Here is a 56,533-nt window from a genome sequence, read left to right on the forward strand (position 1 = left end):
AGCGCCGGGGGGTTTACGCGAGCAGGCGGGTCAGAAGTCCCAGTCCTCGTCCTCGGTGACGACTGCCTTGCCGATGACGTACGAGCTGCCGGAGCCCGAGAAGAAGTCGTGGTTCTCGTCGGCGTTCGGGGACAGTGCCGACAGGATCGCCGGGTTCACGTCCGTCTCGTCCTTCGGGAACAGCGCCTCGTAACCCAGGTTCATCAGCGCCTTGTTGGCGTTGTACCGCAGGAACTTCTTGACGTCCTCGGTCAGGCCCGCCTCGTCGTACAGGTCTGCGGTGTACTGGGTTTCGTTGTCGTACAGCTCGAACAGCAGCTCGAACACCCAGTCCTTGAGGTCGTCGCGCTCGGCCTGGGTGATCTGCTCGAGCCCCTTCTGGTACTTGTAGCCGATGTAGTAGCCGTGCACCGCCTCGTCGCGGATGATCAGGCGGATCATGTCGGCGGTGTTGGTGAGCTTGGCGCGCGACGACCAGTACATCGGCAGGTAGAAGCCCGAGTAGAACAGGAACGACTCGAGCAACGTCGAAGCAGCCTTGCGCTTGAGCGGGCTGTCACCCTGGTAGTAGTCGAGAACGATCTGAGCCTTGCGCTGCAGGTTCTCGTTCTCCTCCGACCAGCGGAACGCATCGTCGATCTCGCGGGTCGAGCACAGCGTGGAGAAGATGTTCGAGTACGACTTCGCGTGCACGGACTCCATGAACGCGATGTTGGTGAGCACCGCTTCCTCGTGCGGGGTGACCGCATCCGGGATCAGCGACACCGCACCGACCGTGCCCTGGATGGTGTCGAGCAGCGTCAGACCCGTGAACACGCGCATCGTGAGCTGCTGCTCGTACGCGGTGAGCGTGCCCCAGGACGGGATGTCGTTGGACACCGGCACCTTCTCCGGCAGCCAGAAGTTGCCGGTGAGGCGATCCCAGACCTCGGAGTCCTTCTCGTCGGGGACGCGGTTCCAGTTGATCGCGGACACGCGGTCGATCAGTTTCACGTGGGCGCCGTCGGCCGGCGAGTGTGCGCGGGGTGCGGAAGTGGTCATCGGTCTTTCCCTACTGGATGTCGAAGAGTGTCGGCAGATTTCGTCACAGCATGCAGGAGACGCAGTTCTCCACTTCGGTGCCCTCGAGCGCCATCTGCCGCAGACGGATGTAGTAGAGCGTCTTGATTCCCTTGCGCCACGCGTAGATCTGCGCCTTGTTCACGTCGCGGGTGGTGACGGTGTCCTTGAAGAACAGCGTCAGCGACAGGCCCTGGTCGACGTGCTGCGTCGCCGCGGCGTAGGTGTCGATGATCTTCTCGTACCCGATCTCGTACGCGTCCTGGAAGTACTCCAGGTTGTCGTTCGTCAGGTACGGCGCCGGGTAGTAGACGCGACCGATCTTGCCTTCCTTGCGGATCTCGATCTTCGACGCCACCGGATGGATGGAGCTGGTGGAGTTGTTGATGTAGGAGATCGACCCGGTCGGCGGCACGGCCTGCAGGTTCTGGTTGTAGATGCCGTGCTTCTGCACCGACGCCTTCAGCTCACGCCAGTCGTCCTGCGTGGGGATGTCGATGTTCGCATCGGCGAAGAGCTGACGCACCTTCTCGGTCGCCGGTTCCCACACCTGGTCGGTGTACTTGTCGAAGAACTCGCCCGAGGCGTACTTCGACTCCGGGAATCCCGCGAAGTACGTACCGCGTTCGATCGCGAGCTTGTTCGACGCGCGCAACGCGTGGAACAGCACCGTGTAGAAGTAGATGTTCGTGAAGTCGACGCCCTCCTCGGATCCGTAGAAGATCCGCTCCCGCGCCAGGTAGCCGTGGAGGTTCATCTGGCCCAGGCCGATGGCGTGCCCCTCGTCGTTCGCCTTCTTGATCGAGGGAACGGAGTCGATGGACGTCTGATCGGCGACCGCGGTCAACGCGCGGATCGCGACCTCGATGCTCTGCGCGAAGTCCGGCGAATCCATCGTCTTCGCGATGTTCAGCGACCCCAGGTTGCACGAGATGTCCTTGCCCACATGGCTGTAGGACAGATCGTCGTTGTACGTCGACGGGGTCGAGACCTGCAGGATCTCCGAGCACAGGTTCGAGTGGGTGACCTTGCCGGCGATCGGGTTCGCGCGGTTCACGGTGTCCTCGAACATGATGTACGGGTAGCCGGACTCGAACTGCAGCTCGGCGACCGTCTGGAAGAACTCGCGCGCCTTGATCTTCGACTTGCGGATGCGCTTGTCGTCGACCATCTCGTAGTACTTCTCGGTGACGTCGATGTCCGCGAACGGCTTTCCGTAGACGCGCTCGACGTCGTACGGCGAGAACAGGTACATGTCCTCGTTCCGCTTCGCGAGCTCGAACGTGATGTCCGGGATCACGACGCCCAGCGACAGCGTCTTGATGCGGATCTTCTCGTCGGCGTTCTCACGCTTGGTGTCGAGGAAGCGGTAGATGTCCGGGTGGTGCGCGTGCAGGTAGACGGCACCGGCACCCTGACGGGCACCGAGCTGGTTGGCGTACGAGAAGGAGTCCTCGAGCAGCTTCATGATCGGGATGACGCCCGACGACTGGTTCTCGATCTTCTTGATCGGGGCGCCGTGCTCACGAATGTTGCTGAGCAGCAACGCGACACCGCCACCGCGCTTGGACAGCTGCAGAGCGGAGTTGATCGCGCGGCCGATGGACTCCATGTTGTCCTCGATGCGCAGCAGGAAGCACGAGACCGGCTCGCCGCGCTGCTTCTTGCCGGAGTTGAGGAACGTGGGGGTCGCCGGCTGGAAGCGGCCGGAGATGATCTCGTCGACCAGGTGCGTCGCGAGGATCTCGTCACCGTCGGCGAGGGTCAGCGCGACCATGCACACACGGTCCTCGAAGCGTTCGAGGTACCGCTTTCCGTCGAACGTCTTGAGCGTGTACGACGTGTAGTACTTGAACGCACCCAGGAACGTCGGGAACCGGAACTTCTTCGAATACGCGTGCTGGAACAGCTTCTTCACGAACGGGCGCGAGTACTTCTCGAGAACCTCGGGCTCGTAGTAGTTCTCCTCGACGAGGTAGTCGAGCTTCTCGTCGAGGTCGTGGAAGAACACGGTGTTCTGGTTGACGTGCTGCAGGAAGTACTGCCGGGCCGCGGCCACGTCCTTGTCGAACTGGATCTCGCCGTTGGGACCGTAGAGATTCAGCATCGCGTTGAGCGCGTGGTAGTCGAGGCCTTCGAGCGAAGCGTCCGACTTGGTGCTCGTCGCGGTCGGCGCGGGATCGGTGATGGTCACGGTGTTTGCTCCCACTGTGAGTATCGGGTAACGGCGAGTTACGTCTGCGGCCGCGCACACCCGGACTTGCCGGTGCGCGGTCGTTCGAGGCGTGGAGACCACGCGGGGCGGCTAGGCGGTCTGCAGTGACCGATCCCAGAACTGCGCGAGCCCCGCCCGGACGCGTTCGACGTCCTCGGCGGTTCCCATCAGTTCGAATCGATACAGGTACGGAACCTTGCACTTACGCGAAACGATATCGCCTGCAAAGCAATACGACTCGCCGAAATTGGTGTTCCCCGCGGCGATGACGCCCCGGATCAGTGCGCGGTTGTGTTCGTTGTTGAGGAATCGGATGACCTGTTTGGGAACGAAGCTCGTGTCCCGTCCGGTCACGGTGGTGCCGCCCCCGTAGGTCGGCACGATCAGGACGTACGGCTCGTGCACCTCGAAGGAGCCGTCACGGTCGTGCAACGGGATCCGGTGCGCCGGCAACCCGAGCCGCTCGACGAATCGATGGGTGTTCTCCGACGCACTCGAGAAGTACACGAGGCGCGTTCCTGTGGGTGCTGAACTCATCGGTACTCACCATCTGCTCGCTCGCTCGAAGGGACCGGCCCCACACACCCGGTCCTTCACACACAAGGGGGTTGTGCCGGTGCCGCCGGAGCGGCACCGGGGAACATCAGGCCGCGACCGCGAGCTGCTTGATGCGATCGGGACGGAAACCCGACCAGTGGTCGTCACCGGCGACGACAACGGGCGCCTGGAGGTAACCCAGGGCCATCACGTAGTCACGAGCCTCCGGGTTCTCGGAGATGTCGACGACGTCGTACTCGATACCGGCCTTGTCGAGGGCGCGGTAGGTGGCATTGCACTGAACGCAAGCAGGCTTGGTGTAGACGGTGATGTTCATAGGAGCCCCTTTTGTTCCAACGGGCCGAATCGGCCTGGCGACTGACTGCTGCGTGGTGCTCGAACGGCCGTCGAATCGAGTCGATCCTTCTTCCCCAGAGGGACCGGTGATGTTGTGGCCTTCCAGCGGTCTAGACACTACACCTTGTGGCAGACAGATTCACCAAACCCAGGATGTTGTGAACTACATTCTTGGTATTCCCAGGTCGCGCATGTCCGACCTGGGCGTTTTCCACCCCCTCTCGGCGTGTCGCGCGCCGTCCGTCGGGGTGTGCGTTCGACCACACCGCGAGGCGCGTTCGAGGACAGTGTGGCGCAGCCCACCGACACGTTCCGCGGGCGCCGCGGAAGCGCCCTTTCTACGGCAGCGCCGGGAGCAGATCGTCGAGCCGCACGGGCAGTGACCGCACCCTCGTGCCCGTCGCGTGCCAGACGGCGTTGACGACCGCGGCGGCGCTGCCGACGATGCCGATCTCCCCCGTGCCGCGCGAGCCCATCGGGGTGGCTCGCCGGTCGTCCTCGTCGAGCCACGCGGCGTCGACGTCGCCGATGTCCGCGTGGGTCGGGATCAGGTATTCGGCGAGATCGTGGTTGACGACGTGGCCGAGTCGGGCGTCGCGGACGCTCTCCTCGAACAGCGCCATCGAGATCCCGAAACTCATGCCGCCGATGAACTGTGAGCGGGCGGTGCGCGGATTGACCACCCGCCCCACCGAGAACATCCCGAACATGCGGGGGACCCGGATCTCGCCGGTGTCCGCGTCGACCCGCACCTCCGCGAAGTGCGCGCCGTACGAGTGGATGCTGTAGTGCTCGAGTTCCGGAGCCTTGCCCGCGGTCGCGCTCGCCTCGGCGCCCGGTTCGGGGTCGTCGCCGTATCGCTTGTGGAACTCGTCCGCGGCCGCGACGATCGCGCTCCCCCACGACGACGTGCCGGACGACCCGCCCGCGACCGTCGCGTTCGGCAGTGCGGTGTCACCGATCTCGACGTCCACCTCCTCGGGACGGCAACCGAGCGCATCGGCGGCGACGAGGGTCAGTGTCGTCCAGGCGCCGGTCCCGATGTCGGCGGCGCCGGTGCGCACCGAGTACTTGCCCTCACCGAGGTACCGGACGGTGACCTCCGAACCGGGGGCGACCATGTGCGGATAGGTCGCGGAGGCGACGCCGGTCCCGACCAGCCAGCGCCCGTCCCGGCGGATCCCGGGTTCCCGGTCGTCCGGGTTCCAGCCGAACCGGCGGGCGCCTTCGCGCAGGCACTCGACCAGACGTCGTGACGACCAGGGCTTCCCGGACTCGGGATCGACCTCGGGTTCGTTGCGGATGCGCAGCTCGATCGGGTCCAGGCCGCAGCGGTGGGCGAGTTCGTCGAGCGCGACCTCGAGCGCGAACATTCCCGGCGCCTCGCCGGGGGCGCGCATCCAGAACGGTGCCGGCACGTCGAGGGGGACGGCGCGGTGGGTGGTGCGCAGGTTGTCCGTGGCGTACATGGTGCGTGCGGGAACCGCGGCCTGTTCGACGAATTCGTCGACGTGGGAGGACTGCACGACACTGTCGTGAGCGATCGCGACGAGGCGGCCGTCGTGGTCGGCGCCCAGACGCACCCGCGACACGGTCGGCGCGCGGTAGCCGACGTAGCCGAACATGTCACGGCGCGGCACGGCGAACTTCACGGCGCGGCCGGGCAGTTTCCGTGCGGCCATCGCGGTGAGCACGTCGTGGGCGTGGGGGCCGCCCTTCGATCCGAATCCGCCGCCGACGTAGGGCGCGACCACCCGGATCCGGTCCTGCTCGATACCCAGGGCGGACGCGAGCGCCGCGGCGACGCCGTGCGGGTGCTGGGTCGAGTCGTAGACGGTGAGCCGGTCGTCGGCCCACACCGCGACCGCGGTGTGGGGCTCGAGCGGATTGTTGTGTTCCTCGGGGGTGGAATAGGTTTCGTCGACGACCACGTCGGCGCGCGCGAGGGCGGTGTCGACGTCGCCGCGCGCGGTGTCCGGCGGGAATCCGCCGTTGACCTTCTCCGGCGTGTAGCGGTCGGGGTGGTCCGCCCGGAACACGACGTCGTGGAGCTGTTCGTCGTACTCGACGGCGATCAGGTCGCACGCCTCCTGCGCGACCTCGGGTGTCTCGGCGACGACGGCGGCGATGATCTGACCGCGGAAGGCGACCTCGAAGCTCTGCAGCACCCGGTGCTCGCCGCGGTCGGGTTCGACGAGCCGGGCTGCGTTCTGCGGGGTGAGCACGGTGAGGACCCCGGGTACGGCCAGCGCCGCGTCGGTGTCGACGACCCGGATCCTTCCGCGGGCAACGGCCGCGGTCAGCGGAACCAGGTAGGCCGGATGCTCGACGGGATGTTCGTATGCGTACGGCGCTGTGCCCGCGACCTTCTGCGGGCCGTCGACGCGCGGCGTCGAGGTTCCGATCGCCGTGTGCGATGCGGTCACGATCGTTCCTCCCGGGTCGCTCGTGCGGTGAGGTCGCGCAGCACCGCCACGGTGGTCCGCCGCAGCAACGGCATCTTGAAGGCGTTGCCGGCGAGGGGCCGCGCGTCGACGAGTTCTGCGTCGGCGGCCGCGGCGAACGTCGCGTCGTCGGGTGCATGCCCGAGCACGACCTCCTCGGCGCGGTGGGCGCGCCACGGCCGGGTTGCGACGCCGCCGTAGGCGAGACGGCAGCCGGTGACGGTGCCGGCCGAGACAGTGAGGTCCGCCGCGACGGACACCAGCGCGAACGCGTACGACGCCCGGTCGCGCACCTTCCGGTAGCAGGCGACCGCATTCTGCGGCGCGGGAAGCTCCACCGCGACGACGAGATCGTCGTGGTCGAGAACGGTGTCGCTCTGCGGGTCGTCGCCGGGCAGCCGGTAGAACTCTTCGATCGGGATGCGCCGCTCTCCTGTCGCGCCCAGCACCACGACGACCGCGTCGAGCGCGACCATGGCCACAGCCATGTCGGACGGGTGGGTCGCCACGCACCGGTCGGAGCCGCCGAGGACGGCGTGCTGGCGGTTGAATCCGCCGAGGGCCGCGCAGCCGCTACCCGGGTCTCGTTTGTTGCACGGGGTGGTCGGGTCCCGGAAGTACACACAGCGGGTGCGCTGGAGCAGATTGCCGCCGACGGTGGCGGCGTTGCGGATCTGCGCGGAGGCCCCGGATAGAAGTGCTTGCGACAGTCCGGGATAGTGGTCGCGGATCGTGGGGTGCACCGCGAGGCCGGTGTTGGAGACGGTCGCGCCGATCCGCACTCCCCCGTCGGTGGTCGGTTCGATCCCGCCGAGCGGCAGGCGGGAGATGTCGACGAGCAGATCGGGGGTGGCGACGCCGAGCTTCAGGTGGTCGACGAGGTTCGTCCCGCCGGCGAGGTACGCGCCGCCGGGCGCGGAGTGCATGGCGGCGACCGCCGCCTCGGGATTCTCCGGCCGAAGGTACTGCAGGGGTCTCACGGCCGGGCCTCCCGGTTCGCGGCGACGCTGCGCACCGCGGCGACGATGTTGGGGTAGGCGGCGCAGCGGCACAGGTTCCCGCTCAGCCGCTCCCGGATCTCGGCGTCGTCCAGCTCGGGTGAACCGCCCGGAGAGGTGACGGCACTGGGGTCGCCACGGTCGAACTCGGCGAGCATGCCTGTCGCCGAACAGATCTGACCGGGGGTGCAGTAGCCGCACTGGAACGCGTCGTGGTCGACGAATGCGTCGTGCAGCGGGTGTCTCTGCCGTTCGGCGAGTCCGGCGGCGGTGACGATGTCGGCTCCGTCGTGCGAGACGGCGAGGGCCAGGCAGGTCACGACACGGCGGGAGTCGAGCAGGACCGTGCACGAACCGCACTGGCCGTGATCGCAGCCCTTCTTCGGGGACATGCAGCCGACGCGGTCGCGCAGGGCGTCGAGAAGGGTGGTGCGCACGTCCACGACGATGCGCCGTTCGTGTCCGTCGACGCGCAGGGTGACGGTGTGCCAGTGGTCGCCGGTCTCCGGGTGGTCCGCGCCGTTCGACATGTTCCCTCCGATCCGAATGTCTCCGGGTGGAGTTCCCCCTATTCGGGGCCGGAAACCCGACTCGGCGCGGTGTCTGACGACGCAGGCCCCCGGCATCGCGGGTGCGATGCGGGGGGCCTGTGAAGTGCGGAGGAGGCGTCAGGCGTCGACGAGGGCCTTCTCGGCGGCGAGAAGGTTGACGAGAACCTCGGTGAGCTGGCCGGCGGTCTCGGCGTGCTCCTTCGGATGCGCCTCACCGAACTTGCCGATGGTGCCGCCGACGGACAGTGAGCCGCCCTCGACGACCTTGCCGCCGGCGATGCCGACGGACTTGACGGTGTCCTCGAGCGCCCACTTGGCGGCGTTGCCGCTCGGGGAGGCGCTCACGACCGCGACCGGCTTGCCGGCGATGGCACCGGAGCCGTAGGGGCGCGACAGCCAGTCGATGGCGTTCTTCAGCACGGCCGGGATGGTGCCGTTGTATTCGGGGGTGAACAGCACGACGGCGTCGGCGGCGGCACCGGCTTCACGCAGCGCGACGGCCGCGGCCGGGGCGTTCTCGCCGTCGATGTCCTCGTTGTAGAAGGGAACCTCGGCCAGGCCTTCGTAGATGACGACCTCGGCGCCCTCGGGTGCGAGTTCGGCGGCGGCCTCGGCGAGCTTACGGTTGACGGAGGCGGAGCGGAGGCTGCCGACGAGAGCGAGAATGCGCGTCTGGGACATGGGTCATCCTTCGTTTTGATCCAGGGGTGGGCCGGTTACCCACGACAAGCATAAACGGACCGCGGTCCACTTTCATTCCCGGGGCGGCTATTGTGATGTCGTGAACACCATCCCCCTGCCCCGGGCGGACGACGAGCACACCGCCGAGCGATGCGACGCCGCCCGCAACCGGCGCCTTCTCCTCGACGCCGCGACCCTCCTGGTGAGCGAACGCGGCGTCGACGCCGTGACGATGGAAGCCGTCGCGGCCCGGGCCGGGGTCGGCAAGGGCACCGTGTTCCGCCGTTTCGGATCGCGCGGCGGCCTGATGCAGGCGCTGCTCGACCACACCGAACGCGAGTTCCAGGAAGCGTTCATGACCGGCCCCCCGCCGCTGGGTCCCGGTGCCGATCCCGTCGACCGGCTGATCGCATTCGGCCGGGCCCGGATCGCCCTCGTCGAGGTGCAGGGCGAGTTGCTGCGCGCAGCGGAAGCGTCCAGTTCCAACAGGTTCGACGCACCCGCCCGCGCGGTTACCCGCACCCACATCGAGACGCTGCTGCGGGCCGCGGACGTCGGCGGCGACGTGCCGCTGCTGGCGCATTCCCTGTGCGCGTCCCTCGAGGCGACCCTCGTGCTGCACCAGTGGCGCAACCTCGGCTACAGCCTCGACCGGCTCTCCGACAACTGGTCCGATCTGGTGCGGCGCGTCGCAACCTCCCCCGGTTCGGACGGTCCGGACCGTACTGTGACGACATGAGCCGCACCTTCGGAGTTCTTGCCGCACTTGCCCTCACCGTCGTCGCGACCGCGTGCAGCAGCGACGAGGGCGCCGACGCCACGTCGTCCGCGACGGACCCCGCCGCCCTGATCGGCCGCACGTTCGTCTCCACCGAGGTCACCGGCACCCCGATTCCCGGCGAGGGACCGCTCGTCGTCGAATTCCCGGAGCCGGGCCGGATCGCGGCGACCGCCGGATGCAACCGCGCGGTCGGCGAGGTCGATCTCGCGGACGGGGTGCTGCGCACCGATCGGCTGGCGAGCACGATGATGGCCTGCCCGCCCCCGAAGGACGGCGCGGACGCGTGGCTGACCGGACTGTTCGACGCCGATCCGCAGTGGTCCGTCGACGGCGACGTGCTCACCCTCACCGGCGACGCGGTGACCGTCTCGCTCACCGACAAGAAGGTCGTCGACCCGGACCGGCCGCTGACCGGCACCGAATGGGTCGCCACCACCATGTACACCCCGGACGCGACCGTGACGTCGGTGGCCCTCGAGCGGTCCGCGCCCAGCCTGCTCGTCGCCGAGGACGGGTCGGTCAGCGGCAGCACCGGATGCAACCGGTTCACCGGCACCGCGCATATCGGCGACGGCACCCTGACGTTCGGGCCGCTCGCCACAACCCGCATGGCGTGCCCGGACCCGGAGGTGGCCGCCGTCGAGAACCACGTCCTGGCGGTACTGGCCGGCGAGACCGTCTACGAGATCGACGCCGCCACGATGCGGATCACCGCCCCGAACGGCGTGGACGGGCTCGGCTTCACCGCCCGATAGCGGCTCAGTACCGGTCGGCCAGCCAGGTCGCGAGGATCCGCGCGCTCTCGTCGACCTGCGCCGGCCAGTCCAGCGCGGACTCGTCGGCGTGATCGCTCACGTGCTTGACGAGCCGGCACCGCGCGCCCATGCGGGCGGCGGCGAACGCGATCGCGAACCCCTCCATGTCGACGAGATCGGCGCGGGTCGCGAGCGCGTCGCGCACCTCGGCGTCGGAGACGAACGCGTCCCCGGTGGCCAGCACCGTGCCGTCGCCCTCGGGCAACTCGAGCACGTCCTGCACGGGATGTCCGAGGCTGCGCAGGATCTCGCTGCTGATGTCGTGGTTGATCACCGTCGACGGCACGTACAGGCCGCCGTGGTGCGCATGCAACGCACCGGCGGTACCGATGTTGACGACCAGCGGCCGCGCGTCCCGCGGATACGCAGCCAGCGCCTCGGTCACCGCGACCGCCGCCGCGACCTTCCCGATGTCCGTGATGACGGTCTCGAAGCGCTTCGGCACATGCGCGGCCTCGCTCTTGGTGGCGGCGACGACAAGAATCCCGTTCACGTGCGTTCTCCGATGTCGAGTGTCGCGAGCGCCGCCCGGTGCAACGCTCGTCCGTATCCGGAACCGTATCCTGCGGCGTGCACCGCCAGCGGATGCAGCTGGTGCAGCGGCACCCGCTCGCGCCACCCGGGCCGCAGCGGATGCCCGGAGTCGTACCCGGCGAGCACGTCGTCCAGGTACGGGCAGCCGAACAGCGCGAGCATCGCGAGGTCGGTTTCGCGGTGCCCGCCGTGGGCCGCGGGATCGATGACCACCACTCCACCGGGCGACCACAGCACGTTGCCGTTCCACAGGTCGCCGTGCAGCCGGGCGGGAGGATCGTCGTCGTCGAAGGCCCCGGACGCGACGAGCGCGCACGCCCGCTCGATGTCGGGCAGTTGCCGCGCGGTCACGTGGCCGGCCTCGACCGCGATCCCGACGAAGGGCAGGACGCGTTCGATCGCGTAGAACTCGCCCCAGCTCGCGTGCACCGTGCTGCTCATCGGTCGACGGCCGATGAAGATCTGACCGTCGAATCCGTCGGGCGCGCAACCGAACCCGTCGGCACCGGCATCGTGCGCAGCCGCCAGGCGTGCCCCGAACTCCCGGGCAGCCGCCGCATCCGGCGCGGTCTCGGTGATCCGCTCGAGTTGGATGGACCGGGCGTCGACGCGGTGCACCCGCGGCACCCGCAGCCCGGCCCGCGCGAGCCACTCCAGACCGGCCGCCTCGGCGCGGTAGAAGTCCGGGTGCGCGCCCGGATCGTGTTTGCGAAAGACACGGTCGCTGTTCACCGCACCGAGTCTGCCCGGTGGGCCCGGATATGGGCGCGCGGCGCCGCAACGACACCGCTAGGGTTTTGCGAATGACGACCCTTCGCGCCCAGATCATCGAAGAACTCGGCGTCAAGCCGACGATCGACCCGCAGGCCGAGATCCGGCTGCGGGTGGACTTCCTCAAGGACTACCTACGCAGCACGTTCGCCAAAGGATTCGTTCTCGGCATCAGCGGCGGCCAGGACAGCACGCTGGCGGGCCGGCTGACGCAGCTCGCCGTCGGGGAACTGCGCGCCGACCACTACGACGTCGAGTTCGTCGCCGTGCGTCTGCCCTACGGTGAGCAGGCCGACGAACACGACGCGCAGATCGCGCTCGACTTCATCCGGCCGGACCGGTCGCTGCGCGTCAACGTCAAGCCCGGAGCCGACGCGAGCGCCGCCGAAGCCGGCGAGGCGATGGCGGAGATCTTCGGTGAGGGGATTCGGCTGCGCGACTTCGTCCGCGGCAATATCAAGGCCCGCGAGCGGATGATGCTGCAGTACGCGATCGCCGGTGAACTCGGCTATCTCGTCGTCGGCACCGACCACGCCGCGGAGGCCGTCACCGGCTTCTTCACCAAGTTCGGTGACGGCGGTGTCGATCTCACGCCGTTGACGGGCCTGACCAAGCGTCAGGGCGCGGAACTGCTGCGGGAACTCGGCGCGCCGGAGAGCACGTGGAAGAAGGTTCCCACCGCCGACCTCGAGGACGACCGCCCGGCACTGCCGGACGAGGTGGCGCTCGGTATGACCTACAACGAGATCGACGACTACCTCGAGGGCAAGCCCGTCACCGACGAACTGGCCGCCAAGATCGAGGAGGTCTTCCTCAAGACTCGCCACAAGCGCACGGTCCCGGTCACGCCCTACGACACCTGGTGGCGCTGACGGGCCACGCACCGCCCGACGGGAGACGAACGATGGCGACGGCACTGGTGGCCGGTGGCACCGGCGAGGCAGGCGCGGCAGTGGTGTCGGAACTGCTCGGCCGCGGCCACAACGTGCGGGTGCTCAGCCGGCGCGGCGGCAGCCCGATCGCGGGTGCGCAACCGGCCCCTGCCGACCTGATCTCCGGGTCGGGACTGGCCGAGGCACTCGCCGGCGTCGACGTCGTGATCGACACCACCGACGGCAAGTCGCGGCGGGCGCGGCCCGTGCTGACGACCGGCGCGGCGAATCTGCTCGCCGCGGCCGGCGCCGCGCACGTGACGCGGGTGGTGCTGCTGTCGATCGTGAACGTCGATCGCGGTCCGCTGGCCTACTACCGGGCCAAGACCGAGCAGGAACGGCGCTACCGGGACTCCGGCCTCGACACCCGGATCGTGCGGGCCACGCAGTTCCACAGTTTCGTGCCGATGCTGTGCGGCCCGGCCGCGCGGGTCGGGCTGCTGCCCGCGTTCACCGACACCGCGTTCCAGCCGATCGACGTCCGAGACGTCGCCCGTGCACTCGCCGACGCCGCGGAGGCTCCGCCGGACGCCCCCGACCCGGCGGACGTCCCGCAGGTCGTCGGAGGTCCGGAGATCCTGCCCATGCACGATCTCGTCCAGCGGTGGAAGCGCGCGGCCGGCGTCCGCGGGGTGGTCGCGCCGATCCGGCTGCCCGGTGGACTCGGACGCTTCTGGCGTGCCGGGGAGAACCTCGCCCCCGACCACCGGGACGGCACGATCACCTTCACGCAGTGGCTCGCGGAGCGGACCGCCGGCTGACCGGGTGCGCTATCCCCCGGCGAACGGGGGCAGCACGTCGACGCGCTCCCCGGCGGGACGGGCGAGGTCGCGGGTGAGCTCGGCGTCCGGACCCGATCCGACGAGGAACGCGGCCACCTTGAGGACCCGCTCCATGTCCGGACCGTGCCGCTCGATCAACGCCGCCTTCAGCGCACCCAGATCCGCCGGCGACGCCAGCTCGACGGTTTCCTTCTCACGGCCCGCCGCGTCGACGGCCGCCGCGAAGTAGCGCACCTCGATGCCGGTCACCTGATCACCCACCGATAGCTCCCATACTGCGTTGCGGCGGTGCGAAATCCGCCGCGTCGATGCCGTGCCCGGCCCACTTGTTCCACATCGCGCCGCGCCACACCGCGGCAAGCTCCTCGTCGCTCGCACCGCCCCGCAACGCCGCCCGCAGATCGGTTTCGGTGTCGCTGAACAGGCAGGACCGCACCGTGCCCTCGGACGTGAGGCGGGTGCGGTCGCAGTCCGAGCAGAACGACCGGGTCACCGACGCGATGATCCCGACCGTGGCGGGACCGCCGTTCACCAGCCACCGTTCCGCCGGTGCGGACGGATCCTCCCGTCCGGTCTCGGTGAGCTCGAACCGTTCACCGAGGACGTCGAGCAGCCGCTGCGCGGTGACCATGTTCTCCCGCGCCCACGCGTGGTCGGCGTCGAGCGGCATCTCCTCGATGAACCGCAGTTCGACCTGCTCGTCGAGGCACCACTGCAGCAGATCGGCGGCGCCGGCGAGCGTGTCGGGCATGAGCACCGCGTTGATCTTCACCCGGGAGAATCCGGCGCTGTTGGCGGCGCGGATGCCGGCGAGCACCGAATCGAGGCGGTCGCGGCGGGTCAGCCGCGCGAAATGGTCGCGGTCGACGGTGTCGAGGGAGATGTTCACGCGGGTCAGACCGGCGGCCGCCAACCCCGCCGCGCGATGCGCAAGTCCGACCGCGTTCGTGGTCACCGCCAGCGGAGTGCCCGGCGCAACCTCGGCGCATCCGGCGATGATCTCCTCGAGATCGCGGCGCATGAGCGGTTCCCCGCCGGTGAAGCGGACCTCCTCGATGCCGAGCAGGTGGACCCCGATCCCGACGAGCCGGACGATCTCCGCCGCGGTGAGCAGGTTCTCACGCGGAATCGCGGGCAGCCCCTCCTCCGGCATGCAGTACGTGCAGCGCAGGGAACATTTCTCCGTGATCGACACGCGCAGGTCGCGGGCCACGCGACCGAAGCGGTCGACCAGTTCCGGTGTGTCGGGACGATCGGACACGTCGTCCGTGGCGACTCGCACGGACGGAATCCCCACATCGATCGTCGTCATCGGATCACCGCCGTCATGACGCCAGTATGCCGCTCCCGTCCGATTCGCGGCGGAAGACACCCTCCCCGGCCGGTCGCCGGCGGCTGTCCGAGGTCCCCGCCTGCGCGTCGCACGACCTACCGCAACTGTCTCCGCGCGCGGTGTGCCTAGGATTGCGGGCATGACAGGCGGCAGGCGGTCCGTGGAGGAACACGTGGAGCACGTCGCGGCGCTCTTGGCGCCGCTGCGAACGAGGCCGACGGTGAAGGTACCGCTCGCCCGGGCCCTGAACCGGGTGCTGGCCGAACCGATCCACGCACCCATCGACCTGCCCGCGTTCCGCAACTCCCAGATGGACGGCTACGCCGTCGACGCCGCCGCGGTCGCGACCGTGCCGGTGACGCTGCCGGTGCGCGGAGTGCTCGCCGCCGGTGCCGGGATGTCCGTCCACGAGACGGGGACCGCGCGGAAGATCATGACGGGCGCTCCGATCCCCGAGGGCGCGGACGCCGTCGTCCCCGTCGAGGACACCACCGACAACAGCTCCACCGACGGGCAGGCCACCGTCACCGTGCACCGGTCCGTCGCGGCCGGCACCTATGTGCGCGAACGCGGCAGCGACATCGCCGCCGGCGCCGAACTGCTCCCGGCCGGACAGCTCATCGCGCCCCGGCACATCGCCGCGCTCGCCGCGGTCGGCATGACCGAGGTTCCGGTACGCGCCCTGCCGCGGGTCGCGGTGATCTCCACCGGCAGCGAACTGGTCTTCGGCGGCACCGATCTCGGTCCCGGCAAGATCTTCAACTCCAACGGACCGGCGCTCGCGGCCAGCGCGCTCGCCAACGGCGCCGAGGTCGTGTCCGTCGACCACAGCGAGGACGACGCGGAGGAATTCGCCCTGAAGATCGCGCACGCCACGGACGTCGCCGAGGTCGTGATCACCTCCGGTGGCGTCTCCAAGGGCGACTTCGAGGTCGTCAAGGACGTGCTCGGCCCGCGCGGCGGCGAGTTCGTGTCGGTGGCGATGCAGCCCGGCGGTCCGCAGGGCACCGCGGTCGTCGACGGGATTCCGATTCTGGCGTTCCCCGGCAATCCGGTCAGCGCGCTGATCTCGTTCGAGGTGTTCACCCGGCCGCTGCTGCGCGCCGCCGCGGGGCTGCCCGCAATCGAGCCGTCGATGCTGCCGCTCACCGCCGATCTGACCTCGGTGGCGGGTAAGCGCCAGTTCTTCCGGGCCCGCCGCGACGGTGACGGCGTGACCGTCGTGTCCGGACCCGGGTCGCACCTCGTCGCCGGGATGTCTGGCGCCGACGCGCTGCTCGACGTCGCGGCCGACACCACCTCCCTCCGCGCCGGAGATCTCGTGAAAGTACTTCCGCTGTGAGCGATTTGAGTCATCTCGACGACCAGGGCCGAGCCCGCATGGTCGACGTCTCCGCCAAGGCCGACACCACCCGGGTCGCGGTCGCCGCCGGTGAACTGGTCACCACCCCCGAGGTGGTGGCGCTGGTACGGGCCGACGACATGCCCAAGGCCGACGTCCTCGCGACCGCGCGCATCGCGGGAATCGCTGCCGCCAAACGCACTTGGGAACTCATCCCGCTGTGCCACCAGTTGGCGTTGTCGTCGGTGAAGGTGTCGTTCGGGTTCACCGACACGTCGATCACCGTGGAGGCGACCGCGAAGACTAAGGGGCCCACCGGCGTCGAGATGGAAGCGCTCACCGCGGTCGCGGTCGCGGGACTGACCCTGCACGACATGGTCAAGGCCGTCGACCCCGCGGCCGTGATGAACGGGGTGCGACTGATCTCGAAGGAGGGCGGCAAGCGCGGACACTGGACCCGCGACGAGTCGACCACCGAAGAATCGGCCGCTGCGGAACCGGTTGCTCCGCAGGAACGTTCGGCGGTGGTGCTGGTGGCGTCCACCGGGGTGGCGGCCGGTACCCGCGAGGACGCCACCGGACCGGTCATCGTCCGGTGGCTGAGCGAGCGCGGTTTCGCGGTGCGCGGACCCCTCGTGTACCCGGACGCGCGGATCGCCGAGGGACTGGCCGACGCGCTCACCGGCGCGCCGGCCCTGGTACTGACCACCGGCGGCACCGGCGCGTCCCCGACCGATGCGACCCCGGAAGCGACACTGGCCGTGCTCGATCGGGAACTGCCCGGCGTCGCCGACGCGATCCGGCGCCGCGGTCTCGAGGTCACCCCGTACGCGGTGCTCTCGCGCGGGGTCGCCGGACTGGTCGGACGTACCGTGGTGGTGAACATGCCCGGGTCGCCGGGCGGGGTCAAGGACGGGCTGGCCGCGCTCGAACCGATCCTCGATCATCTTCTCGCGCAGGTTTCGGGAGGCGGAGCTCATGAGTGAACTGCTGGCACGGATTTCGTCGGAGCCGCTCGACCCGGCAGCGGTGGACGCCGCGGTCGCCGGACCCGAGCACGGCGCCGTCGTCGTGTTCACCGGAGTCGTCCGCAACCACGACGGCGGGCAGTCCGTGACCGCACTGGAGTACCAGGCGCACCCGGACGCGGAAACCTTCCTGCGCAACTGCTGCGAACAGGTGGCCGCCGAATCGGGTCTGCCGGTCGCCGCGGTGCACCGAGTGGGCCATCTCACCATCGGGGACCTCGCGCTGGTCGCGGCGGTCGCGGCCCCGCACCGCGCGGAAGCGTTCGCGACCTGCGCGGAACTGGTGGAACGCATCAAACGGGAAGTGCCGATCTGGAAGCGCCAGGCGTTCACCGACGGCGCCTCGGAGTGGGTCGGACTCTGAGACGTGTCGGGCGGCGTCCCGAACATGCGGTAGGCTGACCCGGTTCGAGTGTCACGACGACACTCACCGTCGTGGGATACCGGCGGCCCGGGATCGTGCCCGGCCCGCACGCAATGCAGCATCGGCCTTCCTCGCGGCGATCCACCGCACACCACCGGAGCTTCCGGTCGCGTGCACACACGCCGCATCGAAAGGCAGCGCCGTACCTTGACCACATCCTTTTCCGACCTCGGTGTCCCGAGGACGCTCGTCGCGACCCTCGGCGACAACGGCATCACCGCACCGTTCCCGATCCAGGTCGACACCCTCCCCGACACCCTGGCCGGACGCGACGTCCTCGGTCGCGGCCGCACCGGCAGCGGCAAGACCCTCGCGTTCTCGATTCCGCTGACCGCCCGCCTCGCCGGCGGTTCGTCGCGCGCGGCGGGACGGCCGCGCGGCCTCGTACTGGCACCGACCCGCGAACTGGCGACCCAGATCGCCGCGACGGTCGAGCCGCTCGCCCACACCACGGGCCTGCGCGTCACCACCATCTTCGGTGGTGTGTCCCAGAACCGGCAGGTCGAGGCGCTGCGCCGCGGCGTCGACATCGTCATCGCGTGCCCGGGTCGCCTCGAAGACCTGATGCGTCAGGGCTTCGTCACGCTCGACGCAATCGAGATCACCGTGCTCGACGAGGCCGATCACATGGCCGATCTCGGGTTCCTGCCCGGGGTCACCCGGATTCTCAACGCGACCCCCCAGAACGGTCAGCGGCTGCTGTTCTCCGCAACCCTGGACAACGGCGTCGACAAGCTCGTCAAGCGCTTCCTGCACGACCCGGTGATGCACTCGGTCGACGAGGCCCACTCGCCGGTCGCCGCGATGACCCACCACGTGTTCGACGTCGACAGCGTCGACTCGAAGAAGGCACTGGTGCGGACCCTCGCGTCGGGGACCGGACGCCGGATCCTGTTCATGCGCACCAAGCATCAGGCCCGCAAGCTGGCCCGTCAGCTCACCGAGTCGGGTATCCCGGCCGTGGATCTGCACGGCAACCTGTCACAGAACGCCCGCGACCGGAACCTCGCGGCGTTCGCGTCGGGTGAGGCGCGGGTGCTGGTCGCGACCGACGTCGCGGCCCGCGGCGTGCACGTCGACGACGTCGAACTGGTCGTGCACGTCGATCCGCCGGCCGAGCACAAGGCGTACCTGCACCGGTCCGGCCGCACGGCGCGCGCCGGCAGCACCGGTGACGTGGTGACGGTCGTCCTTCCTGACCAGCGCAAGGACCTTCAGGTCATCATGCGCAAGGCCGCGATCACGGTGTCGCCGATCCGCGTGACCGCGGACTCGGAGCACGTGCTGAAGCTCGTCGGCGAGGTCGCACCGCACGTGCCGCCGGCCCCGAAGGCGGCTGCCGCCCCGTCGCGGCCGCAGCGCTCGGGCGGTCAGGGTCGTCGCGGAGGCGCACGCCACGGCGAGGGCTCCCGTCAGGGTGGATCGCGTCAGGGCGCCACGTCGCGCCAGGGCACCGGCACCCGCCAGGGCACCGGCACCCGTCAGAATGTGGGCTCGGGACAGAGCCGGTCCGGACACGGCGGTTCGGGTCAGGGCGCCGCGGGCCGGCGTCGCGCGCAGCGTAATTCGGCTGCGCGGTAACCTTTTTCGAAGACCGAGTCAGCGTGGTGTGAACCGGTGGACGGCGTACATCGCGTCCGCCGACACCGGTTCCACCGGAACGCAACCCTCCAGGCGCTCGCGCACCGAATCGGCATCGAGGTCGGCACCGATCACGACGAGTTCGGTGGTCGCGGGCGCCTCGCCTTTCCGGACCGGTTCGAACCGGATGTAGTCGCCGACGGTGTGCACCAGGTAGGCGCGGTTGCGCAGGCCCGCGGCCACGTGCACGTATCCCTTGATGCGGAACACCCCGGCCGGTTGCGCCTCGAGGAAGTCCACGAACAGCCGCGGATGCAGCGGCTTCGCCGACGTGAACGTGACGGCGTCGTATCCGTCGTGCAGGTGCGTGTGCTCACCCTCGTGCTCGTCGTAGAGCAGGCTGTCGAGAGTGAGCTGCTCCCCCGGCTGCGGTTCCGGACGGTCCGGGATGTCGAACAACAGGCCCGGATCCATCCGGGAATGCTCGGTGGAGACGACCGCCGCACGCCGGTTCAGCGCACACAGCCGCCCCAGCAGCTCGTCGTGCGCGTCCGCGTCGATGCGATCGGTCTTGTTGAGCAGCAACAGATCTGCGAGCGCAACATGCTGTTCCAGTTCGGGATGGCGGGCGCAGGCGTCGTCGAACTCGGCGGCATCGACGACCAGAACCAGTCCCCCGTACGTGATGTACTCGTTCGCCGAGCCGGTGACGAGCCGGATCATGTTGCGCGGCTCGGCCAGACCGCTCGCCTCGACGACGATGACGTCGAGTTCCGAGGACCGGTGGGCGAGCTTGTCGAGCATCGCGTCCATGTCGCTGACGTCGACGGCGCAGCACAGGCAGCCGTTGCTGAGCGAGACCATCGAGTCGACCTGACCCGCGACCATCATCGAATCGATGTTGACGGAACCGAAGTCGTTGACGATCACGCCGATGCGCGCGCCCCGGGTATTGCGCAGCAGGTGGTTGAGCAGCGTCGTCTTCCCGGAGCCGAGGAAGCCCGCCACCACGACGACGGGAATCTTCTTGTTCGCCATGGATCGAGCGTAACGGCGCCGGGTCAGGCCTTCCTGACCACGCTCGACTTGAGCTGCATGGGTCCGAATCCGTCGACCTTGCAGTCGATGTCGTGCCCGTCCACGCCGTTCACGAGGCGGATGTTGCGGACCTTGGTGCCCGCCTTGATCCCCGTGGCGCTGCCCTTGACCTTCAGGGTCTTGACGACCGTGACGGTGTCACCGTCGGCCAGCACGTTGCCCACCGAGTCCCGGATCACGCCGTCGGCGGTGTCCTCCGCCGACTCGGACGTACGGGCCCACTCGTGCGCGCACTCCGGGCACACGAGCAACGACCCCATCTCGTAGGTGTACTCGCAGGAACATTCGGGGCACGGCGGCAGGGTCTCGTCCATCCGGACATCATACGGCGGTGCGTCCGCCCGGCCGCGAGGGCCGACCGGCAGACGCACCGCCCGTATCGTCAGGATCCGGCCCGGATCCACTCCTCGAGGTGCGGGGATTCGGTGCCGATCGTGGTGCCGTCACCGTGCCCGGTGTGCACGACCGTCTCGGCAGGCAGCGCGAACAGCTTGTCGCGGATCGAGCCGATGATCGTCGGGAAATCCGAGAACGACCGGCCCGTCGCACCGGGACCACCGGAGAACAGCGTGTCGCCGGTGAACAGCTCCCCCGCCTCCGGCAGATACAGGCAGGTCGAGCCGGGCGAATGACCCGGCGTCGCGATCGCCTGGATCTCGGTGCCGGCGACCGCGATCCGCTGCCCGTCCTCGAGCGTGCCGTGCGCAACACCCGGATGGGTCATCTCCCACAGCACGTCGTCGGCCGGGTTGAGCAGGATGGGCGCGTCGAGCCGCTCGGACAGCTCCGGAGCGACGGTGATGTGGTCGTTGTGGGCGTGCGTGCACACGATCGTCACGACCTTCCGGCCCGCGACCGCGTCGATGATCGGCTGCGCGGTGTGCGCGGCGTCGATGACCACGACCTCGTCGTCGTTGCCGACGAGCCAGATGTTGTTGTCGACCTGCCACTCGCCGCCGTCGAGCGCGAACGTGCCCGAGGTGACGACCCGGTCGACTCGGATCGGCGAGACGCTCACAGGACCACCACCGAACGCAGCACCTCACCGCGGTGCATGGTCTCGAACGCCTTCTCCACGTCGTCGATGCCGATGCGCTCGGTGACGAACTTCTCGAGCGGCAACCGGCCCTGCTGGTAGAGGTCGACGTAGGTCGGGAAGTCCCGCTCGGGCAGGCAATCGCCGTACCACGAGGACTTGAGCGAGCCGCCGCGGGAGAAGAAGTCGATCAGCGGCATCTCGAGGGTCATGTCCGGGGTCGGGACGCCGACCAGCACGACGGTGCCGGCCAGGTCGCGGGCGTAGAACGCCTGCTTCCAGGTTTCCGGACGACCCACGGCGTCGATGACGACGTCCGCGCCGAAGCCGCCGGTCAGTTCCTGAATCGCCTCGACGGCGTCGACCGAGGTCGAGTTGATCGTGTGGGTGGCACCGAGGTCGGTGGCCCACTCGAGCTTCTTGTCGTCGCGGTCGACGGCGATGATCGTGCCGGCACCGGCCAGGCGGGCGCCCATGATCGCGGCGTCGCCGACCCCGCCGCAGCCGATCACGGCGACGGACTGGCCGCGGGTGACCCCGCCGGTGTTCACCGCCGCGCCGAGACCGGCCATCACGCCGCAGCCGAGCAGGCCGACGACGGCCGGGTCCGCGGTCGGATCGACCTTGGTGCACTGGCCGGCGTGCACGAGGGTCTTGTCGGCGAAGGCCCCGATGCCCAGCGCCGGCGTCAGCTCGGTGCCGTCCTCGAGAGTCATCTTCTGCGTCGCGTTGAACGTGTCGAAGCAGTACTGCGGCTGACCGCGCTTACAGGCGCGACACTGCCCGCACACCGCCCGCCAGTTCAGGACGACGAAGTCGCCGACGGCGACGGACTCGACACCCTCGCCGATCGATTCGACGACCCCGGCGGCCTCGTGACCGAGCAGGAACGGGAATTCGTCGTTGATGCCGCCCTCCCGGTAGTGCAGGTCGGTGTGGCACACCCCGCACGCGGCCACCGCGACGACGACCTCGCCCGGTCCCGGATCCGGGATCACGACGGGCACGACCTCGACGGGTGCCCCTTTCGCGCGAGCAACGACGCCCCGAACTGTCTGCGGCATGACGGTGTCTCCTTCTGCTGTGGATCGATCCTGCTGTACACGGCGGTATCGCGACCTGAGCCCACCGTATCCAGCCGGGACCGTCGGCGTACCTGATCGAACGGCCGGATCGACCTACTCGAAAGACCAGATCGAACTTTGTCCTCAAAAATACCTAAGTGGTGTTGTGTGCAGTTCTAAGTTCGGCTAACGTCGGATTCACGTTCGCCCCCGGCCCCCGAGGAGTGCAATGTCGATCGTCAACACGGTGACCCTTCCCCGTCCCCACACCGACGTGTGGGACTGGCAACGCGACGCAGCCTGCCGCGGATTCGAGTCGTCGGCGTTCTTCCACCCCGACGGCGAACGCGGCCACGCCCGCGAGCAGCGCGAACTGCGCGCCAAGCTCGTCTGCGCCGGATGCCCCGTACTGGAGATGTGCCGCGAGCACGCCTTGTCCGTCGGCGAGCCCTACGGCGTGTGGGGTGGGCTGTCCGAAACCGAACGCCGGGCCCGCACCAACGCGGCCGGCCGCGCGCGGCGCTGGGCGGCCCTGCACCGCTGAGCGTTCTCGTCGAACGCGGCCTACAGCGCGGCTTTGACCCCTGCCTCCGCGCCGAGCGCCGCAGCCTCGCCACGGCTGCCGGCCCCGAGCTTCCTGAGCACGCTCGCCACATGGAATTTCACGGTCGACTCGCTGACGCCGAGCCGTTCGGCGATCGCCTTGTTCCGCCGGCCCGCGACGAGGTGTTCGAGCACCTCGACCTCGCGCGGACCGAGTTCGGCGAGTGCGTCGAGAGCCGGACCACCCGGCGAGGGCGCCGCCAGATCCAGCGGCAGCCGCGCCGCGACCCGGCAGCCCCAGCCGGGTGTGGCCTCGGATTCGATACTGCCACCGAGGGTTTCGACCCGATCACGGAGCTGGCGCCCGAGTTCGGCGGCGTCGAGCTCGCCGTCTCCGTCGTCGCGGATGTCGATGGACAGGCTCTCCCCGTCGCAGTGCCACGCCACCCGGATCCGCGTGACCGCGGGCTGTTCCGCGAGCGCGAGCACCGCGCCGCGTGCGACGGCCCGTGCCGCGTGCGCGACCTCACCGGGCATCCCGCGGCCGTGCGCCGAGGGTTCGGCCATCTCCAGCGTCAACGGCCGGTGCCGAACCAGCCCGCGCAGTTCACCGTGCATTCTGGCGAACGCGGTGGTCATGGCCTCCTCCGCGAATTCGCGGTGACGATCCACCGCCGAGCGCAGTCCGATCAACGCGTTCGTCGCCGTCTCCCGGGCGGTCGTGCGGGCGCGGGTGTCGTCGAGATCGTTCGACCGGAGCGTCGCGAGGATCGTCTCGAGCGTCACGGCGTGCGCCTCGGTGAGTTCGGCGACCGTGCGTGCCCGTTCCGTGGACGCCGCGCGCGACTCGGCGAGATAGGCCGGGCTCGCTTCCTGCACCTGGAGCTGGATCCCGGTCGCGACGACGGTGAACAGCGCCCGGACGAGCTCGAATCGTTGCGCCGGCGGCCATGATCCGCGCGGCACGAGCACGAGAAGCGTGTCGGTGCGGTCGAGGATCGCGCACACCTCCCGGCTGCGGCCGCCGATCACGGCGGCGCTGCGCCTGATCTGACCGGCGACGAGTTCGCTTCGGACACGGTCGAGTTCGGCAATCGTCACCCGGTCCACGACAGCGGGGTCGCCCGCGACCTTCCGCGGCCGGCCCGTGCATTCCCGGGTGAAGACGATGAGCGCGTCGTGCGCGACGAGATCGGTGAGCAGCGCCGAGAAGCGCTGGCCGATGTCGGTGAGCGGGCCGACCAGCACGTCGCGCAGCGCGGTGATCAGGGGGCCGGCTTCGGGGTTCGTCGTGCTCACCGCCACACGATATCGGGGACCGGCACTCTGCCCGCTGCCGCGCACCGGCGGCTACGATTTCGGAGCAGGAACCAGGAGGTGCCCGTGGGGTCCGCAGCACACGACGACGCTGCGCGTGGCACTGTGCCCCGCCTGCTGTTCGACCGGGTCGCAGACACTCCGGACAGCGAGGCCTACCGATTCCCGGACACCGGCGGCTGGGCGAGTGTGACGTGGGCGGAGGTCGGTTCGCGCGTCACGACCCTCGCGGCCGGGCTCGTCGCACGGGGTGTCGCGCCGGGCGCCCGGGTCGCGATACGCGCGGCCACCAGCTATCGGGCGATCCTCGCCGATCTCGCGGTCGCGTGCGCGGGCGCGGTCTCGGTGCCGGTGTACGCCCCGACCCGCGACGACGAGGTCCGCGGCCTGGCACGGCACTGCGACGCGGCGCTGACCGTCACCGACCGGGGTGTGGACGCCCACGTGCTGCACATCGACCGGCTCGCCGAACTCGCGGCGGACGGTGATGCGCTGCTCGGTACCGAACCGGATGCTGTCGACGCCCGGATCGCGGAGGTCACCCCCGACTCGGCCGCGTGCCTGATCTACACCGCCTGCGACGACGGAAGCGCGAAGGGCGCGATCCTGTCGCACGGCGCGGTCGCGTACACGGCGCGGGCCATGGCGGAGGTGGGCATGATCGGCCCGCGGGACCTGCAGTTGCTGTGGCTTCCGCTGTCGCACGTGTTCGGCCGGGCGTTGCTGTTCGTGGCGATGCAGGTGGGCCTGCCCACCGCGGTGGACGGCCGGGCGGATCGGGTCGTGGAGAACCTGCGGTCGGTGCGCCCGACGTTCCTCGGGTCCGTGCCGCACGTGCTCGCGAAGATCGGCGCCGCCGCCGCGGCGGACACGTCGGCGCTCGGCGGCAGGCTGCGGTTTCTCATCTCGGGGTCGGCACGGTTGCCGCGCGACCTCGCGAAACGATTCGAGGATCTCGGCGTCCCGGTGTTCGAGGGATACGGCATCACCGAGACCGCCGGGCCCGTGTGCGTCAACCGTCCCGACGCGCACAAGCCGGGCTCGGTGGGTCTTCCGTTGCCGGGCACCGAGATCCGGATCGCCGACGACTGCGAACTTCTCATCCGCGGTCCGTCCCTGATGACGGGCTATCACGCCGATCCGGCGGCGACCGCGGCCGCGCTCGACGACGACGGCTGGTTCCACACCGGCGACTGCGCGACGATCGACGCTGACGGATTCGTCTCGATGCGTGGCCGCAAGAAGGACGTGTTCAAGACGACCACCGGAAAGTACGTGGCGCCGAACGCGATCGCCGAACGATTCCGCGCGTTGTGTCCGGGCGCGGAGATCGTGGTGGTCGGCGAGGGTCGCTCCCACTGCGTCGGTCTGATCTTTCCCGGCGACCACGGCGCCGAGGTGCACGCGGCCGTCGAGCAGCTCAACGGCGAGCTGAACAGATGGGAACGCATCCGGCGGGTCGCGATCGTGGATCGGCCGCTCGGCGCCGGCGATCGGGACGAGACCGGCGCGCCGCTGCGTGCCACGGTCCTCGAGCGGTTCGCGGACGTGATCGATCGGCTCTACGGCAAGCATTGACATATGCAGCCGATCGGCTGCATATTGGAGGTGTGGATGAGGACGCGGTGTTCAAGGCCCTCGCCGACCCCACCCGCCGCAGCCTCCTCGATTCGCTGCGCGCGCATCCGGGAAGCACCCTGGGCGAGTTGTGCGACGGCCTCGACATGCGCCGCCAATCGGTCAGCCGCCACCTGGAACTTCTCGAGCTTGCGAATCTGGTGACCACGATCCGGGACGGCCGCCGCAAGCTGCACTACCCGAATCCTGTTCCCATCCACGAGATCCGGAAGCGCTGGATCTCGAAGTTCGACGAACCCCGGGTGCTCGCCCTGGACGCGATCACTCGCCGCGCAGAGGAGCTCGCGATGACCTCGACAGACGCCCACACGATTCCCGACTACGTCTACACCACCTACATCCGCGCCACCGCCGAGGACGTGTGGCACGCACTCACCGACGCCGACCTGACCGCCCGCTACTGGGGGCACGCCCAGATCTCCGACTGGACGCCGGGCAGCACGGTCGAGCACGTCCGCACCGACGGTTCGGGCATCGCGGACTGCGCGGGCCGGGTGATCGAGGCCGACCGCCCCCGGCGCCTGACGTTCGGTTTCGACGATCCCGCCCGCGTCGACGACCCGGACTTCGAGCCGAGCGTCGTGACCTTCGAGATCGAACCGCACCGCGACATCGTCAAACTCACGGTCGTGCACCGGAAACTGCAGAACGCCGACGATCTGCACGCGATCGGCGAAGGCTGGCCGGCCGTGCTCGCCAACCTCAAGACGCTGCTGGAAACGGGCGAGGTGCTGCCTCAGGCGCCGTGGGAGTTCCATGCCGAGGAACGTGCCGCGCGCATTGCACAGAACGGGTGAGACGCCTTTCCGGCGGCCACGGACCTGTCACTACGGAACCTCTCCGGTGTCGACATCTCCGGTAGGTTCCTGCATCCACCGCTGTCGGTGTTCGCGCAGCTCGGTTTCGCGGCGGGTACGGTAGTGCGCCAACGCCGCCGACAGCAGATCGCCGAGGTGATGGCGGTGGTTGACCCGCGGTCTTTGCTCGGGGTCGATGTGCGGCGGTGGAATCCATTCCGTACGGCCCGGGTGCTCGGAGATTGCCGGTGCGACGCGGGTTTCCCAGCCGCCGGGCCCGTCGTGCACCAGCGCGTGGCAGGCGTCGCACGCCAGGTCCTCGTTGCCGATGTCGGTGCGACCGCCGTCCCTCCATTCGGTGATGTGATGCACCGCCGTCAAGGTGGCCGGCGCATCGCAACCCGGCCGGGTGCAACCACCCGAGGCGGCGATCAACGCGAGGCGCTGATCGGCCGACGCCAAACGCTTCGCGCGGCCGAGGTGCAGCGGCCGGCCGTGGTGATCGAAGATCGCCAGCACCGGATGCGCGCGTTCTGCGATCCGCAACGCGTCCCGGATCGGCACCAACCCACCGGAGGCGGTGGTCACGACACCGGTCGCTTCCTCGAGCTGCGTGACGGTCATGGTCAGGATCGCCGTCACCGGCAACCCCCGATGGCTGCCCAGCACCCCCGACGACAACAACTGCCGCAGGGCGACCTTCAACGCGTCGTGGTTGCGCTGCACCGCGGTGCGGGTGTCGCGGGCCGCGGCCTTCGCCAGAGCATCCCGGTCGAGGGCCTCGGATTCGACATCACCGGACGGTGATTCGGGATCGTCCGGGTTGTTCATGCCCGGGCGGGCGAGTTTCGCCAGCACCGGTTCGAGCAGTGCGCGGGTCTCGGGATCGATGAGTCCGGAGATCGGGGTCATGAGATCGACACCCTGCTTGCCGATCCGCAGACCGCGACGCCGCCTGCGTTCCTTCTCGTCGGGCACGTCCCCGTCCGGATTCAGGTACGCGAGCAGATGCGCACCGAGTTTCACGAGATCGTCGGGGGTGACCGAACACGCCGCATCCGCCAGGATCTGCTCCGCGACGGTGATCTCGTCGAACCCGACCCCGTGCGGCACCTTCCGCATCACCTTCGCCACCGCCGCGACATGCTCCGGTCCGATCGCACCGGAACGCGCCGCGACTGCCGTGGCGGGCAGTTCGGGTTCGAGGTCCTCACCGTCGAGGCAATGCCAGGTGCCGACCTTCTTGGCGCCCTCGACCCGCCGCGCCGCATCCGCGGCGGAGATCCGCAGGGTGCCGACCAGAAAGTCGTTGACCGAGCGGCAGCCGAGATGGCCCGGGATCATGCGCTCGGTGGTCTCGACGATCAGGCGGTGCCCGACCGCCGAGGCCTTGCGCAGGGAGGTTTCCAGGCGTTGCAGGACGGCGACGATGTCGTCGTCCGACAGGCCCGACAGGTCGTCGCCGAGCAGGCCGTCGACCGCGGTGTCGAGGGCGGCCAGCCGCGCCTCGACCACCGCACCCCCCACCAGGTTCGAAAGCATGTTCGAACCATAGCGAAGGGGTCCGACATTCAGCGTGGAAGATGGGGCGGATCAGGGAATCGATCTTCGAGCATCAACCGATGCTCGGTTCGTCCGTCCTGCCCTTCGTCCTCGTTGCCGCATTGATCACCGTCACGGCAGATACTCGACGCGACCCCTGGTATTGCGTACCGCTGCCTCTCAGGGACGCAGCCGCGCGTGGGCAGCGGCGCCGGGAATCAATGCGGGCGTCCTCGTCCGGGGCTCGCCGGAGCCGTCGGTGTCAGTGCGTTGGCGGCCGTCTCCGAAGTTGCCTATGCCTGTCTGCGCTATCGCGAGGCGGCGTACATGGTCCGACTCGCGTATCCGACACGGTCGTCGTCGGATACGACGCCAAGCTCGCGCCGGCTCGGCCCTGACGGGGCCCGCGGAATCGAACGGGTCCGACGAAAAATCCCTCCGACACATGTCGGAGGGATTCGTTGCGAGAACTGTGGAGCTAAGGGGACTCGAACCCCTGACCCCCACACTGCCAGTGTGGTGCGCTACCAGCTGCGCCATAGCCCCTTGTGAACTTGTCTACCTCTTCTCAAGACTACAGGCGAGAGTGTGAACTCTCGCCTGTAGTCGGAAGTGGAGCTAAGGGGACTCGAACCCCTGACCCCCACACTGCCAGTGTGGTGCGCTACCAGCTGCGCCATAGCCCCGTATTCAGTTCCTTGCTTCGCGTCCGGGGGCGAGCCCCTCGCGCTGAAAGAAAGCTACACCATCGCGCTCGGCGTCAACAAATCGGCTGGTCAGCGCGGTGATGCCGGGATCGTCTCCCGACATCACCGCGAGTCGTCAGCCGAGTTCGGCGACCCAGTTCTCGTTGCCGAAGGCGTCGATCACGATGCCGTTGTGAACGACGGCGGGGGTGCCGGCGGCACCGGTCGTGGCGAGCAACTGCCGGCCGGCCTCGGCGTCGGCGCGGGCCTGCTCGACCCGGGCGCCGTCGGCGATGCACTGCGCCGCCTCGTCGGAGACGCCGGCGTCACGTGCCATCTGCGCGAGATCCTCGTTGCTGTGGTCGCTGTCGCCGCGCTCGGCGGGTTGGTTGTCCGGGGACATCAGCGCGGAATGGAACGCCGAGTACGCGATGGCGTCGCCGCTCTGCGCGACGCACTGCAGCGCTGCGACCGCGCGGGTCGAGTAGTCGCCGCTGGCGGAGAGTTGATCGAGGAACGCGAGCATGTTGTAGCGCACGGCGACCCGGCCGTCGTCGATCGCCTGGGCCAGTTCCTGACCGTGCTTGTGCTCGAGCTCACCGCAATACGGGCACATCGGGTCCTCGAACAGGTCGATGGTGGTCGCCGCGTCGGGCCGGCCGAGCAGGGCGACGCCGTTGTCCTCGACCGTGACCTGCACCGCGGAGTTCTGCACGCCGCCGTATCCCTCGTTGCGGGCCTTGCCGCTGTTGGACTGCCACAGCACACCGCCGATGACGAGCGCGGCGATGACGAGGACGGCCAGGCCACCGAGGATCAAGGTGGACTTGCTCGACGTCGGCTCCGGCGAATACTTGACCGGCTTGACCTTTTTCGCGCTCACGGTTGCTGCCCTTCGCTTCTCGGGGACTACTGACGGGATCTCACTCTGCCATCGCGGGCTGAGCGGTAGCTGAGGACGCGCGTGAGCCCGGTCCCAGCGCCACAGGACTGCGCGGGAACACGATCAGCCAGGCGGACAGGGCAAGGAACCCGAGGTCACGCAGGATTTCGCGGGCATAGTCCCAGCTGTCGACGTCCGCGACACCGCCGCCGCCGAAGCAACCGCAGTCGATGGACAGTCCCCGCGCCCACGCCGACAGGATCGCGGCGATCAGGGTGACGAGCACGACGGCGCCGACCGCGGCGACCGGACGTACCGCCAGGCCGATGAGCAGCAGCAGGCCGAGCACGAGTTCGAGCATCGGCAGCCCGGCCGCGACCGGGCGCACGAAGTCCTCGGGCAGCAGTTGGTAGGCCCGGACGGCGACGATCGTCTGGGTGGGATCGGAGAACTTGATCCACCCGGAGACCAGCCATACGGCGGCCAGGCCGAGCCGGGCGATCAGGCTGACGATGCGAATCCACACCTCGTCGAGAGTACCGAGCGCGGGCTCAACGGCGTATGTCGTTGGTCACCACCGGTTCGGTCACCACGCCGGCCGGTGCGGTGCGCGCGAGCAGCGCCCACGGCAGCGCCGCGGCGAGCAGAATCGCGCCGGTCACCGTGAACGCGACCCCATAGGACAGGTGCTCCGCGAGCAGGCCACCGACGACCGGCCCGACCACAGATCCGACGTCGGCGGTCATCTGGAACGCCGCCAGCACCGGACCGCCACGCGCCTTGCTGCCCACGACGTCGGCGACGGCGGCCTGCTGCGGCGGGCCGAGCAGTCCGGAGCCGATCCCGGCGACGAGAGAGGTGACGAAGAACAGCGGAAGGTTGTCGGTCAGGCCCATCCCGATAGTGGCTGCACCGCACACCAACAGCCCGATCAGCACGAACGGCCGCCGACCGTAGCGGTCGGACAGGCGACCGGACGACATGAGCACGAGGGCGTTGCCGACCGCGAACACCGTCAGCGCCACGCCCGCGAGGGACGCGTCGCGCTGCAGGACCTCGACGACGAACAGCGGCATCATCGCGACCCGCACCCCGAACACTGCCCATCCGTTGGCGAAGTTCGATCCCAGGGCCGCGCGGAAGATCGGCACACGCAGTGCGTCGCGCAGCCGCAGCGTCGGGGCACCGTCGGCCGCGGCCGGTGCGGCGAGCGCGGATCCGCGCAGGCTGATACCGACGACGGCAGCGGCCACCAGTAGCGCGACCGCGTAGATCACGAACGGAACCCGCAGACCGAAGCCGACCAGGGCACCGCCGACCAGCGGTCCCCCGATGTTGCCGAGCAGGAAACTCGTCGCGTACAGACCGGAGACGCGTCCGCGCGCATCCGGCGGCGCGATCCGGATGATCAGGCCCAGCGCGGAGACGGTGAACATCGTCGAACCGATGCCACCGAGTCCCCGGAACACCAGCAGTTGCCAGTAGTTCTGCGCGAACGCGCACGCGCCGGTGGACAACGCGACGATGAGCACGCCGGTGATGTAGACGGGCCGCTCCCCCAGCTTCTGCACGAGGGCACCGCTGGCCGGTGCGAACGCCAGCCGCATCGCGGCGAACGCGGAGACGACGACGGTCGCGGCGGTGATGCCGACGTCGAAGCTGCGGGCGAACTGCGGCAGTGCCGGGGCGACGAGCCCGAACCCGAGGGCGATGACGAAGCTGGCGCTGACCAGCACCCAGATCTCCCGCGGCAGCGCCGCGTCACGTGTGCGCATGATGAGCCGATGTTAGCTTCGCGCACGACACGACCGAGGTGCCGGTCGGTCGAGCACGACCGGAGGACCGGTCAGCCGAGCACGCTCGACACCAGCTCGCGCGCGGCGTCCTGGACCTGCTTCAGATGGTCGGGGCCGAGGAAGGACTCCGCATAGATCTTGTAGACGTCCTCGGTGCCGGACGGCCGGGCCGCGAACCACGCGTTCTCCGTGGTGACCTTGAGTCCGCCGATCGCGGCGCCGTTGCCCGGCGCCTCGGTCAACGTCGCCGTGATCGGCTCCCCGGCCAGCTCGGTGGCGCCGACCTGGTCCGCGGACAGCTTCGCGAGCACCGCCTTCTGGGCGCGGTCCGCCGGGGCGTCGACCCGCGCGTACGCGGGACTTCCGTAGCGGGCCGCCAGATCCGCGTACCGCTGCGACGGGGTCTGCCCGGTCACCGCGATGATCTCGGAGGCCAACAGCGCCAGCAAGATGCCGTCCTTGTCGGTGGTCCACACCGAACCGTCCTTGCGGAGGAACGACGCGCCGGCGCTCTCCTCCCCACCGAACCCGAGGCTGCCGTCGAGCAGACCCGGCACGAACCACTTGAACCCGACCGGCACCTCGAGCAGGTCGCGGCCCAGACCGGCGGCGACCCGATCGATCATCGAGGAACTGACCAGCGTCTTTCCGACCTTCGCATCGGTCGGCCAGCCTGGTCGGTGCCCGTAGAGGTAGTCGATGGCGACGGCGAGGTAGTGATTGGGGTTGAGCAGGCCACCGTCCGGGGTGACGATGCCGTGCCTATCGGCGTCCGCGTCGTTGCCGGTCGCGACGTCGAACTTCGCGCGTGCCCCGATCAGCGACGCCATCGCGTTCGGCGACGAGCAGTCCATCCGGATCTTGCCGTCCGTGTCCAGCGTCATGAACCGCCAGGTCGCGTCGACGAGCGGGTTGACGACCGTCAGGTCCAGGCGGTGCCGTTCGGCGATCGCGGCCCAGTAGTCGACGCTCGCGCCGCCGAGCGGATCGGCTCCGATCCGCACCCCGGCCTCGCGCACCGCGTCGAGATCGACGACGTTCGGCAGGTCGTCGATGTAGGCGGCGAGGAAGTCGTGCCGGCCCGCGGTCGCGAGGGCGTGCGTCGCAGGCACCCGACGGACCCCGTCGAGTCCGGCGGCAAGCAGCTCGTTGGCGCGGGCCGCGATGACGGAGGTGGCGTCGGTGTCGGCGGGACCACCGTGCGGCGGGTTGTACTTGAAGCCGCCGTCGCGCGGCGGATTGTGCGAGGGCGTCACCACGATGCCGTCGGCACGCGGTCCGGTGCCGGCGTTGTGCTGCAGGATCGCGTGGCTCACCGCGGGGGTCGGGGTGTAGCGGTCGCGGGCGTCGACGACGACCTCGACGCCGCCCGCGACGAGCACCTCGAGCGCGGTCGTCCATGCCGGCTCGGACAACGCGTGGGTGTCGCGACCGAGGAACAACGGCCCGGTGATGCCTTGCGCGGCACGATATTCGACGATCGCCTGGGTGGTCGCGAGGATGTGCTGTTCGTTGAACGCGCCGTCGAGGCTGGATCCCCGATGTCCGGAGGTTCCGAACACGACCTGCTGCAGCGGATCCTGCGGATCGGGCTGGACGGTGTAATAGGCGGTGACCAGATGCGCGAGGTCCTCGAGGTCGCCGGGTTCCGCCGGTTGTCCTGCTCGTTCGTGCACCATGGGGTCCTCCTCGTCGACGGCACTGTCTCTCCGGTCCTGGCCGCTCCGGTCATGGCCGCTCTCATCGTGGTCGCTCTCATCTTGCACGGGGCCGACCGGGCGCGCGCGACAACACGAATCAGGCAGTAAGGATGTACCCACCCCACGCCGCGGCAAGCCCGGCGACGACGCTGACGACGACGTAACCGATACCGGTGAGCGGCCGTCGGATCCGGGTGAGACCGACGGCTTCGACCGCGAACGTCGAATACGTCGTGAGGCCACCGCAGAAACCGGAACCGAGCAGCGCGAACAGATCCGGGGACAGTGCAGCGGCCCCGGACAACGCTCCGAGCAGGGCGCACCCGAACACGTTCACCGTGAGCGTCGCGACCGGAACACTGCGGTACGACCGGATGTACCGGCCCGCCAGGTAACGGACCACCGCCCCTGCTCCGCCACCCAGTGCGACGAACAACACGGTCACCGCGCTGCCCGCCGCCGGTGCCATCTCTCGCCGACGGCCATTCCGCACCGCGCCGCGATCAGTGCGCCGGTGAGCGTGATCGCCACATAGGCCGCCGCGACTGCCGGATTGCGCACCGCGTCGACCGCGAACGTCGAGAACGTGGTGAAACCACCGAGCACACCGATGCCGAGGAACAACCGCCACAACCGGTCCGGACCGACCATCGCGGCGAGAATGCCCAGCAGCAACGAGCCCCCGATGTTGATCGCAGCGATCGTCCACACGCCGGGGAACGCCGCGGACAGGCCGTAACGCGCAACCGCACCGAGTGCTCCCCCGGCCGCGACGACCGCGACCGCTCGCGCCTGGACGGGCATCACCGCTCGCCGGTCACAGAGCGGGCAGGAATTCGGGACAGGGGCACAAATCAGGCACGTTACCCCGCCGGCCGGCTATCGCGCGCTGGGACGTCGCGCGTCGGTGCCTCTGGGACGCTGCGCGTCGGTGCCTCTGGGACGCTGCGCGCTGGTGCCGCTGGGATGCTGCGCATCGCCCGCACAACCTCGCCGAGGCGCGCCAGGTCGGCGGCGAGCTCTCCGGACCGGTCACGGTGTGCGGGGAGCAGATTGACGATGACCAGTTCGAATGCCCTCGGCATCGCCAGCACTTCGTAGGACAGCGTGATGCGGGTCCGGTTCCCGATGGGTTCCAGCCGGAACGTCCAGGCAGTCGAGTCTCGGGTGATCGCGCCGCGGGTCCGATACGCGAAGGTGTGGGGCACGGCGGCCTCGGTGACCGTGCACACCCGGCTCCAGCGGATCGTGCCGACCCGATTGCGGCCGCGGAACCTCGCTCCGACCCTCGGGGCCACGGCGCCGTCCAGCCAGTCGGCGCCGCGGCATTCGCTGCTCCACTCGCCGATCCGGGTGACATCGGCGAGCACCGCCCAGACCGGTTCGGGGGTCGCGTCCACCACGGTGTCGATGCTGCCGCTGCGCGGGATCCGTGCCGTGCTCACGGCAGTCGTCCCGGGGTGCGGGTGATCGGCTGGGACGGGACGGTCGCCGCCTCGGTGCCGGCCCAGATCGCGGCGAAGTGGCGGCGATTTGCGATGCCGAGGACGTGGAGCAGGATGAACCGCGGGGTCGCCGGCACGAGGTGGACGACGTGGTCGCGGTCCTCGTCGCGGAGTCCGTCGATGAGCCAGATGCCCTCCCTGCCCAGGGCCGACATGCTCTTGGGGGCGATGTTGGCTTCCTCGTCCCAGGTGCGCCACTGCGCGTCGGTGAGGGTCTCCGACACGACCGGCATCATGTCGAGTTCTTCCCATTCGAGGTGTGGTAGCAGCACGTCGGTCAGTGCCGTCAGGGCGGCACTCAGCCTCGCCTGCGCATCGCTGCCGGTGTAGGTGAAAAGCGATGCCGCCGATTCGAGTTCGGTGATGGCGGGCTCGATCCTGCGGTGGTCCTCGTCCATGCTGTGCACGAGCGCCGCGGCGTCGGGATTCAGGCGGACGACGAGCGGGTAGAGCGCGGTGTCCTCGCCTTCGTGATGGTGGCGCAGAAAGTCCATCATCCACAGGAGGTGGTCCGCGAGCGGGCCGCGGCGGTCGCCGGGGACCGGTCCTGATTCCAGGACCATGCGGGTGCGGAGCAGGTCGCGTCGGAGCGCGGAGTGGACGATGCCCATGATCCGGGTGTCGGCAGGGCGTGCGGGGTCGGAGATCATGACTTCGCCTGGTGTTCGGGTGTTCGAGAAGATCAATCGGGATTTGATGGGGTGCCGACGGCGGTGCGCGGGTCCGGCCCGAGCAGCCGGAGGATCGCGTCGGCCATCCAGTCGCGGTATCGCTGCGGCGTCCACCCGGAGTTCTCGACGAGGAGTAGGTAGACGTCGGGGCTGGCGACGGCCCAGAGTCCGTCGACCAGGTCGGGTTCGGGGTCCCGACCGAGGACGAGTGCGGCCGCCTGCCGGAAATTGACGCGGCGACGCTCGTGCAGTGCGCGCTGCCGGGCGGCGAGATCGGGGTCTGCGGCGGCAGCGTGCGCGAAGGTGCGTTCGAGCAGGGCGACCCGGCCGAACTGGGCTGTCAGCAGATCGGCGGCGGCCCCCGCGCGTTCCGCGAGAGTGCCGACGCCCAGTGCCAGGAACTCGGGGCGCTCGGCTACCGGGATCGGTTGGTCGTCCCCCGCCACCGCCACGTCGATCACCCGCAACAACAGGTCGGACTTGGTTCCTGCGGTGGCATAGACGGTTTCGACGGCCACGCGGGCCCGGCGTGCGATGTCGCGCATGCCGGTCGCGGACCAGCCTCGCGTGGCGAACAACTCCGCCGCCGCGTCGAGCACGGCCTGGCGGGTGTCCGCTGCGTTCGCGCGTCGGCGGGGCGAGTTGTACGCCCGCCGCGGTGAGGCCGGGGGTGCCGACGATTCCGACTTCGGCATGCTTCCATTCTGGAACGGCCATGAATTCAATACAAGCCTGTTCCAGTGTCAAAACGCTGCGAAACCGGCCGACCGGCCCGTTTCATGGATGTATGGACAAGGCGAATTGGGATTCGGAGACCCCGCTGTTCACGGAAGAGTGCGCAGCCGGCGGAGCCACCCTCGCGATCGGGCTCGGGGTGGTCGTCACCCTGCTGCTGTTGGTGTTCCTCGTGCCCTGAACCGAAAAAAGTTGCGCCCCGCTTCTCCGGGTACAGGGGTCGGAAAAGCGGGGCGCGAAGGTGGCCGCGTCGAGCGTGTCGGGGGCGCGTCTCCACGACCACGACGGTTGAATCGACAACCACGGGTCGAGCGTTACGCCCGTTTCTCACTTTTTCTCTTTTTCGTAGGTCCTGCACCGAATGGCATGATCCGGGCGTGAAAATTCGCGCACTCGCCCTGGCCCCTCTGCTGCTTCTCGCCGTCGCCTGCGGATCCTCCGACCCGGATCCCGCACCGTCGACGCCGGACGCGACCCCCTCGATGAGCTCGGCTCCTGCGGCCGACGCCGACGGCACGGCAAGCAACGTGGTGACGATCGACGGCGACGCCGCAGCGCCGAAGACCACCGACACGATGTGCGCCGAGCTCCTCCCGATGTTCGAAACCCTGCGGCAGACCCCCGGATACAACGTCGAGACCGCGGCCGAGCAGTTCCTCACGGCGACCATGAACGGCGAGAGCCTCCCCGAGGATCAGCGGGAGAACTACCGCGAAGCAGTCCGGGCCGCCGCGACGGGTGAGTGCTGACCGTTCTTCCCCCGGACGAAAAAATACCCCAGGTGAGAGACCGGGAATCGGTCCCTCACCTGGGGTTTGGTGGAGCTGCCGGGAATCGAACCCGGGTCCTCCGCCGCCTCACCAGGGCTTCTCCGTGTGCAGTTCGCTATGCCTCTACTTGGATCTCCCGGTCTCGCGAACAAGCCGAGATGACAATCCCAGTCACTGTTTGATGTCCCGTCCGACTCCGTGACCGAGCCGAACGGTAGAGCTCCCTAGTCGATGCCAGGATCCGGGTCGAGAGCAAACCCGGGCTGACAGAGACGCGATCGCTGATCAGGCAGCGAGGGCGTACTCGCGCTGAGTAGACTCGGCGCTTAATTGGTTGCAATGACGCTTACGGTGGTCTCTTGCCTGCACCGACACGCTTCCCCTAGTTGAACGTACGCAGTCGAAACCGTTCAGCCCCGTACGTACCTGCGACTCTCGCAGGACTACCGACTATAACGTCCGATTCGGGTGCTGTCATTCCCATTTTTCGGCGCGTTCACATGACGCGCCTCACAACAGTTCACGCCTCACAGCAGTTGGAGTGCCTCCCGGCAGTCGGCTTCGACCAGCTCCATGTTCAGCGCGGCGGCGACGCTCGCGCCGGCCGCGGCGCTGACGATCAGGTTCGCCATCGGATCGACGACGTTGCCGGCCGCCCGGACACCCGGAACGCTCGTGGCGCCCTGCGCGTCGACCGCCACGAAACTGCCGGCCGGGGTGTCGGTCCGCGCACATCCCAGCTGCCGCAGCACCGCGTCCCTCGGGGTGAACACGAGCGCCCCGCCCACGAACAGCCTCGCCCGCTCGAGCACCCGGCCGTCGGCCAGGGTGATCTCGACGGCGTCGTCGCCTCCGGCGACCGAGATCACCGGGCCGTCGACGACCACCACGCCGCGGGCCTCGAGCCGTTCGGGTTGTTCACCGGTGAGATCGGTCTCGGTGCGGTCCCAGCCGCGTACCAGCGTCACGTCGTCGGACCACTGCCGCAGAAGGAGCCCCTGGTGGGCCGCCATGTCCGGGGTGTTCGCCAGGACCGCGATGGGCCGGCCCTGTACCTCCGAACCGTGGCAGTAGGGGCAGTGCACGACCGTGCTGCCCCACCGCTGCGCGAGTCCGGGGATGTCGGGCAGTTCGTCGGCGAGTCCGGTCGCCACGAGCAGCCGCCGGGCGGTGACGGCGCCACCCTCGTGGTCGACGACGAAGCCGTCGTCACCGGCCCGGACGCCGCGCACCCGGGTGTGTTCGATGCGGCCGCCGTAGCGCCGGACCTCGTCGCGGCCCGTCGCGAGCAGTTCCGCCGGCGAGCGGCCGTCGAATCCGAGGTAGCCGTGCAGGTGCGCGGCAGGCGCGTTGCGCGGTGTGCCGTCGTCGAGGACCAGCACCGACCGGCGGGCCTGCGCGAGGACGAGTGCGGCGTTGAGACCGGCGGCGCCGCCGCCGAGGACGATCACGTCGAATTCCATGCGCCCAGCCTCCCAGCGGCCCACGAATCTGGCAATGTTCTTTGCCGTATCGGCAACGGGAGTGCATGCTGGACGCATGGATCTCACCGCCCGCCTCGCCGCGATCGGACCGCGCTTGAAGGCACTGCGCCAGGACCGGGACATCACGTTGCAGGATCTGTCCGACGACACCGGAATCTCCGTGAGTACCCTCTCCCGGCTCGAGTCGGGGCTCAGGCGGGCGACGCTCGACCTGCTGCTGCCCATCGCCACTGCCTACCGGGTTACGCTCGACGAACTGGTCGGACCGGAGGTCGGGGATCCGCGGGTGACGGCCCGGCCGCGCACGGTCGGTTCGATGACGGTCATCCCCCTGACCAGGCAGCCCGGCAACCTCCAGGCCTACAAGGTGATCCTCACCCCCGACGACGCGCTCCCCGAGCCGCGCACCCATGAGGGTTTCGAGTGGTTCTACGTGCTCTCGGGGCGCCTGCGGCTGATCCTCGGCGACCGCGAGCTCACCATGAGGGCCGGGGAGGCCGCCGAATTCGACACCCGCATCCCGCACTGGCTGGGCCCGGCCGACGACCGGCCCGTCGAACTGCTCACGCTGTTCGGCAAGCAGGGCGAACGCATCCACCTGCGAGCCAGCAGCCGCGGTGCCGGCTCCACGCGAAGCTAGTGCGCAGCGAGGTTCAGCTCGCGAATGTGATCATCGCGACCGCCGCGACCGCCAGCACCATGCCGATCCGCCGATCGGGGCCGACGCGCTCACCGAGGACCGTCGTCGCCAGCAGCACAGTCGCCGCGGGATAGAGCGCGCCGATCACGCTGACCATCGACAGCATGCCGTGCTGGAACGCGAACATCAGCGCCGCATTGGCGACGACGTCGAGCACCGCCACCCCGGCGATGAACGGCCACAGCTGCCGCGGTGGCCGCAGCAGCATCCCGGCGCCCAGCGCGACCGCGCCCACCACCATCGATGCCGTCAGCCGCGCCATCGCCAGCGGCCACAACCCGGTTCCCTCGGGGACCTGATTCATCGCCACGAACATCAGGGCGAAGGTGAGCCCGGACGCGAACGTCAGCCAGGCCACACGAGCGGTGAACCGCGGATGCGCGCTGCCGCCGACGTCCTCGTCGGATTCGCGGCTGACCAGGACCACCGCGAGCAGTGCGAGGGCGATACCGGCATAGGCGAGCAGGCCCGGCCGCTCCCCCAGCACGAGCCCGACGAGCACGGGTATGCCCGCCACGAGCAGCGCGGTCACCGGCGACACCACGGACATCGGCCCCTCGGCGAGCGCCTGGTAGAACCACCAGATCGCGACACCGCCGGCGAGTCCGGCGGCCGCGCCCCACGCCAGGGACGATCCGGTGATCTCGCCACCCACCAGCGGGGCCACCGCGAGCACGAGCAGCAGCGACAATGGGTACGAGGCGACGACGAACCGCAGCGCCGCGATGCGCCGGGAGGCGACACCCCCGACGAAATCGCTCACGCCGTAGCCGACCGCGGCGACCAGAGCCAGCAGGACCGCAGTCAGCGGCGCATTCCCTTCACGCGGCGGCCGAGCTCACGCGTGACCTCCCGCTCGGCGGTGCGGCGCGCGATGTCCTGACGCTTGTCGTAGTCCTGCTTGCCCTTCGCCAGGGCCAATTCGACCTTGACCTTGCCGTCGGAGAAGTACATCGACAACGGCACCAGCGTCTGGTTGCCTTCCCGGGACTTGCCGACGAGCGCGTCGATCTCGCGGCGGTGCAGTAGCAGCTTGCGGGTCCGACGCGGGGCATGGTTGGTCCACGTGCCGTGGCCGTACTCGGGGATGTGCAGTCCGCGCAGCCACACCTCGCCGTCGTCGACGGTCGCGAATGCGTCGACGAGCGAGGCCTTGCCCTCGCGCAGGCTCTTGACCTCGGTACCGACGAGGGCGATGCCCGCCTCGTAGGTGTCGAGGATGGTGTAGTTGTGGCGTGCCTTGCGGTTGGTCGCGATGACCTTCCGGCCCTTCTCCTTCACGTGCAGGCCTTTCCGGTCCACGAGCGATCGAACAGAACACCGTCCAGCATAGGAACCTCCGGCAACCGGTTATTCACGTACGTACAGACGCAGCGTGACGTACGCGGTGATCGCGGCCATGCCGACCCCGACGATCACGAGGATCGGCGAGACGAGCACCACGTCGCTGGTGGAGATGCGGGCGACGATGTTGGCGTCGTACACGTCGGCGAGCACATCGTCGACGAAGGCGCTCTTCGCGGTGAACAACGCCGCGATCGCGAGCACCGCGCCGATCACCGCGGCGACGACCGCTTCGAGCAGGAACGGCAGCTGGGTGTACCAGCGGGTGGCGCCGACCAGGCGCATGATGCCGACCTCGGTGCGGCGGGTGAACGCCGCGATCTGCACCATGTTCGCGATGAGCAGGATCGCGGCGATCGCCTGCACCACCGCGATCGCGAACGCGGCGTTGCGGACACCGGAGAGCACGCTGAACAACCGCTCGACGAGGTCCTTCTGGTTGAGCACGCTCTCCACGCCGGGCCGGTATCCGAACTCGTCCTGGATGATGCCGAACCGGTCCGGGTCCGACAGCTTCACCTTGAACGACGCCGGGAAGCTCTCCGCGCTGACCAGTTCCGCCAGCTCCGGCTGGTCCTTGAAGACGCGTTCGGTCGCGTCGGCGACGGCGTCCTCACGGTTGAGGTACTGCACCGACACCACCGAGGGCGTGTTCTCCAGGTCGCTGCGCAGGGTGCGGCAGATGTCCTGCTCGCAGTCGGGGTCGAGGGTCGAGACGTCGTCGGTGAGGAACAGCTGCACCTCCACCCGATCGAGGAAGATGCTCTGGGTCTTGTCGGCCATCTGCACGACGAGCAGACCGGCACCGAACAGGCCGAGGGAGATCGCGGTGGTCAGGATCATCGCGACGGTCATGGTGAGGTTGCGGCGCAGGCCGGTCACGACCTCGCTGAACAGGAAGCTTGCTCGCATCGGGTGGGAAGTCCTTCGGTTGCCGGGCGGTCGAGAGCTGGGGGCCGGCGCCGGTCAGCGGCCGACGCCGTAGACGCCGCGCGCTTCGTCGCGGACCACCCGGCCGAGGTCGAGTTCGACGACGCGCCGGCGCATGGAGTCGACGATGTGGTGGTCGTGGGTGGCCATCAGGACCGTGGTGCCGGTGCGGTTGATCCGTTCGAGCAGCATCATGATGTCCTGGCTGGTGTCGGGGTCCAGGTTGCCGGTCGGTTCGTCGGCCATGAGCACCAGCGGACGGTTCACGAACGCCCGCGCGATCGCGACGCGCTGCTGTTCGCCGCCGGACAGTTCGCCGGGCAGCCGGTCCGCCTTGCCGGAGAGACCGACCAGGTCGAGGACCTCGGGCACCGTGCGTTCGATGATGGACCGGGGCTTGCCGATCACTTCGAGGGCGAACGCGACGTTCTCGGCGACCGTCTTCTGCTGCAGCAACCGGAAGTCCTGGAAGACACAGCCGAGGGACTGCCGCAGCTTCGGCACCCGTCGCCCGGAGAGCTTGTTGACGTGGAAGTCCGCGACGTGGACGTCGCCGGACGTCGGTGTCTCCTCACGGAGCAGCAGCCGCAGGAACGTCGACTTGCCCGAGCCCGACGGTCCGATGAGGAACACGAACTCGCCCTTGCCGATCTCGACACTGACGTTGTCCAGAGCGGGTCGGGTGGACGTCTTGTACGACTTGGACACATTCTCCAGGCGGATCACGACGCCATGCTAGCTGTTTGTTACCGGACGGTGACCTACTGGCCGGGAGCTTCGGTGGGTTCGGTGGTGTCGGTTGTGGTGTCACCGGTTGTGGTGTCCCCGGAGTTGCCGCCCTCGAGGCCAGGTATGCCAGGGATTTCCGGCAGACGGAACCGCGGCGTCTCCGTCGTCGTGGGTGCCGTGGTGGTCACCGACGTCCCCGGGACGAGCGGCACCGACGTGGGGGCGTCCGTGGTGGTCGTCGGCGTGGTGGACGACGGCACGGTGGTCTCCGCGGTCGTCGAGGGCGTCTCGGCGGGCGCCACGAACGGCACGTACGGCGTCTCCGAGATCACCACCGCACCCGGCTGCGCCGGGGCCGCCGGCTCCTCGTCCTGGTTGAGATAGAGGTAGAGCATCCACAGGCCGAGCCAGGTCACGCACATCGCCACGGTCGTGGTGCGCATCCGGCCGCCGAACAGCCTGGCGGGGATCTTGATCTGCGGTCGCGTCTTCCCGGCCGCAGTCTCGTTCCCGGCCGCGGTCTCGGGGGTCGTCGCCTTGCCGGTCGTCGCCTTGACGGTGGTCTCTGGGCCGGGGGTTCCAGGCTTCGCTCGATCGCCGGTCTTGTTCGCCTCGCTCATGCGTCCACCTCCTCCGACCGATTGACGACCGACACGGTGTCGAGTTGCGGTGTCACGGTGATGCCCTTGCGTCGCAGCGCGGCGGCGATGCGTGCCCGCAGGGCGCGGCCCACCTGGAACTGCTTGCCGGGCAGGGTCCGCGCGACGACCCGGATGCTGACCTGGTCGACCTCGAGGCTCTCGACACCCATCACGCTCGGTTCGTCGAGCAGCAGTTCCCGCAGCTTCCCGTCCTTGTAGGCGGCCACACCCACATCGTGCAGGATCTCGTTGACCTCGGAGATGTCCGCGGTGACCGGCACCGGCACGTCGATGACCGCCCGCGCCCAGTCCTTGGACAGGTTGATCGCCTTGTTGATCTGGCCGTTGGGCACGATGATCACCTCACCGGCCGAGTTGCGCAGCCGCGTCACCCGTAGCGTGACGTTTTCGATGGTGCCGACCGCGTCCTGCGAGGATCCGGTGACCGAGATCTGCACGGTGTCGCCGAACCCGTACTGGCGTTCGGTGATGATGAAGAATCCCGCGAGGATGTCCTGCACGATGCGCTGCGCGCCGAAGCCGAGCGCCGCACCGAGCACGGTCGCCGGCGCGACGAGACTGCCGATCGGCAGCTGCAGGTAGTCGAACACCTTCAGCGTCGCCACGATGTAGATGAAGGTGATGACGACCCACCGCACGACCTGGGCCACCGAGTGCCGGTGCTTGGATGCCTCCGACCGCACCAGGTCGTCCGACTCCTGGTACTTCTCGTCGATGTTCCTGGTGATCCGGTTCCCGCCCCAGCTCACGAACCGGGCGATGATGACGGCGCCGAGCACCGTGAGGGCGATCAGCAGGCCGTTGGTGGTCAGCCAGTCGAGCAGCGTTCTACCGGGAAACAGAGGGGGTCCTCCCTGGGGTCTGTGAAGTACCGGGTCGATCGGTTACCGGGACGATCGGTTACTGGTTCTGGTTCTCGCGCATGCGCCACCGGATGCCCTCTTCGAGGAATCCGTCGATCTCACCGTCGAGCACCGCCGACGGATTGTTGACCTCGTACTCGGTGCGCAGGTCCTTGACCATCTGGTACGGGTGCAGCACGTACGAGCGCATCTGGTTACCCCACGAGCTGCCGCCGTCGCCCTTGAGCGCGTCCATCTCGGCGCGCTCCTCCTGACGCTTGCGTTCGAGCAGCTTGGCCTGCAGCACGCGCATCGCCGAGACCTTGTTCTGCAGCTGCGACTTCTCGTTCTGGCAGGTCACGACGATGCCGGTGGGAATGTGGGTCAGGCGCACCGCGGAGTCGGTGGTGTTGACGGACTGGCCACCGGGACCGGACGACCGGTACACGTCGACGCGCACGTCGTTCTCGTCGATGTCGATGTGGTCGGTGGTCTCCACGACCGGCAGGACCTCGACCTCGGCGAACGAGGTCTGGCGACGTCCCTGGTTGTCGAAGGGGCTGATGCGCACGAGACGGTGGGTGCCCATTTCGACGGACAGCGTGCCGTACGTGTAGGGCGCCTTGATCGCGAAGGTCGCCGACTTGATGCCGGCTTCTTCCGCGTAGGACGTGTCGTAGACCTCGACGGCGTAGCCGTGCTTGTCCGCCCAGCGGATGTACATGCGCATGAGCATCTCGGCCCAGTCGGCGGCGTCGACACCACCGGCACCGGCCCGGATGTTCACGAGGGCGTCGCGCTGGTCGTACTCACCGGACAGCAGCGTGCGCACCTCCATCGCCTCGATGTCGGCGCGCAGTGCCGCGCGTTCGGCGTCGGCGTCGGCGAGCGCAGCGGCGCGGTCGTCGCCCTCCTCGCCCTCGGCGAGCTCGTAGAGCACCGGCAGGTCGTCGAGCCGCGAGCGCAGCTCCTCGACGCGACGCAGTTCGCCCTGGGCGTGCGAGAGCTGGCTGGTGACCTGCTGCGCGTGCTCCTGGTCGTTCCACAGCTCGGGGTCGGCGGCCTGGTGCTCGAGTTCGTCGATTCGACGGCGCAGCTCCTCCACGTCGAGGACCGTCTCCACGGTCTCGAGGGTGGTCGCGAGCTCGGCCAGGTCTGCGGAAACATCGGGATGCACGATTGCCAAGGTTACCGGCTAGCGTTCTGGGCATGACCACCGACTTCACCGCCGACCTGGACCTCGCCCTGCGTATCGCCGACGAGGCGGACGCCGTCACCCGCGCCCGCTTCGGCGCGCTGGACCTGAAGGTGAGCGACAAGCCGGACCTGACCCCGGTCTCCGACGCGGATCTCACGGTGGAGCGCCTGGTCCGCGAGGTGCTCGGTGCCGAGCGGCCGGCGGACGCGGTGCTCGGCGAGGAGTTCGGCGGCGACGCGGTGTTCTCCGGCCGCCAGTGGGTGGTGGACCCGATCGACGGAACCAAGAACTTCGTGCGCGGGGTGCCGGTGTGGGCCAGCCTGATCGCGCTGCTCGACGACGGCGTGCCGGTGGTCGGAGTGGTCAGCGCACCGGCCCTGAACCGCCGGTGGTGGGCGGTCGCGGGACAGGGCGCGTGGACGTCCTTCGAGGGCGGGGCGCCGCGCCGAATCGCGGTGTCGGAGGTGACCCGCACGGAGTCGGCGTCGCTGAGTTTCTCGAGCCTGTCGGGCTGGCGTGACCGCGGCCTGCGCGACGAGTTCATCGCCCTGACCGACGAGGTGTGGCGGGTCCGCGCGTACGGCGACTTCTTCTCGTACTGCCTGCTCGCGGAGGGTGCCCTGGACATCGCGCTCGAGCCGGAGGTCTCGCTGTGGGACCTGGCCGCGCTCGATGTGCTGGTCCGCGAGGCCGGGGGCCGGTTCACCAACGTCGAGGGCGTGGACGGCCCGCACGGCGGCAGCGCCGTCGCGACCAATTCGGCCCTGCACGACGACGTGCTCGCGAGGTTGCGCCCGGCTCACTGACCTGCGGCGGCGCGGTCGCCGGAAGCTTCTTACTCCGCAGTAGACACTCTTCTTACTCCGGAGTAAGGTTGGTGGGGTCCGATCCCCTCGAGAGACTTCTGGTGATCATGAGCAAGCAAGACAGTGTGGCCCGGACCCCCCGACGCGATACGTCTGCGGTCGGCCTGAACCCGGTGAAGCGGGACGTCATGGGCGCCGCGATGCGCGTGCTCACGCGGATCACCGGTTCGGAGCTGGCGGATCGCTACAACTTCCGTCAGGCCATCGACCGGGCCACGTACCAGTCCACCAAGACCGGCTTCAAGACGCTCGGCGCCGCCACACGCGCGTTCAAGCGAGTCTCCGGCGGTGGTGCGCCGCAGCGCCTCGACGCACCGAAGAAGAGCGACTTCTTCGACCTGACCCCCACCGACGATCAGCAGATGATCGCCGAGACCGTCCGAGAGTTCGCGGCCGAGATCCTCCGGCCCGCGGCCCACGACGCCGACGCGGCCGCAGCGGCGCCCGCCGACCTGCTCGCCCGCGCCGCCGAGCTCGGCATCACCCTCGTCAACGTCCCCGAGGCGTTCGACGGCGCCGCCACCGAGCGCGGCACCGTCACCAACGCACTCGTCGCCGAAGCACTTGCGCACGGCGACATGGGCCTGGCGCTGCCGATCCTCGCGCCCAGCGGCGTCGCCGTCGCGCTCACCCAGTGGGGCAGCGACGAGCAGCAGAAGACCTACCTGCCCGCATTCGCGAGCGACGACGTGCCGCAGGCGTCCGTCGTGATCGCCGAGCCGCGCGCCCTGTTCGATCCGTTCGCGCTGCAGACCAAGGCCGTGCGCTCCCCCAGCGGCTACCGCCTCAACGGCGTCAAGTCGTTCGTCCCGGCCGCGGGCAGCGCCGAACTCTTCGTCGTCGCCGCCGAACTCGACGGCCGCCCGGCCCTGTTCATCGTCGAGGCCAAGAGCAAGGGCGTCGTCGTCGAGGCCGATCCCAGCATGGGCCTGCGCGCCGCCGGCCTCGGCCGGCTGCACCTGAACGACGTCGCGGTACCGCAGTCGGCGCTGCTCGGCTCGGACGGAACCGAGTCGCTCGACACCGCCGCCGCGGATCTGCGTGCCGAGCAGTACGCCGACGCGGTGCGTCTGGCACGTCTGGGCTGGGCCTCGCTCGCGATGGGCACCGGCCAGGCCGTGCTCGACTACGTGATCCCCTACGTCAACGAGCGCCAGGCGTTCGGTGAGCCGATCAGCCACCGCCAGGCGGTGGCGTTCATGGTCGCCAACATCAAGATCGAGCTCGACGGCATCCGCCTCGTCACCCTGCGCGGCGCCTCCCGCGCGGAACAGGGCCTGTCGTTCGGCCGCGAGGCCGCGCTGGCCCGCAAGCTCGCGACCGACAAGGGCATGCAGATCGGCCTCGACGGCGTGCAGTTGCTCGGCGGCCACGGTTTCACCAAGGAACATCCCGTCGAGCGCTGGTACCGCGACCTGCGTGCCGTCGGCGTCGCCGAGGGCATCGTCCTCATCTGAGCGGTCCGACCCGAACAAGGAATCTGTAGATGATCAATCTCGAACTTCCGAAGAAGCTCAAGGCCTCTGCGAATCAGGCCCATCAGGTCGCCGCGCAGATCTTCCGCCCGGTCTCCCGCAAGTACGACCTCGCCGAGCACGTCTACCCGGTCGAGCTCGACACGATGGCCGCAATGGTCGAGGGGCTCAACGACTCCGGGCAGGGCGCGGCCGGCGCCGCGCTCGGGCGCGACGCGAAGAAGCAGGACGCCAAGGGCGGCAACGCCAACGGTGGCAACATGGCCGGTCTACTCAACGTCATCGAAACCTGCTGGGGCGATGTCGGACTGACCTTGTCCATCCCCTACCAGGGCCTGGGCAACTCGGCGATCGCCGCGGTCGCCACCGACGAACAGCTCGAACGGTTCGGCAAGGTGTGGGCCTCGATGGCGATCACCGAACCGAGTTTCGGCTCCGACTCGGCGGCCGTGACCACCACCGCCGTTCTCGACGGCGACGAGTGGGTCCTCAACGGCGAGAAGATCTTCGTCACCGCCGGTGAGCGTTCGACGCACGTCGTCGTATGGGCCAGCGTGGACAGGTCCAAGGGTCGCGCGGCGATCAAGTCGTTCGTGGTGCCGCGCGACGCACCGGGACTGAGCGTCGCCCGGCTCGAGCACAAGCTCGGCATCCGGGCATCCGACACCGCGGTCCTGGTTCTGCAGAACTGCCGAATCCCCAAGGACAACATCCTCGGTTCCCCCGAGGTGAACGTCGAGCAGGGCTTCGCGGGCGTCATGCAGACCTTCGACAACACCCGCCCGATCGTCGCCGGTATGGCGATCGGCCTGGGACGGGCCGTGCTCGAGGAACTGCGCGCGATCCTGTCCGAGGCCGGGGTCGAGGTGTCGTACGACATCCCGGCGAACAACCAGCACGCCGCGGCCGCCGAATTCCTGGCGCTCGAGGCGGATTGGGAAGCGTCCTACCTGCTTGCGCTGCGCGCCACGTGGATGGCCGACAACAAGAAGCCGAACTCGCTCGAGGCGTCCATCTCGAAGGCGAAGGCCGGACGCACCGGGACCGCGGTGTCGCTCAAGGCCGTCGAACTCGCCGGCACCTACGGCTACTCGGAGCGGCCGCTGCTCGAGAAGTGGGCACGCGACTCGAAGATTCTCGACATCTTCGAGGGCACCCAGCAGATTCAGCAGCTCATCGTGGCGCGACGCCTGCTCGGCAAGTCGTCCTCCGAACTCAAGTAAGCGGGTCGGGCGCGAGAAACCGGTCCGGGGCGCCACGGTGGCCCGACCGGTTTCGCTCGACCTCCAGTGGCTCACGGGTCGAATCGGAAGGATTCGAGAACCCGCGGGTCGCCGGTGGGGGCGTGGGTGAGGGACCAGGTGTCGAAGTCCTCACGACGGAAGCGGGATTCGGCGGGGACCAGGCGTATCTGAGGCCTCACCGGGTCCATCCACCACACGAGGAAGTCCGTGACGGTCCCCTCGGCGGGCCAGCTGCCGGTGTCGTCGGGAAGCAGCAGTACGTCGACGAATCCGCCGACGGGCAGACCGAGGTCTACGAAGATGCCGATCGTGCCCAGTCGTGGGATCAGAGTGACGGTTCCGGACAATCGCTGCCCCAGAACGAGGTTGGCACGCACTCGATCCCAGTGGTCCGGGTCGTCGCTCGGAAGGCTCCAGCCGTGGGGAGGGTGCGGTCGATTCTCGTCGCGCTGTTCGGGCATGCCGAGGAACCTACCGGCGAGGTTCCGCGGGAGCGAAAGTTGCTGCCGTGGTCAGAATCGCGATTCCGCTCGCGACGTCGTAATCCGGACGACGACAGCCGACCCTGCCGCTACGACCGCGGCCACGGTCGCGGCCACCGCGGCCGGGGTGGACTGCCAGCCGTCGGAGTCGATGCGGGCCAGCGCGATCCACATCAGCCCCCAGACGATCGCTGCCGTGACCGCGAGCCGCCCGCGTCCGACAACGGCAAGGAACACCGACACCACGGCCACCAGCGCGAGGACGATCACTCCCCACGCGTTCGCTCCCAGATCCAGGGGGTCGAGGCGGTCGGCCTGCAACGCGGCGGCGATGTTCGCCACCGTCGCGACCGCAACCCAGCCCAGATACACGAACATGGTGCCGTCGACCACCACCGCTTCGAGCCTGGACTCCGGCCGGGTTGCCGTGAGCAGCACGAAAACCCTCGCCAGAACCCCGAGCAGCGCCGTGATGACCACGACGCTGAGCCACACCAGATCGAACTGCACGGCAAGGATCCATGCGGCGTAGAGCAGCATCGAAGCGGCGATCCACCATCTTGCCTGTCGCTGACGCGGGTTCGCACGCTGCTGCGGCAACGCCTGCCACACCGCGAGCGCGATCAACCCGAGATAGATGAGCGTCCAGATCGAGAAGGCGGCGCCACCGGGCGCGACGGCCGTCGCATCGGCCGACAATGCTCCTCCCGCCGCCTCCGAGATCGGAGTTCCGGCAACCGCTCCCGAGCCGAGGAACGAACAGAGCACCGCGACGACCGCACTCAGTGCGACAACCGTCGAGCGGATCGAGTCCGTGGGCGAAGTCGTGCCGACCTGGGGCGTCATGCGATGCAGATGCCCGTCCTGTTCACTCACGAAACCTGGGCCGTGGTCAGATGCGCGCCGCCAGCTCGGCCACCAGGTCTCCGCGGTCCCCGACCACGACATCGGACAGCCCCAGCCAGGTCGCCATCTCCCGCAACTCGACGGCGAGTGATTCCGCGACCTCCCCCGTGTCGCGGCCCGGTTCGACGAACGCGCCCGGCACGCGCAGGGCGTCGGCTCCGCGGTCGGCTTTGAGGTCGACCCGACCCACGAGCTCGCCGTTCTGCAGGAACGGGAAGACGTAGTAACCGTGTACGCGTTTGTGGGCGGGCGTGTAGATCTCGATGCGGTACCGGAAGCCGAAGAGCCGCTCGGTGCGCGGCCGGCAGAAGACGAGCGGATCGAACGGGCAGAGCAGCGCCGTACCGTGCGCGCGTCGCGGGATCCGGGCGTCGGCATCCAGGTAGGCTGGGTCGGACCAGCCGCGCACGGTCACGGGCACGAGCGCGCCCTCGTCGACGAGATCGGCCACGGCCGCCGCGCTCTGCTCCACCGAGAGCCGGTAGTAGTCGCGCAGATCTGCGGTGGTGGCCACCCCCAGCGAGCGTGCCGAGCGCCGGACGAGCTCGCGGACCGCGTCGCGCTCGTCGATCTCCACCCCGATCACGTCGCCGGGAAGGACCCGTTCCGCCAGGTCGTAGTGCCGGGTGAAGCCGACCCGCCGGTCGACCGACAACGCGCCGGAGGCGAAGAGCTGCTCGCAGATCACCTTCGTCTCGGTGCGTCCCCACCACGGCCCGCCGCGGCCTTGCGGCGTGATCCGCAGGTGCCGTTCGATGTCACCGGCGGTGGCGGCACCGACCTCCCTGACGACGTCGAGCACATCCCTGCCCAGCGTGGGATTCCGCTCCACCACACGTCGTTCCCCTGCCCAGCGGCCGTGGGAGTAGCGGTTCATGCGCCACCGCATCAGCGGCCAGTCCTCGACGGGAATCAGCGCGGCCTCGTGCGCCCAGTATTCGACGAGGGCGCGCGGTGACCGGCTCGTGTTCTTCCAGGCGGCGGCGTCGAGGAGTTCGCGGTCGTAACCACCGATCCGGCTGAACACCGGCATGTAGTGCGCGCGGACGGCGACCGACACCGAGTCGAGTTGAAGCAGCGACGTGCGCTGAACCGCGCGCAGCACGTGGCGGCGTGTGGCGCGGCCGCCGGGGCGGCGGTCCGCGAAACCCTGGGCGGCGAGAACGACGCGTCGGGCCGCGTCGGCGGTCAGCTCCAGCACACGTCCACCCTGTCATCGACCACCGACACGGGCATTTCCCTTCGCGCGCCATCCGAGCAGAAAGACACCCCCACGAATGTGATGTGCGTCACGATGTGAGGACATCCATCGGATACAGGAGGTGTCGTATGTCGGCGCAGGATCTCGCCAGAAAGGTCACCGACACCGTCGGATCGCTCGTGATCATGCATCGCGCCGGGTTGCTGCCGTTTCCCCGGGTCGACCACACGGTGTCCAAGCTCCTTGCGGTTCGCAAGTACGGACCGTTCGCCGGGCCGGTGCACGCCGACGTCGCGCACGGCCTCGAAGCCGTGGCGATCATCGACGAACGCGGCGCGGTGAGCTACCGGAACCTCGAAGGCATGTCCAACGCGCTGGTGCGAGCCTGGCAGGCCGACGGCATCCGCCCCGGCACTTCGCTGGGCGTGATGGCGCGCAACCATCGCGGCCTGCTCCTGACGATGCTCGCATCCGCGAAGCTCGGCACGCGCCTCGTGCTGATGAACACCGGACTCGCACCCCGCCAGCTCGCCGACATCGCGGCGCGCGAGAACGTCGAGACGTTCGTGTTCGACTCCGAGTTCGCCGTCGCGGCCGCTGCCCTGCCCACGGGCACCCGCACCTACCTGTCGTGGCAGGACGAGACGGTTCCCGGCGCGCCGGCCATCGAATCGCTGATCGACAAGTTCGATCGGTCGCCGGTCCCCGCACCGTCGGAACCGGGTGGATTCGTCCTGCTCACCAGCGGTACCACCGGCACCCCCAAGGGCGCGCCGCGCGGTCGGACCTCGCCGTTCACATCGGCGCAGTTCCTCGACCGGGTTCCGTTGCGTCGCGGCCAGAGGATGCTCATGGCCGCGCCCGCCTTCCACGGCACCGGGGTCTCCCAGATGGCGATGGCCCTGGGGCTGGGGCAGACGGTGATCATGACGCGTCGATTCGATCCGCTCGAGACCCTGCGGCTCATCGAGGGCGAACGCGCGAACGTGCTGGTCGTCGTGCCCACGATGCTGCAGCGGATCCTCGACCTCGGCATCGGGAAGATCGCGGAATTCGACACCTCGAGCCTGAAGATCATCTTCGCTGCCGGGTCGGCCCTGTCCCCCGACCTGTGTCGGCGCACCCGCGAGGCGTTCGGCGACGTCCTGCACAACCTCTACGGGTCGACCGAGTGCGCGGTCGCGACGGTCGCAACACCCGAGGACCTGCGGCGCGCGCCCGGAACCGCCGGCCGCCCACCCTTGTCCTGCCGGGTGGAGATCCTCGACGACGCAGGTAACCCCCTCACCGAACCCGGCGTGTCCGGGCGCATCTTCGCCGCCAGCGGGTTGAGTTTCGAGGGCTACACGGACGGACGCGACAAGGAACGCATCCGCGGTCTGCTCTCGACCGGCGACGTCGGTCACTGGGACGCCGACGGCTACCTGTTCGTCGACGGCCGCGACGACGACATGATCATCTCCGGCGGGGAGAACGTGTATCCGCTGGAGGTGGAGAACCTGCTGGTCGAACGAGACGACGTGCTCGACGCGGCGGTCGTCGGGGTCGAGGATCCCGATTTCGGCGCCCGCCTGCGGGCGTTCGTGGTCCCCACACCGACAGCGGCCCGAGACCCCGAGGAGATCAAGGCGTACGTGAAGGCGAACCTGGCGCGCTACAAGGTGCCCCGCGACGTGATCTTCCTCGAGGAACTCCCCCGCAACGCGACGGGCAAGCTGCTCCGCCGCGTGCTCGTCGACATGGAGGTCTGACCGCATCCCTCCGAACGAATGTATCGCTCAGCTCCTTCAACCGAGCGAACGGTACATTCGCTCGGAAAAAAGGGGGCGGACGCGGGGGATCCGTGCCTCGACGCAGGCAAAAGGAAAGGCCGGCATCCGAATTCGGATGCCGGCCGTCCGGTGGTAGCGGGGACAGGATTTGAACCTGCGACCTCTGGGTTATGAGCCCAGCGAGCTACCGAGCTGCTCCACCCCGCGTTGCAGAAACGAAGTTACACGAGCGTTCGAACCGAAGGCAAATCGCCTGCACCGTCACCTCCGGGCGACGGCACCCGTCGGCCCGCCGGACCGAAAATCGGTGTCCGCCACCCGAAACGGCAGACGAACAGAAGTGACGGGGGTCACATTTCATGCATGATTCATTTCACATAACGGGCATGTAACAGAACGGGTGGTAGACCGTTATTTTCGACCATCGACCTGGGGAAATGACGGTCCACGGTCTCACCAGTTGGACACGCGTCCGCCGAATCGGGTGGGTGTACCCCGACGCGACCGCTCTGTACGGTCGGTCCCGGCCCGAAACCACCGGGCCAACACCGGACTGCCGCTGCTGACACCCTGCCCCGCAGGATCCGGTGCCTACGAATCCTTCGAGGGGCAGGGACGCGGCCACGACACGCGCCCGCTCCCGATCCACGCCGAATCCGGTGTGCGACGAGGACGCCAGGGCCCGCCGCCGTCAGCGAGCGCGGAGAGGATCCACCCGCATGACCACTCTGTTCAGCAAGCGCGGCCTCGGCATGGCCGTCGTCACCGGCGCCCTCGTCGCCCTCCCCGTCGGCCTGGCCACCGGCACCGCCTCCGCGGCCACCCACAACTGGGACGGCGTCGCCCAGTGCGAGAGCGGCGGCAACTGGTCCATCAACACCGGCAACGGCTACTACGGCGGCCTCCAGTTCTCGCAGAGCACCTGGACCGCCAACGGCGGCACCGGCAGCCCGCACACCGCCTCGAAGGAAGAGCAGATCCGCGTCGCCGAGAACACCCTGCAGTCCCAGGGTCCCGGTGCGTGGCCGGTGTGCGGTCAGTACCTGACCACCGAGTCCGCTCCCGCGCCCGCTCCCGAGGCCCCTGCCCCGGCGCCGGCCCCGGCTGCTCCGGTCGCGCCCGAGGTCCCCGTGCCCGGCGACCAGGTCCAGCAGGCCATCGACACCGCGCGCGTCCTCGCCGAGCAGAACGGTCTCGGCGCACAGTTCCAGCAGCTGATCGACGTCGCCGGCCGCTGACCGAACGCGACGAAGCCGGGCCCCGCACTGAGTGCGGGGCCCGGCTTCGTCGTCCGTGAATCTACCGATCAGCCGCCGGTCGCCTGGTAGGCGTCGACCGCCCGCTGGACCCGTTCCAGGGCCCGGCCGTAGGCCGCGAAGTCACCGCTGCGCTGCGCGTTGCTCAGCTCGCTCAGTGCGGCGTCGAGTTCGTTCACCGCGGCGGCCCGGTCCGCGGGCACCGGAGCCGGTGCCGCCGGCTGCGGTGCGGGCTGCGGCACGGACCCCTGCGCCGTTTCACCGTTCGCGCCCGGCTCCGCCGGTGCGGTCGGTGCCGATTCGCCGCCCGGTGCGGTGGCCGCATTGCCGACGCCACCACCGAACACCTGATCCAGCGCGCCTGCCAGCGTCGGGGCGTAGCCGATGCGCACGCCACCGCCCTGTCCCGGTTCGCGATAGCTCACGAGCACCCGCGACAGCTGCGGGAACGTCGACGTGCTGCCACCGGTCGAGTTGCGTTCGGTGTACATCGGCTGGACGTACAGGATGCCGCCCTCCGCGATCGGCAGGGTCAGCAGGTTGCCGTAGTGGATGCGGTTCGACCGCTCGAGCAGCGTCCGTTCCGACGCCACGCGGGTATCGGAGATCATCGCGTTCTGCGTCTGCTCGGGACCGAACGTCTGGGTGTCCGTCGGCAACTGCAGGATCGTGAACTTCCCGTAGTCCTTCGGGTCGGCGTCCACCGAGATGTACGCCGACAGGAACTGCCGGTTGTAGCCGACCATCGCCGAGCTCAGCCGGAACGACGGCGCAGCCGTCTCCTCGTCGCCGACGAGCACGTAGTACGGCGGCTGGTTGGCGTTCGTCTCCACGGTGGGATCCGACGGCACCGACCAGAACGCGTTGTTCGTGAAGAACTCACGCGGGTCGTCCACGTGGTACTTCGCGAGCATCTCGCGCTGCACCTTGAACAGGTCCTCCGGGTACCGGAAGTGCGAGCGCAACTCGTCGGTGATCGCCTCCTGCGGGGTCACCGCATTCGGGAACACGCCCATCCACGCCTTCAGGACCGGGTCCTGATCGTCGACCTGGTACAGGGTGACCGTTCCGTCGTACGCGTCGACGGTGGCCTTCACCGAATTGCGGATGTACGAGACCTCCTTGCGGGGCAGCAACCGGCCGGTGTTCTGGTCGATGCTGTCCTCGACGAGACCCTCGAGGGAACTGCGCTGCGCGTACGGATAGTTGTCGAGCGTGGTGTACGCGTCGACGATCCACACGATCCGGCCGTTCACCGCTGCCGGGTAGGCGTCGCCGTCGGCGGTCAGCCACGGCGCGACCTTGGTGACACGGTCGCGGGGGTCTCGGTTGAACAGGATCTTCGAATCCTCGCCGATCGCGCCGGAGAACAGGATGTTGCGCTCGGCGTACTTCGCGGCGAACGCGAGCCGGTTGAACCAGTTCCCGATCGAGACGCCACCGGACCCGTCGTAGGTGTACTTGTCGGTGTCGGTGTCGTACTCGCGCGGCCCGGAGTCTCCGGCCGCACCGACGATCGCGTAGTCCGGATTCGCCTGCGCGATGACCTCACCGAAGTAGATCCGCGGCTGCTCGACGGGGATCACCTGGCTGTCGGACTTGAGCGAGGCGAGGTCGCTGACCATGTACACGGGGTAGCCGCTGTTGCTGTTGGCGGCTTCCTCGGCCGATTCGCTGGCGGCCGCATTGACCCGGTTCGCCGGCGCGGCGACCAGGCCGTTGCCGTGCGTGTACACGGTGTGGCGGTTGATCCAGTCGGTCTGGTTGCCGGTCAGGCTCGACGGGGACAGCTCGCGGGCAGCGACGATGTAGTCCTCGACCTTCCCTTCCACGCTGTACCGGTCGATGTCGAGCGACTGCGGGAACCCGTAGAAGTTCTTGAGCTGCTGCTGCTGGGTGAACGTGCGCGGCAGCACGTTCGGGTCGAGCAGGCGCGTGTTCGCGATGGTCGTCAGGTCTGCGGGCACCTCGCTCGGCGACGCGGTGCCGACCCCGGGATAGTCCCGGTACTCCACCTTGTCGTCGGTGATGCCGTACGCCTCGCGGGTCGCGGCGATGTTCCGTTCGATGAACGGGGATTCCTTGTCCGCGGCGTTCGGGCGCACCGAGAACTGCTCGACGACCAGCGGATACACCGCGCCGACGAGGATCGACGAGAGCACCAGCAGCGCGGTGGCCAGCGCCGGGATCCGCAGATCCCGCAGCACGATCGCCGCGAAGAAGGCGATCGCACAGATCACCGCGATGGCCAGCAGGATGAGCTTCGCCGGCAGCACCGCGTGGATGTCGGTGTAGCCAGGGCCGGTGAACGTGGGTTCCTTGCGGCCGCTCCACAGCAGCGTGTACCGGTCCAGCCAGTACGCGATCGCCTTGAGCGCGACGAACACACCGGCGAGTACCGCGAGCTGGATCCGCGCGGCACGGCTGACGTTGCCGCCGCGGCCGGCGAGCCGGATGCCGCCGAAGATGTAGTGGGTGACCAGGTTCGCGATGAGC

58 protein-coding genes, 3 tRNA genes and 1 other RNA gene (1 of these 62 cut by a window edge) are annotated in these 56,533 nt (G+C 69.0%); 19 read left to right on the forward strand and 43 right to left on the reverse strand.

The window, feature by feature from the left end; translation table 11 throughout:
* Positions 1–30 precede the first annotated feature (30 nt).
* The 8 genes from nrdF to ACN675_RS06045 all read right to left on the reverse strand — a co-directional run bounded on the left by nrdF (position 31) and on the right by ACN675_RS06045 (position 8,842).
* Positions 31–1,041: a class 1b ribonucleoside-diphosphate reductase subunit beta gene (gene nrdF / locus ACN675_RS06010; RefSeq protein ID WP_197255371.1), complete on the reverse strand. Its 1,011-nt coding sequence runs from the start codon at positions 1,039–1,041 to the stop codon at positions 31–33.
* Positions 1,042–1,084: 43 nt separating this feature from the next.
* A complete protein-coding gene (nrdE, locus tag ACN675_RS06015; protein WP_420749995.1) occupies positions 1,085–3,253 on the reverse strand; it encodes a class 1b ribonucleoside-diphosphate reductase subunit alpha in 2,169 nt (722 codons plus the stop codon).
* Between the two features lie 111 nt (positions 3,254–3,364).
* Positions 3,365–3,811: a class Ib ribonucleoside-diphosphate reductase assembly flavoprotein NrdI gene (gene nrdI, locus ACN675_RS06020; protein ID WP_197255366.1), complete on the reverse strand. Its 447-nt coding sequence runs from the start codon at positions 3,809–3,811 to the stop codon at positions 3,365–3,367.
* A gap of 106 nt (positions 3,812–3,917) precedes the next feature.
* A complete protein-coding gene (locus ACN675_RS06025; protein WP_197255364.1) occupies positions 3,918–4,148 on the reverse strand; it encodes a redoxin NrdH in 231 nt (76 codons plus the stop codon).
* Between the two features lie 358 nt (positions 4,149–4,506).
* The gene (locus ACN675_RS06030; protein ID WP_420750056.1) at positions 4,507–6,597 is read right to left on the reverse strand and encodes a xanthine dehydrogenase family protein molybdopterin-binding subunit; all 2,091 of its coding nucleotides are present in this window, start codon (positions 6,595–6,597) and stop codon (positions 4,507–4,509) included.
* Positions 6,591–7,592 (reverse strand): FAD binding domain-containing protein, encoded by a 1,002-nt coding sequence (locus ACN675_RS06035; protein ID WP_420749996.1) that lies wholly within the window; start codon positions 7,590–7,592, stop codon positions 6,591–6,593. The genes ACN675_RS06030 and ACN675_RS06035 overlap by 7 nt, the downstream gene beginning before the upstream one ends.
* A complete protein-coding gene (locus ACN675_RS06040; RefSeq protein WP_420749997.1) occupies positions 7,589–8,140 on the reverse strand; it encodes a (2Fe-2S)-binding protein in 552 nt (183 codons plus the stop codon). Before ACN675_RS06040 ends, ACN675_RS06035 begins: the two co-directional genes overlap by 4 nt.
* 138 nt (positions 8,141–8,278) lie before the next feature.
* Positions 8,279–8,842 (reverse strand): NADPH-dependent FMN reductase, encoded by a 564-nt coding sequence (locus ACN675_RS06045; protein WP_420749998.1) that lies wholly within the window; start codon positions 8,840–8,842, stop codon positions 8,279–8,281.
* Between the two features lie 100 nt (positions 8,843–8,942).
* On the opposite strand from ACN675_RS06045, the gene ACN675_RS06050 reads away from it, so the two are divergent.
* The gene (locus ACN675_RS06050) at positions 8,943–9,581 is read left to right on the forward strand and encodes a TetR/AcrR family transcriptional regulator (protein WP_420749999.1); all 639 of its coding nucleotides are present in this window, start codon (positions 8,943–8,945) and stop codon (positions 9,579–9,581) included.
* Positions 9,578–10,378, forward strand: a complete 801-nt coding sequence (locus ACN675_RS06055; protein ID WP_420750000.1) for an META domain-containing protein — start codon at positions 9,578–9,580, stop codon at positions 10,376–10,378. The genes ACN675_RS06050 and ACN675_RS06055 overlap by 4 nt, the downstream gene beginning before the upstream one ends.
* Positions 10,379–10,382: 4 nt before the next feature.
* Here ACN675_RS06055 and ACN675_RS06060 read toward each other — a convergent pair whose 3' ends face one another.
* Entirely contained in the window at positions 10,383–10,931 is a 549-nt protein-coding gene (locus tag ACN675_RS06060; RefSeq protein ID WP_420750001.1) for a nucleosidase, read from the reverse strand.
* A complete protein-coding gene (locus ACN675_RS06065; RefSeq protein ID WP_420750002.1) occupies positions 10,928–11,704 on the reverse strand; it encodes a fructosamine kinase family protein in 777 nt (258 codons plus the stop codon). The genes ACN675_RS06060 and ACN675_RS06065 overlap by 4 nt, the downstream gene beginning before the upstream one ends.
* A gap of 71 nt (positions 11,705–11,775) precedes the next feature.
* Here ACN675_RS06065 and nadE point away from each other — a divergent pair, with 71 nt between their 5' ends.
* Entirely contained in the window at positions 11,776–12,615 is an 840-nt protein-coding gene (gene nadE / locus ACN675_RS06070; RefSeq protein WP_420750003.1) for an ammonia-dependent NAD(+) synthetase, read from the forward strand.
* 32 nt (positions 12,616–12,647) lie between these two features.
* Positions 12,648–13,436 (forward strand): SDR family oxidoreductase, encoded by a 789-nt coding sequence (locus tag ACN675_RS06075; RefSeq protein WP_420750004.1) that lies wholly within the window; start codon positions 12,648–12,650, stop codon positions 13,434–13,436.
* Between the two features lie 9 nt (positions 13,437–13,445).
* Here ACN675_RS06075 and ACN675_RS06080 read toward each other — a convergent pair whose 3' ends face one another.
* Positions 13,446–13,718 (reverse strand): MoaD/ThiS family protein, encoded by a 273-nt coding sequence (locus ACN675_RS06080; protein WP_197255337.1) that lies wholly within the window; start codon positions 13,716–13,718, stop codon positions 13,446–13,448.
* Positions 13,711–14,769 carry a GTP 3',8-cyclase MoaA gene (moaA, locus tag ACN675_RS06085; protein WP_420750005.1) on the reverse strand — a complete coding sequence of 353 codons (1,059 nt, stop codon included), beginning with the start codon at positions 14,767–14,769 and terminating at the stop codon, positions 13,711–13,713. The genes ACN675_RS06080 and moaA overlap by 8 nt, the downstream gene beginning before the upstream one ends.
* 160 nt (positions 14,770–14,929) lie before the next feature.
* On the opposite strand from moaA, the gene glp reads away from it, so the two are divergent.
* The 4 genes from glp (at position 14,930) to ACN675_RS06105 (ending at position 19,165) form a co-directional block, all read left to right on the forward strand.
* On the forward strand, positions 14,930–16,132 hold the full coding sequence (gene glp, locus ACN675_RS06090; RefSeq protein ID WP_420750006.1) for a gephyrin-like molybdotransferase Glp: 1,203 nt from the start codon (positions 14,930–14,932) through the stop codon (positions 16,130–16,132).
* Positions 16,129–17,118 (forward strand): bifunctional molybdenum cofactor biosynthesis protein MoaC/MoaB, encoded by a 990-nt coding sequence (gene moaCB, locus ACN675_RS06095; RefSeq protein WP_420750007.1) that lies wholly within the window; start codon positions 16,129–16,131, stop codon positions 17,116–17,118. The genes glp and moaCB overlap by 4 nt, the downstream gene beginning before the upstream one ends.
* On the forward strand, positions 17,111–17,524 hold the full coding sequence (locus ACN675_RS06100) for a molybdenum cofactor biosynthesis protein MoaE (RefSeq protein WP_420750008.1): 414 nt from the start codon (positions 17,111–17,113) through the stop codon (positions 17,522–17,524). Before moaCB ends, ACN675_RS06100 begins: the two co-directional genes overlap by 8 nt.
* A gap of 207 nt (positions 17,525–17,731) precedes the next feature.
* Complete coding sequence (locus ACN675_RS06105; protein WP_420750009.1) at positions 17,732–19,165, forward strand: DEAD/DEAH box helicase; 1,434 nt, start codon at positions 17,732–17,734, stop codon at positions 19,163–19,165.
* An 18-nt stretch (positions 19,166–19,183) separates the two neighbouring features.
* Here ACN675_RS06105 and ACN675_RS06110 read toward each other — a convergent pair whose 3' ends face one another.
* The 4 genes from ACN675_RS06110 to ACN675_RS06125 form a co-directional block, all read right to left on the reverse strand.
* Positions 19,184–20,203, reverse strand: a complete 1,020-nt coding sequence (locus ACN675_RS06110; protein ID WP_420750010.1) for a CobW family GTP-binding protein — start codon at positions 20,201–20,203, stop codon at positions 19,184–19,186.
* A 23-nt stretch (positions 20,204–20,226) separates the two neighbouring features.
* Positions 20,227–20,577, reverse strand: a complete 351-nt coding sequence (locus ACN675_RS06115; protein WP_420750011.1) for a zinc ribbon domain-containing protein YjdM — start codon at positions 20,575–20,577, stop codon at positions 20,227–20,229.
* Between the two features lie 68 nt (positions 20,578–20,645).
* Positions 20,646–21,281 (reverse strand): MBL fold metallo-hydrolase, encoded by a 636-nt coding sequence (locus tag ACN675_RS06120; protein ID WP_420750012.1) that lies wholly within the window; start codon positions 21,279–21,281, stop codon positions 20,646–20,648.
* Positions 21,278–22,363 carry an S-(hydroxymethyl)mycothiol dehydrogenase gene (locus ACN675_RS06125; RefSeq protein WP_420750013.1) on the reverse strand — a complete coding sequence of 362 codons (1,086 nt, stop codon included), beginning with the start codon at positions 22,361–22,363 and terminating at the stop codon, positions 21,278–21,280. The genes ACN675_RS06120 and ACN675_RS06125 overlap by 4 nt, the downstream gene beginning before the upstream one ends.
* A gap of 229 nt (positions 22,364–22,592) precedes the next feature.
* Between ACN675_RS06125 and ACN675_RS06130 the strand changes: the two genes are divergently transcribed.
* Positions 22,593–22,907, forward strand: coding sequence for a WhiB family transcriptional regulator (locus ACN675_RS06130; RefSeq protein ID WP_420750014.1), 315 nt, complete (start codon positions 22,593–22,595; stop codon positions 22,905–22,907).
* A gap of 20 nt (positions 22,908–22,927) precedes the next feature.
* On the opposite strand, the gene ACN675_RS06135 is transcribed toward ACN675_RS06130, so the two are convergent.
* Positions 22,928–24,205 (reverse strand): LuxR C-terminal-related transcriptional regulator, encoded by a 1,278-nt coding sequence (locus ACN675_RS06135; RefSeq protein WP_420750015.1) that lies wholly within the window; start codon positions 24,203–24,205, stop codon positions 22,928–22,930.
* Between the two features lie 84 nt (positions 24,206–24,289).
* Between ACN675_RS06135 and ACN675_RS06140 the strand changes: the two genes are divergently transcribed.
* Positions 24,290–25,801 (forward strand): AMP-dependent synthetase/ligase, encoded by a 1,512-nt coding sequence (locus ACN675_RS06140; protein WP_420750016.1) that lies wholly within the window; start codon positions 24,290–24,292, stop codon positions 25,799–25,801.
* Between the two features lie 32 nt (positions 25,802–25,833).
* Positions 25,834–26,658, forward strand: coding sequence for an ArsR/SmtB family transcription factor (locus tag ACN675_RS06145; protein ID WP_420750017.1), 825 nt, complete (start codon positions 25,834–25,836; stop codon positions 26,656–26,658).
* 30 nt (positions 26,659–26,688) lie between these two features.
* Here the strand turns inward: ACN675_RS06145 and ACN675_RS06150 are convergent, their stop codons facing one another.
* From ACN675_RS06150 to ACN675_RS06205, 12 genes are all read right to left on the reverse strand, one after another.
* Entirely contained in the window at positions 26,689–28,200 is a 1,512-nt protein-coding gene (locus ACN675_RS06150) for a DUF222 domain-containing protein (protein ID WP_420750018.1), read from the reverse strand.
* Positions 28,201–28,673: 473 nt separating this feature from the next.
* Positions 28,674–28,746: transfer RNA gene (locus ACN675_RS06155), tRNA-Ala, on the reverse strand.
* Between the two features lie 67 nt (positions 28,747–28,813).
* Positions 28,814–28,886 (reverse strand) — tRNA-Ala (locus ACN675_RS06160).
* Positions 28,887–29,022: 136 nt separating this feature from the next.
* Positions 29,023–29,769: a DsbA family protein gene (locus tag ACN675_RS06165; RefSeq protein ID WP_420750019.1), complete on the reverse strand. Its 747-nt coding sequence runs from the start codon at positions 29,767–29,769 to the stop codon at positions 29,023–29,025.
* A 40-nt stretch (positions 29,770–29,809) separates the two neighbouring features.
* Positions 29,810–30,295, reverse strand: coding sequence for a MauE/DoxX family redox-associated membrane protein (locus ACN675_RS06170; RefSeq protein ID WP_420750020.1), 486 nt, complete (start codon positions 30,293–30,295; stop codon positions 29,810–29,812).
* A 25-nt stretch (positions 30,296–30,320) separates the two neighbouring features.
* On the reverse strand, positions 30,321–31,544 hold the full coding sequence (locus ACN675_RS06175; protein ID WP_420750021.1) for an MFS transporter: 1,224 nt from the start codon (positions 31,542–31,544) through the stop codon (positions 30,321–30,323).
* Between the two features lie 71 nt (positions 31,545–31,615).
* On the reverse strand, positions 31,616–33,244 hold the full coding sequence (pgm, locus tag ACN675_RS06180) for a phosphoglucomutase (alpha-D-glucose-1,6-bisphosphate-dependent) (RefSeq protein ID WP_420750022.1): 1,629 nt from the start codon (positions 33,242–33,244) through the stop codon (positions 31,616–31,618).
* Between the two features lie 118 nt (positions 33,245–33,362).
* On the reverse strand, positions 33,363–33,710 hold the full coding sequence (crcB, locus tag ACN675_RS06185) for a fluoride efflux transporter CrcB (RefSeq protein ID WP_420750057.1): 348 nt from the start codon (positions 33,708–33,710) through the stop codon (positions 33,363–33,365).
* Complete coding sequence (locus ACN675_RS06190; RefSeq protein WP_420750023.1) at positions 33,707–34,069, reverse strand: fluoride efflux transporter FluC; 363 nt, start codon at positions 34,067–34,069, stop codon at positions 33,707–33,709. Before ACN675_RS06190 ends, crcB begins: the two co-directional genes overlap by 4 nt.
* Positions 34,070–34,128: 59 nt before the next feature.
* Positions 34,129–34,710, reverse strand: coding sequence for an SRPBCC family protein (locus ACN675_RS06195; protein WP_420750024.1), 582 nt, complete (start codon positions 34,708–34,710; stop codon positions 34,129–34,131).
* Positions 34,707–35,420 carry a hemerythrin domain-containing protein gene (locus ACN675_RS06200; protein ID WP_420750025.1) on the reverse strand — a complete coding sequence of 238 codons (714 nt, stop codon included), beginning with the start codon at positions 35,418–35,420 and terminating at the stop codon, positions 34,707–34,709. Before ACN675_RS06200 ends, ACN675_RS06195 begins: the two co-directional genes overlap by 4 nt.
* 32 nt (positions 35,421–35,452) lie before the next feature.
* Positions 35,453–36,136, reverse strand: a complete 684-nt coding sequence (locus ACN675_RS06205; RefSeq protein ID WP_420750026.1) for a TetR/AcrR family transcriptional regulator — start codon at positions 36,134–36,136, stop codon at positions 35,453–35,455.
* A 92-nt stretch (positions 36,137–36,228) separates the two neighbouring features.
* Between ACN675_RS06205 and ACN675_RS06210 the strand changes: the two genes are divergently transcribed.
* Positions 36,229–36,357, forward strand: a complete 129-nt coding sequence (locus ACN675_RS06210) for a hypothetical protein (protein WP_269437665.1) — start codon at positions 36,229–36,231, stop codon at positions 36,355–36,357.
* 196 nt (positions 36,358–36,553) lie between these two features.
* The gene (locus ACN675_RS06215; protein WP_420750027.1) at positions 36,554–36,925 is read left to right on the forward strand and encodes a hypothetical protein; all 372 of its coding nucleotides are present in this window, start codon (positions 36,554–36,556) and stop codon (positions 36,923–36,925) included.
* Positions 36,926–36,992: 67 nt separating this feature from the next.
* Here the strand turns inward: ACN675_RS06215 and ssrA are convergent.
* Both ssrA and ACN675_RS06225 read right to left on the reverse strand, forming a co-directional pair.
* Positions 36,993–37,364, reverse strand: a transfer-messenger RNA (tmRNA) gene (ssrA, locus tag ACN675_RS06220).
* Between the two features lie 109 nt (positions 37,365–37,473).
* Positions 37,474–38,409 (reverse strand): NAD(P)/FAD-dependent oxidoreductase, encoded by a 936-nt coding sequence (locus tag ACN675_RS06225; RefSeq protein WP_420750028.1) that lies wholly within the window; start codon positions 38,407–38,409, stop codon positions 37,474–37,476.
* Positions 38,410–38,485: 76 nt separating this feature from the next.
* Between ACN675_RS06225 and ACN675_RS06230 the strand changes: the two genes are divergently transcribed.
* Entirely contained in the window at positions 38,486–39,070 is a 585-nt protein-coding gene (locus tag ACN675_RS06230; protein ID WP_420750029.1) for a helix-turn-helix domain-containing protein, read from the forward strand.
* Positions 39,071–39,083: 13 nt separating this feature from the next.
* Here ACN675_RS06230 and ACN675_RS06235 read toward each other — a convergent pair whose 3' ends face one another.
* The 7 genes from ACN675_RS06235 to prfB form a co-directional block, all read right to left on the reverse strand.
* The gene (locus ACN675_RS06235; protein WP_420750058.1) at positions 39,084–39,926 is read right to left on the reverse strand and encodes an EamA family transporter; all 843 of its coding nucleotides are present in this window, start codon (positions 39,924–39,926) and stop codon (positions 39,084–39,086) included.
* An 8-nt stretch (positions 39,927–39,934) separates the two neighbouring features.
* Positions 39,935–40,411, reverse strand: a complete 477-nt coding sequence (gene smpB, locus ACN675_RS06240) for an SsrA-binding protein SmpB (RefSeq protein WP_197254419.1) — start codon at positions 40,409–40,411, stop codon at positions 39,935–39,937.
* 69 nt (positions 40,412–40,480) lie between these two features.
* The gene (gene ftsX, locus ACN675_RS06245) at positions 40,481–41,386 is read right to left on the reverse strand and encodes a permease-like cell division protein FtsX (protein WP_420750030.1); all 906 of its coding nucleotides are present in this window, start codon (positions 41,384–41,386) and stop codon (positions 40,481–40,483) included.
* Between the two features lie 54 nt (positions 41,387–41,440).
* Entirely contained in the window at positions 41,441–42,130 is a 690-nt protein-coding gene (ftsE, locus tag ACN675_RS06250; RefSeq protein ID WP_197254341.1) for a cell division ATP-binding protein FtsE, read from the reverse strand.
* 35 nt (positions 42,131–42,165) lie between these two features.
* Complete coding sequence (locus tag ACN675_RS06255) at positions 42,166–42,753, reverse strand: hypothetical protein (protein WP_420750031.1); 588 nt, start codon at positions 42,751–42,753, stop codon at positions 42,166–42,168.
* Complete coding sequence (locus ACN675_RS06260; RefSeq protein ID WP_420750059.1) at positions 42,750–43,607, reverse strand: mechanosensitive ion channel family protein; 858 nt, start codon at positions 43,605–43,607, stop codon at positions 42,750–42,752. Before ACN675_RS06260 ends, ACN675_RS06255 begins: the two co-directional genes overlap by 4 nt.
* A gap of 88 nt (positions 43,608–43,695) precedes the next feature.
* Positions 43,696–44,814: a peptide chain release factor 2 gene (prfB, locus tag ACN675_RS06265; protein ID WP_420750032.1), complete on the reverse strand. Its 1,119-nt coding sequence runs from the start codon at positions 44,812–44,814 to the stop codon at positions 43,696–43,698.
* Positions 44,815–44,846: 32 nt separating this feature from the next.
* Between prfB and hisN the strand changes: the two genes are divergently transcribed.
* From hisN to ACN675_RS06280, 3 genes are all read left to right on the forward strand, one after another.
* Positions 44,847–45,641: a histidinol-phosphatase gene (hisN, locus tag ACN675_RS06270; RefSeq protein WP_420750033.1), complete on the forward strand. Its 795-nt coding sequence runs from the start codon at positions 44,847–44,849 to the stop codon at positions 45,639–45,641.
* Between the two features lie 101 nt (positions 45,642–45,742).
* Entirely contained in the window at positions 45,743–47,158 is a 1,416-nt protein-coding gene (locus ACN675_RS06275) for an acyl-CoA dehydrogenase family protein (protein ID WP_420750060.1), read from the forward strand.
* A 29-nt stretch (positions 47,159–47,187) separates the two neighbouring features.
* Positions 47,188–48,399 carry an acyl-CoA dehydrogenase family protein gene (locus tag ACN675_RS06280; RefSeq protein WP_420750034.1) on the forward strand — a complete coding sequence of 404 codons (1,212 nt, stop codon included), beginning with the start codon at positions 47,188–47,190 and terminating at the stop codon, positions 48,397–48,399.
* 71 nt (positions 48,400–48,470) lie between these two features.
* Here the strand turns inward: ACN675_RS06280 and ACN675_RS06285 are convergent, their stop codons facing one another.
* The 3 genes from ACN675_RS06285 to ACN675_RS06295 are packed head-to-tail and all read right to left on the reverse strand — an operon-like array spanning position 48,471 to position 51,009.
* Positions 48,471–48,881, reverse strand: a complete 411-nt coding sequence (locus tag ACN675_RS06285) for a hypothetical protein (protein ID WP_420750035.1) — start codon at positions 48,879–48,881, stop codon at positions 48,471–48,473.
* 51 nt (positions 48,882–48,932) lie between these two features.
* Positions 48,933–49,748 (reverse strand): TspO/MBR family protein, encoded by an 816-nt coding sequence (locus ACN675_RS06290; RefSeq protein WP_420750061.1) that lies wholly within the window; start codon positions 49,746–49,748, stop codon positions 48,933–48,935.
* 46 nt (positions 49,749–49,794) lie between these two features.
* Positions 49,795–51,009 carry a winged helix-turn-helix domain-containing protein gene (locus tag ACN675_RS06295; protein ID WP_420750036.1) on the reverse strand — a complete coding sequence of 405 codons (1,215 nt, stop codon included), beginning with the start codon at positions 51,007–51,009 and terminating at the stop codon, positions 49,795–49,797.
* Between the two features lie 128 nt (positions 51,010–51,137).
* On the opposite strand from ACN675_RS06295, the gene ACN675_RS06300 reads away from it, so the two are divergent.
* Positions 51,138–52,760: an acyl-CoA synthetase gene (locus ACN675_RS06300; protein ID WP_420750037.1), complete on the forward strand. Its 1,623-nt coding sequence runs from the start codon at positions 51,138–51,140 to the stop codon at positions 52,758–52,760.
* A gap of 151 nt (positions 52,761–52,911) precedes the next feature.
* Here ACN675_RS06300 and ACN675_RS06305 read toward each other — a convergent pair.
* Positions 52,912–52,988, reverse strand: a tRNA-Met gene (locus tag ACN675_RS06305).
* Between the two features lie 512 nt (positions 52,989–53,500).
* Between ACN675_RS06305 and ACN675_RS06310 the strand changes: the two genes are divergently transcribed.
* A complete protein-coding gene (locus tag ACN675_RS06310; protein WP_420750038.1) occupies positions 53,501–54,019 on the forward strand; it encodes a transglycosylase family protein in 519 nt (172 codons plus the stop codon).
* A 68-nt stretch (positions 54,020–54,087) separates the two neighbouring features.
* Here the strand turns inward: ACN675_RS06310 and ACN675_RS06315 are convergent, their stop codons facing one another.
* A protein-coding gene (locus ACN675_RS06315) for a UPF0182 family protein (protein WP_420750039.1) crosses the window boundary here: on the reverse strand, positions 54,088–56,533 show its 3' portion. It continues 545 nt past the right edge of the window; only the last 2,446 of its 2,991 coding nucleotides appear in the window; its start codon lies beyond the right edge, outside the window; its stop codon occupies positions 54,088–54,090.

Source organism: Rhodococcus sp. O3 (assembly GCF_048897285.1).
In the GTDB taxonomy this organism is placed as follows: Bacteria; Actinomycetota; Actinomycetes; order Mycobacteriales; family Mycobacteriaceae; genus Rhodococcus.

Bases quoted from the DNA above. Each gene is read 5' to 3' on its own strand.
- nrdF (WP_197255371.1), bottom strand. From the start codon at position 1,041: ATGACCACTTCCGCACCCCGCGCACACTCGCCGGCCGACGGCGCCCAC.
- ACN675_RS06100 (WP_420750008.1), top strand. From the start codon at position 17,111: ATGAGTGAACTGCTGGCACGGATTTCGTCGGAGCCGCTCGACCCGGCA.
- ACN675_RS06280 (WP_420750034.1), top strand. From the start codon at position 47,188: ATGATCAATCTCGAACTTCCGAAGAAGCTCAAGGCCTCTGCGAATCAG.
- ACN675_RS06150 (WP_420750018.1), bottom strand. From the start codon at position 28,200: ATGCTTTCGAACCTGGTGGGGGGTGCGGTGGTCGAGGCGCGGCTGGCC.
- ACN675_RS06210 (WP_269437665.1), top strand. From the start codon at position 36,229: ATGGACAAGGCGAATTGGGATTCGGAGACCCCGCTGTTCACGGAAGAG.
- ACN675_RS06075 (WP_420750004.1), top strand. From the start codon at position 12,648: ATGGCGACGGCACTGGTGGCCGGTGGCACCGGCGAGGCAGGCGCGGCA.
- pgm (WP_420750022.1), bottom strand. From the start codon at position 33,244: ATGGTGCACGAACGAGCAGGACAACCGGCGGAACCCGGCGACCTCGAG.
- ftsX (WP_420750030.1), bottom strand. From the start codon at position 41,386: ATGCGAGCAAGCTTCCTGTTCAGCGAGGTCGTGACCGGCCTGCGCCGC.
- ACN675_RS06040 (WP_420749997.1), bottom strand. From the start codon at position 8,140: ATGTCGAACGGCGCGGACCACCCGGAGACCGGCGACCACTGGCACACC.
- ACN675_RS06310 (WP_420750038.1), top strand. From the start codon at position 53,501: ATGACCACTCTGTTCAGCAAGCGCGGCCTCGGCATGGCCGTCGTCACC.
- ACN675_RS06225 (WP_420750028.1), bottom strand. From the start codon at position 38,409: ATGGAATTCGACGTGATCGTCCTCGGCGGCGGCGCCGCCGGTCTCAAC.
- ACN675_RS06290 (WP_420750061.1), bottom strand. From the start codon at position 49,748: ATGACGCCCCAGGTCGGCACGACTTCGCCCACGGACTCGATCCGCTCG.
- glp (WP_420750006.1), top strand. From the start codon at position 14,930: ATGACAGGCGGCAGGCGGTCCGTGGAGGAACACGTGGAGCACGTCGCG.
- ACN675_RS06125 (WP_420750013.1), bottom strand. From the start codon at position 22,363: ATGCCGCAGACAGTTCGGGGCGTCGTTGCTCGCGCGAAAGGGGCACCC.
- ACN675_RS06130 (WP_420750014.1), top strand. From the start codon at position 22,593: ATGTCGATCGTCAACACGGTGACCCTTCCCCGTCCCCACACCGACGTG.
- ACN675_RS06175 (WP_420750021.1), bottom strand. From the start codon at position 31,544: ATGCGCACACGTGACGCGGCGCTGCCGCGGGAGATCTGGGTGCTGGTC.
- ACN675_RS06205 (WP_420750026.1), bottom strand. From the start codon at position 36,136: ATGCCGAAGTCGGAATCGTCGGCACCCCCGGCCTCACCGCGGCGGGCG.
- ACN675_RS06045 (WP_420749998.1), bottom strand. From the start codon at position 8,842: ATGTCCCAGACGCGCATTCTCGCTCTCGTCGGCAGCCTCCGCTCCGCC.
- nadE (WP_420750003.1), top strand. From the start codon at position 11,776: ATGACGACCCTTCGCGCCCAGATCATCGAAGAACTCGGCGTCAAGCCG.
- ACN675_RS06300 (WP_420750037.1), top strand. From the start codon at position 51,138: ATGTCGGCGCAGGATCTCGCCAGAAAGGTCACCGACACCGTCGGATCG.
- ACN675_RS06190 (WP_420750023.1), bottom strand. From the start codon at position 34,069: ATGCCCGTCCAGGCGCGAGCGGTCGCGGTCGTCGCGGCCGGGGGAGCA.
- ACN675_RS06055 (WP_420750000.1), top strand. From the start codon at position 9,578: ATGAGCCGCACCTTCGGAGTTCTTGCCGCACTTGCCCTCACCGTCGTC.
- ACN675_RS06255 (WP_420750031.1), bottom strand. From the start codon at position 42,753: ATGAGCGAGGCGAACAAGACCGGCGATCGAGCGAAGCCTGGAACCCCC.
- moaA (WP_420750005.1), bottom strand. From the start codon at position 14,769: ATGACGACGATCGATGTGGGGATTCCGTCCGTGCGAGTCGCCACGGAC.
- ACN675_RS06285 (WP_420750035.1), bottom strand. From the start codon at position 48,881: ATGCCCGAACAGCGCGACGAGAATCGACCGCACCCTCCCCACGGCTGG.
- ACN675_RS06115 (WP_420750011.1), bottom strand. From the start codon at position 20,577: ATGGACGAGACCCTGCCGCCGTGCCCCGAATGTTCCTGCGAGTACACC.
- ACN675_RS06200 (WP_420750025.1), bottom strand. From the start codon at position 35,420: ATGATCTCCGACCCCGCACGCCCTGCCGACACCCGGATCATGGGCATC.
- ACN675_RS06110 (WP_420750010.1), bottom strand. From the start codon at position 20,203: ATGGCGAACAAGAAGATTCCCGTCGTCGTGGTGGCGGGCTTCCTCGGC.
- hisN (WP_420750033.1), top strand. From the start codon at position 44,847: ATGACCACCGACTTCACCGCCGACCTGGACCTCGCCCTGCGTATCGCC.
- ACN675_RS06025 (WP_197255364.1), bottom strand. From the start codon at position 4,148: ATGAACATCACCGTCTACACCAAGCCTGCTTGCGTTCAGTGCAATGCC.
- ACN675_RS06230 (WP_420750029.1), top strand. From the start codon at position 38,486: ATGGATCTCACCGCCCGCCTCGCCGCGATCGGACCGCGCTTGAAGGCA.
- nrdI (WP_197255366.1), bottom strand. From the start codon at position 3,811: ATGAGTTCAGCACCCACAGGAACGCGCCTCGTGTACTTCTCGAGTGCG.